The organism is Drancourtella massiliensis (assembly GCF_016900655.1).
GTDB classification, from domain to species: domain Bacteria; phylum Bacillota; class Clostridia; order Lachnospirales; family Lachnospiraceae; genus Sellimonas; species Sellimonas catena.
Genome location: NZ_JACJKH010000016.1, coordinates 1 through 57049, shown reverse-complemented (window position 1 = coordinate 57049; position 57049 = coordinate 1). Strand labels below are relative to the sequence as shown.

62 protein-coding genes, 4 tRNA genes and 1 other annotated feature (1 of these 67 cut by a window edge) are annotated in these 57049 nt (G+C 46.4%); of the genes, 49 read left to right on the top strand and 17 right to left on the bottom strand.

Features of this window, described 5'->3' with window-relative positions; genetic code table 11:
- A protein-coding gene (murC, locus tag H6A32_RS09990; RefSeq protein WP_204864262.1) for a UDP-N-acetylmuramate--L-alanine ligase crosses the window boundary here: on the bottom strand, positions 1-949 show its 5' portion. 434 nt of this gene lie to the left of the window's left edge; 949 of the gene's 1383 nt are visible here — the first part of the coding sequence; the start codon lies at positions 947-949; its stop codon lies beyond the left edge, outside the window.
- Positions 950-1319: 370 nt separating this feature from the next.
- On the opposite strand from murC, the gene H6A32_RS09985 reads away from it, so the two are divergent.
- From H6A32_RS09985 to spoVG, 3 genes are read left to right on the top strand one after another with little or no spacing between them, the layout of a single operon-like run.
- Complete coding sequence (locus H6A32_RS09985; protein ID WP_204864261.1) at positions 1320-2594, top strand: glucose-1-phosphate adenylyltransferase; 1275 nt, start codon at positions 1320-1322, stop codon at positions 2592-2594.
- Complete coding sequence (gene glgD, locus H6A32_RS09980; RefSeq protein WP_087168845.1) at positions 2591-3709, top strand: glucose-1-phosphate adenylyltransferase subunit GlgD; 1119 nt, start codon at positions 2591-2593, stop codon at positions 3707-3709. The genes H6A32_RS09985 and glgD overlap by 4 nt, the downstream gene beginning before the upstream one ends.
- Before the next feature lie 36 nt (positions 3710-3745).
- Positions 3746-4027 carry a septation regulator SpoVG gene (spoVG, locus tag H6A32_RS09975; protein WP_087168844.1) on the top strand — a complete coding sequence of 94 codons (282 nt, stop codon included), beginning with the start codon at positions 3746-3748 and terminating at the stop codon, positions 4025-4027.
- 146 nt (positions 4028-4173) lie between these two features.
- On the opposite strand, the gene H6A32_RS09970 is transcribed toward spoVG, so the two are convergent.
- Entirely contained in the window at positions 4174-4863 is a 690-nt protein-coding gene (locus H6A32_RS09970) for an RluA family pseudouridine synthase (RefSeq protein ID WP_204864260.1), read from the bottom strand.
- 169 nt (positions 4864-5032) lie between these two features.
- On the opposite strand from H6A32_RS09970, the gene H6A32_RS09965 reads away from it, so the two are divergent.
- The gene (locus H6A32_RS09965; protein ID WP_204864259.1) at positions 5033-7393 is read left to right on the top strand and encodes a bifunctional metallophosphatase/5'-nucleotidase; all 2361 of its coding nucleotides are present in this window, start codon (positions 5033-5035) and stop codon (positions 7391-7393) included.
- 116 nt (positions 7394-7509) lie between these two features.
- On the opposite strand, the gene H6A32_RS09960 is transcribed toward H6A32_RS09965, so the two are convergent.
- From H6A32_RS09960 to H6A32_RS09940, 5 genes are all read right to left on the bottom strand, one after another.
- The gene (locus H6A32_RS09960; protein ID WP_204864258.1) at positions 7510-8028 is read right to left on the bottom strand and encodes an AAA family ATPase; all 519 of its coding nucleotides are present in this window, start codon (positions 8026-8028) and stop codon (positions 7510-7512) included.
- Between the two features lie 57 nt (positions 8029-8085).
- Positions 8086-8439: an inorganic pyrophosphatase gene (locus H6A32_RS09955; protein ID WP_204864257.1), complete on the bottom strand. Its 354-nt coding sequence runs from the start codon at positions 8437-8439 to the stop codon at positions 8086-8088.
- 16 nt (positions 8440-8455) lie between these two features.
- Positions 8456-9526 (bottom strand): hypothetical protein, encoded by a 1071-nt coding sequence (locus H6A32_RS09950; protein ID WP_204864256.1) that lies wholly within the window; start codon positions 9524-9526, stop codon positions 8456-8458.
- A 277-nt stretch (positions 9527-9803) separates the two neighbouring features.
- On the bottom strand, positions 9804-10130 hold the full coding sequence (locus H6A32_RS09945) for an HI0074 family nucleotidyltransferase substrate-binding subunit (RefSeq protein ID WP_346342269.1): 327 nt from the start codon (positions 10128-10130) through the stop codon (positions 9804-9806).
- 56 nt (positions 10131-10186) lie between these two features.
- Positions 10187-10522 (bottom strand): nucleotidyltransferase family protein, encoded by a 336-nt coding sequence (locus tag H6A32_RS09940; protein WP_243424893.1) that lies wholly within the window; start codon positions 10520-10522, stop codon positions 10187-10189.
- 281 nt (positions 10523-10803) lie between these two features.
- Positions 10804-11008: a binding site (T-box leader), on the top strand.
- Between the two features lie 111 nt (positions 11009-11119).
- Between H6A32_RS09940 and proS the strand changes: the two genes are divergently transcribed.
- The 29 genes from proS (at position 11120) to H6A32_RS09795 (ending at position 34871) form a co-directional block, all read left to right on the top strand.
- Positions 11120-12565: a proline--tRNA ligase gene (proS, locus tag H6A32_RS09935; protein ID WP_087168836.1), complete on the top strand. Its 1446-nt coding sequence runs from the start codon at positions 11120-11122 to the stop codon at positions 12563-12565.
- Position 12566: 1 nt separating this feature from the next.
- A complete protein-coding gene (locus H6A32_RS09930; RefSeq protein WP_204864255.1) occupies positions 12567-13910 on the top strand; it encodes a CCA tRNA nucleotidyltransferase in 1344 nt (447 codons plus the stop codon).
- Between the two features lie 178 nt (positions 13911-14088).
- The gene (locus H6A32_RS09925) at positions 14089-15090 is read left to right on the top strand and encodes a CotS family spore coat protein (protein WP_118636892.1); all 1002 of its coding nucleotides are present in this window, start codon (positions 14089-14091) and stop codon (positions 15088-15090) included.
- Positions 15091-15127: 37 nt separating this feature from the next.
- On the top strand, positions 15128-16861 hold the full coding sequence (locus tag H6A32_RS09920; protein WP_204864254.1) for a phospho-sugar mutase: 1734 nt from the start codon (positions 15128-15130) through the stop codon (positions 16859-16861).
- Positions 16862-17048: 187 nt separating this feature from the next.
- Entirely contained in the window at positions 17049-17324 is a 276-nt protein-coding gene (locus H6A32_RS09915) for an HU family DNA-binding protein (RefSeq protein WP_087168832.1), read from the top strand.
- Positions 17325-17383: 59 nt separating this feature from the next.
- A complete protein-coding gene (locus H6A32_RS09910; RefSeq protein WP_118636889.1) occupies positions 17384-17638 on the top strand; it encodes an RNA-binding S4 domain-containing protein in 255 nt (84 codons plus the stop codon).
- A 105-nt stretch (positions 17639-17743) separates the two neighbouring features.
- Positions 17744-18052: a sporulation protein YabP gene (gene yabP / locus H6A32_RS09905; protein ID WP_243424892.1), complete on the top strand. Its 309-nt coding sequence runs from the start codon at positions 17744-17746 to the stop codon at positions 18050-18052.
- 10 nt (positions 18053-18062) lie between these two features.
- Positions 18063-18398: a spore cortex biosynthesis protein YabQ gene (gene yabQ / locus H6A32_RS09900; RefSeq protein WP_087168830.1), complete on the top strand. Its 336-nt coding sequence runs from the start codon at positions 18063-18065 to the stop codon at positions 18396-18398.
- Positions 18399-18463: 65 nt separating this feature from the next.
- Entirely contained in the window at positions 18464-18790 is a 327-nt protein-coding gene (locus H6A32_RS09895; RefSeq protein WP_087168829.1) for an FtsB family cell division protein, read from the top strand.
- A gap of 114 nt (positions 18791-18904) precedes the next feature.
- Positions 18905-20299, top strand: coding sequence for a SpoIIE family protein phosphatase (locus H6A32_RS09890; RefSeq protein ID WP_204864253.1), 1395 nt, complete (start codon positions 18905-18907; stop codon positions 20297-20299).
- 59 nt (positions 20300-20358) lie between these two features.
- On the top strand, positions 20359-21747 hold the full coding sequence (tilS, locus tag H6A32_RS09885) for a tRNA lysidine(34) synthetase TilS (protein ID WP_204864252.1): 1389 nt from the start codon (positions 20359-20361) through the stop codon (positions 21745-21747).
- Positions 21731-22258, top strand: a complete 528-nt coding sequence (gene hpt, locus H6A32_RS09880; RefSeq protein WP_087168827.1) for a hypoxanthine phosphoribosyltransferase — start codon at positions 21731-21733, stop codon at positions 22256-22258. Before tilS ends, hpt begins: the two co-directional genes overlap by 17 nt.
- Before the next feature lie 18 nt (positions 22259-22276).
- Complete coding sequence (gene ftsH / locus H6A32_RS09875) at positions 22277-24139, top strand: ATP-dependent zinc metalloprotease FtsH (protein WP_191434556.1); 1863 nt, start codon at positions 22277-22279, stop codon at positions 24137-24139.
- Between the two features lie 25 nt (positions 24140-24164).
- Positions 24165-26213, top strand: coding sequence for a glycoside hydrolase family 13 protein (locus H6A32_RS09870; protein ID WP_087168866.1), 2049 nt, complete (start codon positions 24165-24167; stop codon positions 26211-26213).
- 97 nt (positions 26214-26310) lie between these two features.
- Positions 26311-28029: an LCP family protein gene (locus tag H6A32_RS09865; protein WP_243424891.1), complete on the top strand. Its 1719-nt coding sequence runs from the start codon at positions 26311-26313 to the stop codon at positions 28027-28029.
- A gap of 122 nt (positions 28030-28151) precedes the next feature.
- A tRNA-Tyr gene (locus tag H6A32_RS09860) sits at positions 28152-28233 on the top strand.
- Between the two features lie 4 nt (positions 28234-28237).
- Positions 28238-28324: transfer RNA gene (locus H6A32_RS09855), tRNA-Leu, on the top strand.
- A gap of 237 nt (positions 28325-28561) precedes the next feature.
- A complete protein-coding gene (locus tag H6A32_RS09850) occupies positions 28562-29032 on the top strand; it encodes a hypothetical protein (protein ID WP_346342268.1) in 471 nt (156 codons plus the stop codon).
- Positions 29033-29068: 36 nt separating this feature from the next.
- Complete coding sequence (locus H6A32_RS09845; protein ID WP_204864251.1) at positions 29069-29752, top strand: ankyrin repeat domain-containing protein; 684 nt, start codon at positions 29069-29071, stop codon at positions 29750-29752.
- A 176-nt stretch (positions 29753-29928) separates the two neighbouring features.
- Positions 29929-30345: a YjdF family protein gene (locus H6A32_RS09840; RefSeq protein ID WP_204864250.1), complete on the top strand. Its 417-nt coding sequence runs from the start codon at positions 29929-29931 to the stop codon at positions 30343-30345.
- Between the two features lie 180 nt (positions 30346-30525).
- The gene (locus H6A32_RS09835; RefSeq protein ID WP_138373582.1) at positions 30526-30777 is read left to right on the top strand and encodes a hypothetical protein; all 252 of its coding nucleotides are present in this window, start codon (positions 30526-30528) and stop codon (positions 30775-30777) included.
- Positions 30778-30863: 86 nt separating this feature from the next.
- Positions 30864-31166, top strand: coding sequence for a hypothetical protein (locus tag H6A32_RS09830; protein ID WP_346342267.1), 303 nt, complete (start codon positions 30864-30866; stop codon positions 31164-31166).
- A 166-nt stretch (positions 31167-31332) separates the two neighbouring features.
- Complete coding sequence (locus tag H6A32_RS09825) at positions 31333-31917, top strand: TetR/AcrR family transcriptional regulator (protein ID WP_204864249.1); 585 nt, start codon at positions 31333-31335, stop codon at positions 31915-31917.
- 19 nt (positions 31918-31936) lie between these two features.
- Positions 31937-32467, top strand: a complete 531-nt coding sequence (locus H6A32_RS09820; RefSeq protein WP_204864248.1) for a flavodoxin domain-containing protein — start codon at positions 31937-31939, stop codon at positions 32465-32467.
- A gap of 63 nt (positions 32468-32530) precedes the next feature.
- The gene (locus H6A32_RS09815) at positions 32531-32836 is read left to right on the top strand and encodes a hypothetical protein (protein ID WP_087168818.1); all 306 of its coding nucleotides are present in this window, start codon (positions 32531-32533) and stop codon (positions 32834-32836) included.
- 6 nt (positions 32837-32842) lie between these two features.
- Complete coding sequence (locus tag H6A32_RS09810; protein WP_087168817.1) at positions 32843-33325, top strand: RNA polymerase sigma factor; 483 nt, start codon at positions 32843-32845, stop codon at positions 33323-33325.
- Complete coding sequence (locus H6A32_RS09805; RefSeq protein WP_087168816.1) at positions 33309-34061, top strand: anti-sigma-I factor RsgI family protein; 753 nt, start codon at positions 33309-33311, stop codon at positions 34059-34061. Before H6A32_RS09810 ends, H6A32_RS09805 begins: the two co-directional genes overlap by 17 nt.
- Positions 34062-34155: 94 nt before the next feature.
- A complete protein-coding gene (locus H6A32_RS09800; RefSeq protein ID WP_204864247.1) occupies positions 34156-34731 on the top strand; it encodes a helix-turn-helix transcriptional regulator in 576 nt (191 codons plus the stop codon).
- Positions 34728-34871 carry a hypothetical protein gene (locus H6A32_RS09795; RefSeq protein WP_191427530.1) on the top strand — a complete coding sequence of 48 codons (144 nt, stop codon included), beginning with the start codon at positions 34728-34730 and terminating at the stop codon, positions 34869-34871. The genes H6A32_RS09800 and H6A32_RS09795 overlap by 4 nt, the downstream gene beginning before the upstream one ends.
- Before the next feature lie 138 nt (positions 34872-35009).
- On the opposite strand, the gene H6A32_RS09790 is transcribed toward H6A32_RS09795, so the two are convergent.
- The 5 genes from H6A32_RS09790 to H6A32_RS09770 all read right to left on the bottom strand — a co-directional run bounded on the left by H6A32_RS09790 (position 35010) and on the right by H6A32_RS09770 (position 38749).
- Positions 35010-36113 carry a glycerol dehydrogenase gene (locus H6A32_RS09790; RefSeq protein WP_087255434.1) on the bottom strand — a complete coding sequence of 368 codons (1104 nt, stop codon included), beginning with the start codon at positions 36111-36113 and terminating at the stop codon, positions 35010-35012.
- Positions 36114-36267: 154 nt separating this feature from the next.
- The gene (locus H6A32_RS09785) at positions 36268-36699 is read right to left on the bottom strand and encodes an RNHCP domain-containing protein (RefSeq protein WP_087168813.1); all 432 of its coding nucleotides are present in this window, start codon (positions 36697-36699) and stop codon (positions 36268-36270) included.
- A 377-nt stretch (positions 36700-37076) separates the two neighbouring features.
- Positions 37077-37610 (bottom strand): hypothetical protein, encoded by a 534-nt coding sequence (locus H6A32_RS09780; RefSeq protein ID WP_087168812.1) that lies wholly within the window; start codon positions 37608-37610, stop codon positions 37077-37079.
- Complete coding sequence (locus H6A32_RS09775) at positions 37603-37830, bottom strand: hypothetical protein (protein ID WP_087168811.1); 228 nt, start codon at positions 37828-37830, stop codon at positions 37603-37605. Before H6A32_RS09775 ends, H6A32_RS09780 begins: the two co-directional genes overlap by 8 nt.
- A gap of 13 nt (positions 37831-37843) precedes the next feature.
- Positions 37844-38749: a GTP pyrophosphokinase gene (locus H6A32_RS09770; protein ID WP_242959084.1), complete on the bottom strand. Its 906-nt coding sequence runs from the start codon at positions 38747-38749 to the stop codon at positions 37844-37846.
- A 140-nt stretch (positions 38750-38889) separates the two neighbouring features.
- Here H6A32_RS09770 and H6A32_RS09765 point away from each other — a divergent pair, with 140 nt between their 5' ends.
- The 4 genes from H6A32_RS09765 to H6A32_RS09750 all read left to right on the top strand — a co-directional run bounded on the left by H6A32_RS09765 (position 38890) and on the right by H6A32_RS09750 (position 40309).
- Entirely contained in the window at positions 38890-39465 is a 576-nt protein-coding gene (locus tag H6A32_RS09765) for a hypothetical protein (RefSeq protein ID WP_204864246.1), read from the top strand.
- 243 nt (positions 39466-39708) lie between these two features.
- The gene (locus tag H6A32_RS09760; protein WP_087168808.1) at positions 39709-40032 is read left to right on the top strand and encodes a hypothetical protein; all 324 of its coding nucleotides are present in this window, start codon (positions 39709-39711) and stop codon (positions 40030-40032) included.
- Between the two features lie 130 nt (positions 40033-40162).
- A tRNA-Phe gene (locus H6A32_RS09755) sits at positions 40163-40235 on the top strand.
- 3 nt (positions 40236-40238) lie between these two features.
- Positions 40239-40309, top strand: a tRNA-Gly gene (locus tag H6A32_RS09750).
- Positions 40310-40388: 79 nt separating this feature from the next.
- Here the strand turns inward: H6A32_RS09750 and H6A32_RS09745 are convergent.
- Positions 40389-41252, bottom strand: coding sequence for a methionyl aminopeptidase (locus H6A32_RS09745; RefSeq protein ID WP_087168807.1), 864 nt, complete (start codon positions 41250-41252; stop codon positions 40389-40391).
- 216 nt (positions 41253-41468) lie between these two features.
- Between H6A32_RS09745 and H6A32_RS09740 the strand changes: the two genes are divergently transcribed.
- The 8 genes from H6A32_RS09740 (at position 41469) to H6A32_RS09705 (ending at position 49090) form a co-directional block, all read left to right on the top strand.
- On the top strand, positions 41469-42551 hold the full coding sequence (locus tag H6A32_RS09740; RefSeq protein ID WP_204864245.1) for a 6-phosphofructokinase: 1083 nt from the start codon (positions 41469-41471) through the stop codon (positions 42549-42551).
- Between the two features lie 42 nt (positions 42552-42593).
- Positions 42594-44174: a DNA polymerase III subunit gamma/tau gene (gene dnaX / locus H6A32_RS09735; RefSeq protein WP_204864244.1), complete on the top strand. Its 1581-nt coding sequence runs from the start codon at positions 42594-42596 to the stop codon at positions 44172-44174.
- Between the two features lie 12 nt (positions 44175-44186).
- Positions 44187-44540, top strand: coding sequence for a YbaB/EbfC family nucleoid-associated protein (locus H6A32_RS09730; RefSeq protein ID WP_087168805.1), 354 nt, complete (start codon positions 44187-44189; stop codon positions 44538-44540).
- Between the two features lie 18 nt (positions 44541-44558).
- Positions 44559-45155 (top strand): recombination mediator RecR, encoded by a 597-nt coding sequence (gene recR, locus H6A32_RS09725; protein WP_204864243.1) that lies wholly within the window; start codon positions 44559-44561, stop codon positions 45153-45155.
- Between the two features lie 120 nt (positions 45156-45275).
- A complete protein-coding gene (locus H6A32_RS09720) occupies positions 45276-46367 on the top strand; it encodes a LacI family DNA-binding transcriptional regulator (protein WP_204864242.1) in 1092 nt (363 codons plus the stop codon).
- Between the two features lie 267 nt (positions 46368-46634).
- Positions 46635-47288 (top strand): fructose-6-phosphate aldolase, encoded by a 654-nt coding sequence (fsa, locus tag H6A32_RS09715; RefSeq protein WP_087168802.1) that lies wholly within the window; start codon positions 46635-46637, stop codon positions 47286-47288.
- Between the two features lie 33 nt (positions 47289-47321).
- On the top strand, positions 47322-48158 hold the full coding sequence (locus H6A32_RS09710; RefSeq protein ID WP_087255446.1) for a transketolase: 837 nt from the start codon (positions 47322-47324) through the stop codon (positions 48156-48158).
- Positions 48146-49090 carry a transketolase family protein gene (locus H6A32_RS09705; RefSeq protein WP_118636863.1) on the top strand — a complete coding sequence of 315 codons (945 nt, stop codon included), beginning with the start codon at positions 48146-48148 and terminating at the stop codon, positions 49088-49090. The genes H6A32_RS09710 and H6A32_RS09705 overlap by 13 nt, the downstream gene beginning before the upstream one ends.
- Before the next feature lie 62 nt (positions 49091-49152).
- On the opposite strand, the gene H6A32_RS09700 is transcribed toward H6A32_RS09705, so the two are convergent.
- The 4 genes from H6A32_RS09700 to H6A32_RS09685 all read right to left on the bottom strand — a co-directional run bounded on the left by H6A32_RS09700 (position 49153) and on the right by H6A32_RS09685 (position 52795).
- Positions 49153-49830, bottom strand: a complete 678-nt coding sequence (locus H6A32_RS09700; protein ID WP_138374052.1) for an aryl-sulfate sulfotransferase — start codon at positions 49828-49830, stop codon at positions 49153-49155.
- 32 nt (positions 49831-49862) lie between these two features.
- Positions 49863-51746, bottom strand: a complete 1884-nt coding sequence (locus H6A32_RS09695) for a heavy metal translocating P-type ATPase (protein WP_138374051.1) — start codon at positions 51744-51746, stop codon at positions 49863-49865.
- A gap of 74 nt (positions 51747-51820) precedes the next feature.
- On the bottom strand, positions 51821-52441 hold the full coding sequence (locus H6A32_RS09690; RefSeq protein ID WP_243424890.1) for a superoxide dismutase: 621 nt from the start codon (positions 52439-52441) through the stop codon (positions 51821-51823).
- Positions 52442-52519: 78 nt separating this feature from the next.
- A complete protein-coding gene (locus H6A32_RS09685; protein WP_087168796.1) occupies positions 52520-52795 on the bottom strand; it encodes a metal-sensing transcriptional repressor in 276 nt (91 codons plus the stop codon).
- 183 nt (positions 52796-52978) lie between these two features.
- Between H6A32_RS09685 and H6A32_RS09680 the strand changes: the two genes are divergently transcribed.
- The 4 genes from H6A32_RS09680 to H6A32_RS09665 all read left to right on the top strand — a co-directional run bounded on the left by H6A32_RS09680 (position 52979) and on the right by H6A32_RS09665 (position 56733).
- Positions 52979-53314 (top strand): cyclic-di-AMP receptor, encoded by a 336-nt coding sequence (locus tag H6A32_RS09680; RefSeq protein ID WP_087168795.1) that lies wholly within the window; start codon positions 52979-52981, stop codon positions 53312-53314.
- A gap of 217 nt (positions 53315-53531) precedes the next feature.
- Positions 53532-54584 (top strand): LysM peptidoglycan-binding domain-containing protein, encoded by a 1053-nt coding sequence (locus H6A32_RS09675; RefSeq protein ID WP_204864241.1) that lies wholly within the window; start codon positions 53532-53534, stop codon positions 54582-54584.
- A 64-nt stretch (positions 54585-54648) separates the two neighbouring features.
- Positions 54649-55959, top strand: coding sequence for a DUF5711 family protein (locus tag H6A32_RS09670; RefSeq protein ID WP_204864240.1), 1311 nt, complete (start codon positions 54649-54651; stop codon positions 55957-55959).
- Positions 55960-55968: 9 nt separating this feature from the next.
- A complete protein-coding gene (locus tag H6A32_RS09665) occupies positions 55969-56733 on the top strand; it encodes a CvpA family protein (protein ID WP_087255461.1) in 765 nt (254 codons plus the stop codon).
- Positions 56734-57049: the final 316 nt, after the last annotated feature.

Here is a 57049-nt window from a genome sequence, read left to right as displayed (position 1 = left end):
TCCCTTCAAAAGAGAGAAGTCCCTCCTGAATCTTCTCCATCGGGACATCCAGAAGCGATGCAGCAGCAATGGCCGCGAGGGCATTGGATACGTTGTGAAGTCCGTTTACGGAAAGATGAATCCGACCGGCCTCCTGTCCTTTTACAAGGAGAAGGAAAGAAACATTGCCTTTCTCATCGTGGGTAATCTCTTTTGCGCTGAAATCCGCATTTTCCCTGTGCACATCGTAGATGATGACATTACAGTCAAGTCCCTCCAGAATCTCTTCCAGATGGCTGATCTCTCCATTGATAATCAGAGTGCCGTCATCAGGAAGAAGCTTCGCAAAGGTATGGAAAGAATTGCGGATGTCGTCAATATCTTTAAAGAAGTCCATATGGTCTTCCTCGATATTCAGGATGATACTGATCTTCGGGAAGAAGTGATGGTAGCTGTTTGTATATTCACAGGCTTCTGTGACAAAGACCTCGGAGCCGCCGACACGGATATTGCCGTGGATGGCCTTTAAAATACCGCCTACGGAGATCGTAGGATCTTTCTCTCCGGCGAGAAGAATATGGGAAAGCATGGAAGTCGTCGTCGTCTTCCCGTGGGTTCCGGCTACTGCGACCGGAATTTTGTAGTTGGTCATCAGCTGGCCAAGCAGCTCGGCCCGGCTGAGCATCGGAAGGCCGCGTCTTACCGCCTCCTGATATTCCTCGTTATCCTCATGGATGGCCGCCGTGTACACGACGACCTGTACAGTATCTTCTATATTGGAAGCCTTCTGACCGATGAAAACTTTCGCACCCATCGAAACCAGATGATCTGTGAGAGAAGACTCCTTATTATCAGAACCGCTGACGGTAAAATGTTCGTCCAGTAATATTTCGGCAAGCCCGCTCATGCTGATACCGCCGATGCCGATAAAATGAATATGAACAGGTTCATTAAAGTTAATTTTGTACATATTTTACACTTCCGTTTCTGGCTTATTTTACATACCGGCGGGGAGAAAATCCCTGCCGGTCTGCTGTTCCCGTTCATTGTAGCATAACAAAATGAAAGATACAACGCTTCAAGGCCAGAACATTTTACCCTGAAAAATGTGAAAAAGCAGTTCTGAAAGAAAGCCTGTCCGCATAGTAATATATAGAGCAGGAGAGAAAAAAATACACAAAATTGCCTTAAAAACAACACGGTGTCTATAAAAAGCGGTTAAGATTATGTAAAATGCATAAAAAATAGAAGAAAAACGGCAAAAATATATAAAATTTACTCGATATTTATAAAAAGTGTGTTATAATAATGACATTAAATTACTGACAAGGGGTGAGGACATGATAAAAAAAGAGATGATAGCAATGCTGCTGGCCGGTGGACAGGGAAGCAGGCTTGGTGTTTTGACTGCCAAAGTGGCGAAGCCTGCAGTAGCGTTCGGCGGCAAGTACAGGATTATCGATTTTCCGCTCAGTAACTGCATTAATTCGGGGATCGATACAGTCGGAGTCCTGACACAGTATCAGCCGCTTCGTCTGAATTCTCATATTGGAATCGGAATCCCATGGGATCTGGACCGCAATGTGGGCGGTGTCACGATTCTGCCGCCATATGAGAAAAGCACGAACAGCGAGTGGTATACTGGAACGGCAAATGCGATCTATCAGAACCTGGATTATATGGAGTCGTTTAATCCGGACTATGTGCTTATTTTATCCGGTGATCATATTTACAAAATGGATTATGAAGTAATGCTGGATTATCATAAAGAGCACAATGCGGATGTCACCATCGCTGCCATGCCGGTGCCGCTTGAGGAGGCAAGCCGGTTTGGAATTGTAGTTGCAGATGAGGAAGGACACATCAATGATTTCCAGGAAAAACCAAAGGAGCCGAGGAGCAATCTGGCGTCCATGGGAATTTATATTTTCAGCTGGCCGGTGCTCAAAGATGCGCTTGTAAAAATGTCAGACGAGCCGTCCTGTGACTTTGGAAAGCACGTGATTCCGTACTGCCATGAAAATGGCAAGCGTCTTTTCGCGTATGAGTACAATGGTTACTGGAAAGATGTAGGAACACTTGGATCCTACTGGGAAGCCAACATGGAACTGATAGATCTGATCCCGGAATTCAACCTTTACGAAGAATTCTGGAAGATTTACACAAACAGTTCGATCCTGCCGCCGCAGTATATTTCCGATCAGGCGGTTGTGGAACGCAGCATTATCAGCAATGGTTCCGAGATTTACGGAGAAGTCCGTAATTCCGTGATCGGTGCCGGGGTTGTGATCGGAAAAGGAACGGTTGTCAGAGATTCTATTATTATGAAAGACACCGTGATCGGTGAAAACGGCGTGATTGACAAGTCGATCATTGCGGAGAATGTCCGGATTGGAGATCATGTGACGCTGGGCATCGGAAGTGATGTGCCGAATAAGGAAAAGCCGGCGATCTACTCCTTCGGGCTTGTGACGATCGGAGAGAATTCCGTGATCCCGTCCAATGTTCAGATTGGCAAGAATACTGCCATCAGCGGCGTGACAGAGGCAGAGGACTATCCGAACGGAGTGCTGGAAAGCGGAGAGACATTGATAAAGGCAGGTGAACGCGTATGAGAGCAGTAGGGATCATTCTGGCAGGCGGCAATAATCATAAAATGCGTGAACTGACATATAAACGGGCTGTGGCAGCCATGCCGGTGGCAGGAAGCTACCGGTGCATTGACTTCGCACTCAGCAATATGACCAATTCCCATATTCAGAAAGTTGCAGTATTGACACAGTACAACGCGAGATCTTTAAATGAGCACCTGAGTTCATCCAAATGGTGGGATTTCGGTAGAAAACAGGGAGGACTTTTTGTTTTTACTCCGACGATTACACTGGAAAACGGCAGCTGGTACCGGGGAACCGCAGACGCGATTTATCAGAATCTCGACTTCCTGAAAAAATGCCATGAGCCGTACGTTATCATTACATCCGGTGATGCTGTGTACAAACTGGATTACAACGAAGTTCTGGAATATCATATTAAGAAAAAAGCAGATATTACAGTAGTATGCAAGGATCTCGCACCGGGCGAAGATGCGACGAGATTCGGAACAATCAAGATGGACGATTCCATGAGAATTCAGGAGTTCGAGGAAAAACCGATGGTGGCAAATTCCAATACCATTTCCACTGGAATCTATGTGATCCGCCGCAGACAGCTGATCGATCTGATTGAACATGCAGCACAGGAGGACCGTTACGATTTCGTCAACGATATCCTGATCCGTTATAAGAATCTTAAAAAGATTTACGGATATAAGATCTCCAGCTACTGGAGCAATATTTCCACAGCAGAAGCATACTATCAGACAAATATGGATTTCCTGAGGCCGGAAGTGCGGAATTACTTTTTCAAAGAGTATCCGCCGGTATACTCCAAAGTCAGTGATCTTCCGCCGGCAAAATACAATCCGGGATCCTACGTAAAGAACAGTCTTGTCTCCAGTGGATGTATTGTGAACGGAACCGTGGAAAATTCGATCCTGTTCAAGAAAGCATTCATCGGAAACAACTGTGTTGTAAGAAATTCAATTATCATGAATGATGTTTATCTTGGAGATAATACATACATTGAAAACTGTATCGTGGAAAGCCGCGATACAATCCGTGCCAACACAAGGCACGTCGGGGAAAACGGCATCAAAATTGTTGTCGAAAAGAATGAGAGATATGCGCTTTAGCGAGCATATATAGTACTTAAGAAAGGGGCAGGTAATATGCAGATTACAGATGTGCGCGTAAGAAAAGTAGCAAAAGAGGGGAAATTAAAGGCAGTTGTGTCAATAACGATGGATGAAGAGTTTGTCGTACACGACATCAAAGTTATCGAAGGGGAAAAAGGACTGTTCATCGCGATGCCTAGCAAAAAGGCTTTGGACGGAGAGTACAGAGATATCGCTCACCCAATCAATTCTGATACAAGAAACCGTATCCAGAGCATCATCCTCGAGAAATATGAGCAGGCTTTGACAGAAGAGGACGGAGAAGACCAGGAATAAAATGTTTTAGGGTTATGTAAAGGACAATTGAAAGGATAAGAAAGCCGGAAAAAGCAGATACCGGAAAGGGATGCTTTTTCCGGCTTTTTGTTGCGGGAAATCCTGTCTGAATTCCCAAGGCCGCCCCCGGAAAAGACTTAGAAAGACTAGTTCAAATCTTCCCCGGAAAAGAAAGGACGGATTTCAAAGTGAAGCGGCTTTTTGGTGGACGGATGCAGAAAATCAAGGCGGCAGGCGCAGAGATGGAGTCTGCGGGAAGGAATGCCGTCCGGATTGTATTTGCGGTCCCCCAGAATCGGACAGCCTGCATGGGCAAGCTGGACACGGATCTGGTGATGCCGTCCCGTGTGCAGATGAATGGACAGACGGGAAACGAGCCGCCCGTCCCGGGTATGCTGATCCAGCATCTGGTAGTCCAGGACGGCCTTTTTGGCATCGGGCGTATCCGGTGAACAGACGGAAGAAAGATTCGTGCGTCCATCCCGGACAAGCCAGTCGGTCAAAGTTCCGGAAGACTCAGTCGGAGCACCTTCCGTGACAGCCTCATAATATTTCCCGAAACCATCCCCGGTAAGCTGGGTGTTTAATGCGGCGGCCGCCTTTTTCGTCTTCCCAAATACGAGAATTCCTTCTACAGGCTGGTCAAGCCGATGGATGACAGCAAGATACGGTGCCCCCTTCAACGGAGTCCCGCTTTTCCTTGCCTCCCGCATGAGATGATTTTTCAGAAGGCTGACCATGTCCCGGGACGAAAAAGATGCAGTCTGGACAGCCGTCCCGGCAGGTTTATGACAGACGAGGATCTCGGAATCCTCGAATAAGATTTCTGGTTTCATAATGTGCTCCTTTCATTTCACACATCATATCATATCCTGGAATGGTTGGCAAAGGAAAATCCATGTGGCCGGACGGCACAAAAAAATGGGAGAAACAATGTTTCGGCCGGGCAAAGGGAATGGTATAATAGAAACGGAACCAGGGAGACGATTCAATAAGGAGTGGAAGATGAGAAACAGAAAATGTATTCTTGCGGCTGTTCTGGCGCTCGGACTGACTTTCCAGGCTGTTCCGGTTTCAGCGGAAGAGACGGTAGAGGCAATCGATGAAACGGTACAGGCGACCGAAGAAACAACACAGTCGACCGAAGAGACGGCACAGCAGGAGGAAGACACTGTGCAGACAGAGGAAGAGACGACAGAGATTACGATTTATCATACGAATGATACCCATGGATATCTCCAGGGTGACGGGGAATCTGTAATCGGGCTGCCGCTTGTGGCCGGACTGAAAAATGCGGATGAGAATGCGATTCTGGTAGATGCCGGAGACGCTACGCAGGGACTGCCGCTTGCCTCGCTGACGCAGGGAAACGATGTGATCCAACTGATGAATCTGGCGGGCTATGATGTCATGGCGGCAGGAAACCATGAGTTTGATTTTGGAACAGACGCATTTCTTAAAAATGTGTCACTGGCAGAATTCCCGGTGCTGGCGGCGAATATTTACAAAGATAATCAGCTGCTGCTTGCAGGACAGCAGGACGATACAGACGGCTGTCATGTGATCATTGAAAGACAGGGAAAGAAGATCGGATTTTTTGGTCTGACGACAACAGAGACCGCTTCAGCGACAAATCCGGAAGGAATCCAGGGCGTGACTTTTGCTGACGAGATTGAAACAGCAAAAACAGAGATTGCGCATCTGGAAGAAGCAGGAGCGGATGTTGTGATTGCAGTCGCCCACATGGGAGATGAGACCGGTGGAGCGGACTGTACGTCGGAAGATCTGGCAAACGGGATGACCGGCGAGTATCAGGGAAAGCTGGATGCGATCATTGACGGACACAGCCATACCGTGGAAAACGAGGAGGTCAACGACGTCCAGATTGTACAGACCGGAACCGGTCTGAGTGCAGTCGGAAAACTGACTGTATCGGTAAGTGAGAACAGTGATCCGGTCGTGACGGAGGAACTGCTTGGAATAGAAGACTTTGCGGAAGTAACGCCGGATGCAGAGGTAGCCGCAGAACTTGAGAAAATTACCAGTGAGCAGAATGATTCGCTTCAGGAAGTGATTGGATCCACGCCGACCACGCTCTGGGCAGGATGGATCGGGAATGTACCGCCGACAAGGTTTGTAGAGACCAACTATGGAGATCTGGCGGCAGATGCCATCGCAGGTGCGGCAAAAGCTATGGTACAGCAGAATGGAACTGAAGAGGAAAAACAGATGCCGGTAGTCGGTGTGGAAAACGGCGGAGGAATCCGGGAGATGATTTCCAATGGAGATATCACAAAGGGAGACCTTGTGTCCACATTCCCGTTTTCCAACACGATCTATATGAAGAAAATCACTCCGAAGATTTTGTATGAGGTGATGGAACAGTCCGGCTCCAGTCTGGACGGGCAGGATCCGGAGACAGGTATGTTGCTTCAGCAGTCAGTGTCCGGAGGATTTTTACAGATTTCCGGATTCCAGGTCGTATTTAATCCGGATGCGGAACAGGGAAGCAGAGTCGTGTCCATCACCCTTGACGGACAGAGCACTCCGCTTGACCGGACAGATGATACGACCCAGATTATTATGGCGGGAAACAATTACATTATGAGCGGCGGCAACGATTATACCATGCTTGCAGATCTTCCGAAATACGCGGAAGCAGGAGGAGAGCTGGAGACAATCGAGGCTTATGTTGAGAACAGTCTGAATAACGGCACGCTGTCCGGATATCAGGGAACAAAAGGAAGGATCGCTTATACAGGAAGCGTTTACCAGCCGAAAGATTATACCGCTTCCGTGAAAATCGTAAATGAAGATGGAAGCGTCTTCGCAAATCAGGAGATCAGTTACCGTGTAGACGGCGGCGAAGGCCAGATGGGCAGGACTGATGAAAACGGAATCCTTAATATCACCGTTACAGACGGCGGACATGGAATCCGTGTTTCCGATTCACAGGATGAGGTCTATGTGGACAACTATGCGGGACTTGGTATTGTAGAAGATACATTAAGAACAATGCCTCAGCTGACGGCACCGGAAGCAGGAAGTGAAATCCCGGTAAACAGCACAGAGGAACCGAAAGACCCGGAGGATCCGGAAGATCCGTCCAAAGATGACGAAACCACAGACCCGGGAAAAGATACGGGAACAGGTTCCGGCGGTTCGGAAAACGATAAGAAGGATCCGGGGGCTTCGGACGGAACGACAAACACAGGCAATACAACAAAAACAGATAACGGTGCAGACGGACAGAAAAAAGCAGTAAAGACCGGTGATGAAGCTCCGGTTGAAGCTGCGGGAACTGCGGCGATCGTATCACTGGCTGTTATTGCAGCAGTGCTTGGTACAAAGGTAAGACGGAAATAGCGGGCGCTCCGGTTTCGTACAGAAACTGTAAGTGAAACGGATTCTGTTTAAAATGATAATGCCCCTCATCGGGAAGTGGATGAAATCATCCGGGAGCTTCCGATGAGGGGCATTGTTTATGATGTTTTTTCTTTTCCTGTATGGAAACTGTGTTGTACAATCCGTTCAGCGGTTTCGCTGATTGACAGATAGCTGGTATCCATGCAGTTTTCCAGTGTCGAAAAATGCGGTAATGATTTCAGACTGATTTCGAGCCATTGATCTGTCCGCCATTCACAGGTCTTATCCTGTCTCCAGCGCTGAATGAGCTGTTCTTCACCGCACAGCAATGTGACGCTGACCAGTTCCAGTTGCAGGGCGCAAATACCGTCAATGATACGCCGATATACCCATTCATCATCTATCAGCCATACGAGTACAATCATCCGGCATACAGAACAGTTTTTATAATTTCCGATCATATGTAGAATATTGTCGACGGCCATTACTTTTGTCTCCTGATTGCCGACAAATGGATGCAGATCCAGACACCAGTCACCGTCGATAAAGGCGGTGCCGGGATACTGATCCGCAATGTATCTCCCGACTGTGGTTTTTCCGACACCCATCGGGCCATTAATGATGATTACATTCATAATTTCTTTCCCTCATAATAAAAATTGTAAAGATGCGGAACTTTCTGCCAGACAGCATCAGACCGGACGGCGGATCAAAAGCCCTTTCATATTAGACGTCCGGTTATGCATCTTATATATCGTTTCTTTCTCTTCTTCAGTACATCCAATCAAGACTTTTATTTCAGAATCTTTTTTTACGATATCCACGGTACAGATGACAGCGTCAACTTCTTTCCCGCCGGTTCCAACCCAGACATCAATTCCGCCGCCGTCCATGAATGCAGTGCCTTTTAGATATCCATAGTCTGCTTCGTAAATCTGTTCTGGATACCGGGGATGCGCGCTTCCCTTAGGACGATCAATGACAATGTCGCTGCTATGAACCAGTTCATCTAAAAGATTCCAGAATTCAAGATCAAAGGTATTCATAAAGCGGCCTCCTTTTTTACCATTCGGATAACTGGGGACAAACATCCAATATATCTTGTCCGGATAACGGAAGGTTGGTTTTGCCTTTCAGTCTTTCGATAATGTCAGGCATGGGAGAAGCGACGATTTTTCTTCGGGTTTTTATTTCTTTCCCACATTTCGGGCAGACGTGCTGCGTAGCAGGAAGACAACTTTGCCTGCCTGTTTCAAACAGATCAGTACCGCAATCAGGGCATTTGACAGAAGCAATTTGATCTTTTAAGTATGGAAGCGTCTTTTGCGCCATATAGAGCTGGACCATGTTTGCATCCAGACAAATCCCGTCAATTTCTACTTCGCTGTAGGTGGCATCAATAATCGGGCGGGAATTATCCTGAGTATATGCATGGACATGGATTCCCTCAGTTTCTGTTTCTGGGCCAGTACAGAAGAAAGCCGGATTGAAACCCCAGATTGAGATGCCCAAAGGGAAATCCTGCTGTTTTATGCTTAATTTGCGAGTAGCCTTTACGAAATTTGCAGGAAAATGAAATTCGCTAAATAAACCATTGGCTTTTATAATAGGATTTCCAATTCCTGCAGTTTTTTCATAAAAATTTCGTCCGCAGCCTGAACAAAGATGTTTTTTGTGGGGATTTGCGGCAAACCAGTCTTTATCAAGATGCGGAAATCCGCAGTGTGGACATTCCAGGTAAGCAGTTTTCTGATTTAAGATATTGGAGGCCAGGTATGAAACCGCAGCAGTATAATCAAAAGAAACTTGCTGGTCTCCATTTGTTATCTGGAGAAGATGGCAGAATTTGTCAGCCTCGTTACCCGTTTGAACACGAATTCCAAAGGCGGAATCCATCTTTGCAGTATCATATACGGCCGGAACATATGCCCATAAAGCGATGTTGCCGGACTCCTCCTGGAGATTTACGGTCAAAGAATCCTGCGGCACGTCTGTAGCAGGATTGCTCTGGGCTAAACAAGTATGAAATTTTTCACCTTTTCCGTTACCGGCCGGAGCATGATGTGTCGTACACCAGTAACGGTCAGTACCGTTTCGGTTTTTCCCCACATAAACAATGTTACATTTTTTCATTGCGGCTCCTTTTAATGTAGAACGCTCAAAATTTCTCCTCAAATATTCATATAGTGTATGATTAGCTTTTCGAAACTTTATCCAGCACCGTATATATGATGAGGTTTAAAATCAAGTAAAAGATAGATAAGACAGCAAGAATTTTGATGTCAATAGAGTGAGTCAGTATCAAAGTCATAGCAGCATACGAAATCAAAAATACGATAAAGCTGATGAGTGTCTGCTTTATTGGTTTCATTTGATCACTCCTTACGAAAATTTATCATAGATTACGAAACTACAGCCAGTTAGCGTCTATTTCATTTTTTAAGTTGCAAAACATTGCATAGAAAGATTCCTTTGCCTGAGACACAATTTCCAGAGCAATGTCTTCATTGTATGAATGTGCAACATTATTGTGTTCCTGTAAGGCGCGTAGCCATAATTCTTCGTCCTTGATCATACCAGCCTGATAAGCAGTTTTTAGAATAATTTTAGGTGATCCTGTTGCACTGGCTTCATAACCATGCATAGAAAGGATTTCTTTCATCATTTTCCATGACTGCTCGAAACAGATTTCATATAACCCGACCAAGCCAGTAAGAATAACCGTATCATCATTCATAAGGTTCAGTATATTTATATATCTGCTTCATGTTTGATAAAGCGGAACAAAAATTATCATATTTTTTCATAGAGTGTTTTCCCCTCCTTTTTTATAGACTCGCGTAATTCGGGCTGCATTGCCCGTTCCAGATCAACAATATCATATTTTAACAGCGTAGAAGTTTCTTCATCCAGATCCAAAGAAAAACGGGCTATATTTCCGCCGCTTACCGCAAGATCAATGTCACTGGTTGGGGAAAAATCTCCTCTTGCACGGGAGCCAAACAGAATAACTTGCCGAATGTTGTACTTCTGGGCCAATGAGGAGATTTCATTAAGGACTCTTTGATTGATTCCGGTGCTGGAGGGTGTGATTTTCATAGAAGTGTGTAGTTTTGTGATTTCACTCATTATACTGCACTCCTTTCTTTTTCTAATCATAGCATAGAAGAAAAGAAAAAGAAATTGTAAAAACCATGACATACCATGTACAAAAACGTTATGAGTTCCACCCGTACTCAACAGAAGGAAGATGTATCGTACATGCAAGCATGACTCTGCATCTTTCTTCTGCTGAGTACGGTGTGAACAGTAACACAAAAACGGGCAAAATAGTGGCAATCAATGCGTTTTACTTGACACTCCCGGTTTTTTCGGGTAAAATTTGAATAATTTCATGGCGAAAGCCGAATAAATGAACGATGAAGGGGAATAGTAAGCCTAAGAGAAGTTTCAGAGAAGAGGCGGGTGGTGCGAGCCTTTGACGGATCACGGCTGAACCGGACCTGGAGTTCCTGTATGAAAAGTACAGCGTTTTATCAGCGTTAATGATCAATGAAGTGAGCCGCAGATTTTGTGGTTAATGAGGGTGGTACCGCCGGACATCCGGTCCCTGTTTGGGACGGATGCCCGGTGTTTTTGTTTATTTAACAGAAAACTTCGTTCTAAAAACAGGGGGCAGAAGTCCTTGGAAGCTGTGAAAAATATTGATTGAGAGGAGAATGCGACATGGCAAAGGACAACAAAAAATTTGTAAAGTCTATCACATCCAGAGATGAAGATTTCGCTCAGTGGTACACGGATGTGGTGAGAGAGGCAGAGCTTTGCGACTATTCCAGCGTGAAAGGATGCCTGAACTATCTGCCGAATGGATATGCAATCTGGGAAAATATCAAGGCAGATCTGGACAAGAGATTTAAAGATACAGGAGTAGAGAACGTATACCTTCCGATGCTGATTCCGGAGAATCTGCTTCAGAAAGAAGCGGATCACGTAGAAGGATTCGCTCCGGAAGCTGCATGGGTGACACATGGCGGAACAGAGAGATTACAGGAAAGATATGCGATCCGTCCGACATCAGAGACACTGTTCTGTGATCTGTGGAGCCGTATCGTGCAGTCTTACCGTGACCTTCCGAAAGTATGGAACCAGTGGAATTCCGTACTGAGATGGGAAAAGACGACACGTCCATTCCTTCGTTCCAGAGAGTTCCTGTGGCAGGAAGGACATACCATCCACGCAACTTACGAGGAAGCAGAAGAGAGAACACTTATGATGTGGAAGGTCTACAAAGACTTCATCAGCGAGTCTCTTGCGATTCCATATGTAGCTGGAAGAAAGACAGAAAGTGAGAAGTTTGCAGGTGCAGAAGACACATACACAGTAGAAGCGCTGATGCATGATGGAAAGGCACTTCAGTCCGCGACAAGCCACTTCTTCGGAAATGGATTCCCGGATGCATACGACATCAAATATCTGGATAAGAACAATGAGCTCCACAGTGTTTATGAAACATCCTGGGGACTTTCTACAAGAATTATTGGTGCGATCATTATGGTACATGGCGATGACAGCGGCCTGGTGCTTCCGCCAAGAATCGCTCCGAAACAGGTACGCGTGATCCCGGTGGCACAGCACAAGGAAGGTGTTCTTGACCGTGCAGAAGAGCTGCTGGCAGCGATCCGCGCAGAAGGATTACGTGCAGACATCGACGAGTCCGAAAAGAGTCCGGGATGGAAATTCAGCGAGCAGGAGATGCTTGGAATTCCGGTACGTGTGGAACTTGGACCGAAAGATATCGAAAACGGTCAGGCAGTCCTTGTAAGACGTGACACAAGAGAGAAGACTGTTGTAGCAATCGACGAGGTACCGGCAGCACTGGCGGAACTTCTCGAGACAATTCAGCAGGATATGTATACAAGAGCAAAAGCATTCCTGGACGGCCACATCGATGAGGCAGAGACCATGGATGAAATGGTTGCAAAATTCAAGGACAACAGAGGATTCATCAAAGCGATGTGGTGTGGAGATGAAAGCTGTGAAGAAGCGATCAAGGCAGAGACAGGCGGAGCCGGATCCAGATGTCTGATCGAAGATGAAGAGCCGATTTCCGACAGATGTATTTACTGCGGAAAACCGGCAAAACACAAAGTTTTCTGGGGTAAAGCATACTAAAATGGAACAGGTCAGGATCAGACTGCCGGAAAAAGTGCAGTGGATCATCCGAAAGCTCAAAGAACAGGGCTTTGACGCGTACGCAGTGGGCGGATGTGTCAGAGACTCGATACTGGGAAGGGAGCCGGAGGACTGGGATATCACAACGTCCGCAAAGCCGGAAGAGATCAAGCAGATCTTCCGGCGGACGGTGGATACCGGAATCGAGCACGGCACAGTGACTGTTCTGGCAGAAAAAGAAGGATTTGAAGTAACGACATACCGGATTGACGGCGAGTACGAAGACGGAAGGCACCCAAAAGAAGTCTGGTTTACAGGAAAGCTTGCAGAAGACCTCAAGAGACGGGATTTTACGATCAATGCCATGGCATACAACGATGAAGACGGCCTTTGTGACCTGTTCGGAGGACAGGAGGATCTGCAAAAAGGGATCATCCGGTGCGTGGGAGATGCCCGTGAGCGGTTTACGGAGGATGCACTCCGGATTCTGCGGGCTGTCCGATTTTCAGCACAGCTTGGATTTTCCATGGAAGAGAAGACAAAGGAGGCAGCGGGCGCGCTTGCCGGAACCCTTGTCAAAATCAGCGCGGAGCGGATTCAGAGCGAGCTTGTAAAGCTTCTCGTGTCACCGCACCCGGAAGAGATGCTGACGGCGTGGGAACTTGGCATCACCAAAGTGATTCTTCCGGAATTTGACCGGATGATGGAGACAACACAGGAGACGCCGCACCATATGTATAACGTAGGCGTGCATACAGTGGAGGCATTAAAGCATATCCGCGCAGACCGGATTCTCCGCCTTTCCATGCTGTTCCATGACATGGGCAAGCCGGAATACAAGACGATGGATCCGGACGGAACTGCCCATTTCAAGAAACATGCCATCGGAAGCGAACGGATTTCAAAAGAGATCATGCGACGGCTGAAATTTGATAATGATACGATCCGGAAGGTGTCAAAACTTGTCTACTACCATGACTACCGGATGCCGCCGAACCGGAGACTGGTCCGCAGGGCGGTGAACAAGATCGGAAAAGATCTGTTCCCTTACTATCTGGAAATCCGGATGGCAGATACTCTGGCACAGAGCCTGTATCACAGAGACGATAAGATTTCAGATATTGAAGGCGTTGCAAAGTGCTTTCAGGAGATTGTGGATGAGGGCGAATGCGTATCGCTGAAAGAACTTGCTGTGACAGGGAAAGATCTGATCGATGCCGGAATCAGTCCGGGACCGCAGATGGGAGAGATTTTGAATGCTCTTCTTGAAGAGGTGCTGGAAGATCCGGAGAAAAATCAAAAAGACTACCTGATTACCCGGGCGGCCAATATGAATCATTTATAGTACAAAGATACAAAACAAAAAGACAGCCGTGATAGCTGGCGTGCACCAGCATTATCACGGCTGTCTCTTTGTATAGCTTCTGTCTGCCATACTGATGGAGAATGATTGAACCGGTTCTATTTAATCCCCCGCATTCATAAGCTAGAAAGACGATTGAATCAGAAGGCAGGGGGCAGTTATGGGTGATTATGATTTAGAGGTACTGGAACAATATCCGATACAAGTGGACAATGTCCGAAAAGTGAGGGGTGCCATCCTGTGTGAGACGGATCGGGGTCTGATGCTTTTGAAACAGGCGGCATTATCAAAGCCGCGCATTTTAGTTATGAATGAAATCCATAAAGCGATGAAAAATCAGGAACATCTGAAGTGCGATGAGCTGATTCCGAATAAAGAAGGAGAGTTTCTGACAGTCTCTGAGGACGGGGTATCTTATTATCTGAAAGCGTGGTATCAGGGACGAGAGTGCGACGTCCGGAAACACTCGGAAATTCTGGAGTCGGCAAAGCTGCTGGCCAAAGTTCACAGGCTGATGGAATTTCCCCGGTGCAGGGAAGGATTCCGGGAACCGGATCTTGTGGATGAGTACCGCAGACATAACAGAGAACTGAAGAAAGTATGGAATTTTATCCGGAAAAAGACAATCAAAGGGGAGTTTGAAAGCAGATTCCTGGAATATTTTGAGGCTATGTACTGCGTGGCGGCCAGGGTGGAGCAGCGTCTTGAGGATTCGGCCTACCGGCAGCTGATGGAACAGAGCAGAGAAAAAGGAAGTTTTGTCCATGGAGAATACAATTACCACAATATTCTGATTGCTCCGGACGGCATGACAGTGGTGAACTTTGAACATGTGGGCAGAGACATTCAGCCGTCGGATCTTTATTATTTTCTCCGGAAAGTTATGGAAAAGCATCAGTGGAATGAAAAACTCGGTGCGGAGATTCTGCGGGCATACTGTGCGGTCAATCCCCTCAGAGAAGAAGAAAAAGAATACATTGCGCTCCGGCTTTCCTATCCGGAGAAATTCTGGAAATGCGCCAACACGTACTATAATTCCAACAAAGCATGGATTTCTTCCAAAAGTGTCGAAAAACTGCGGCTTTCCATTGAGCAGAACGAGGTAAAGAAGGCGTTTTTAGAACAGATATTTTCTTTCCATTTAGATAAGAGTGGTGTATAATAGACAGCATAGAAGACCAATCAGGAGGTACAAAGATATGGGATATCGTGAAAAATACGATGAATGGTTGACAAGTACATACTTTGACGCTGAGACAAAAGCAGAGTTAAAAGAGATCGAATCCAATGAAAAAGAAATCGAAGACCGTTTTTATAAGGATCTGGAGTTCGGTACAGCAGGACTCCGCGGAGTCATCGGCGCAGGAACGAACCGTATGAATATCTATACGGTACGTAAGGCAACCCAGGGACTGGCAAACTACATCGCCGGAAAAGGTGCGCAGGCACAGGGCGTTGCGATTGCATACGATTCCAGACGGATGTCCCCGGAATTTGCGGATGAAGCAGCGCTCTGCCTTGCGGCAAACGGAATCAAGGCTTATGTATTTGAAAGTCTCAGACCGACTCCGGAGCTTTCATTCGCGGTGAGAAAGTTAGGATGCATTGCCGGAATCAATATCACAGCAAGCCATAACCCGCCGGAATACAACGGATATAAAGTATACTGGGAGGACGGCGCGCAGATTACACCTCCTCACGACAAAGGTATCATGGACGAGGTAAAGGCAGTGACAGATTTTGCCACTGTTAAGACGATGGACAAAGAGGCTGCCAAAGAAGCAGGCCTTTACGAAGTCATCGGAGCGGCGATTGACGATGCTTATATCGCAGAGCTGAAAAAACAGGTACTGCATCAGGATGCCATTGATCAGGTCGGCAAAGAGCTCAAGATCGTATATTCCCCTCTTCACGGTACAGGAAATATCCCTGCAAGAAGAGTATTAAAAGAGCTCGGATTTGAAAATGTATATGTAGTAAAAGAGCAGGAGCTGCCGGACGGCGAATTCCCGACGGTATCCTACCCGAACCCGGAATCCGAAGAGGCATTTGAACTCGGACTGAAACTGGCAAAAGAGGTGGACGCAGATCTTGTTCTTGCGACAGATCCGGATGCTGACCGTCTTGGTGTTTATGTAAAAGATACGAAGTCCAGCGAGTATAAGGTGCTGACAGGAAATATGTCCGGATGCCTTCTTGCTGAATATGAGATCAGTCAGAGACAGGCGTTAAAAGGACTGCCGGAGGACGGCTGCCTGATCAAGACGATCGTTACGACCAATATGGCAGACGCCATTGCAAAGTCATACGGCCTCAGACTGATCGAAGTTCTGACAGGATTCAAGTACATCGGACAGCAGATTCTCGGATTTGAAACGACAGGAAAGGGCGAGTATGTATTCGGCTTTGAAGAAAGCTACGGATGTCTGATCGGAACCCATGCAAGAGATAAAGACGCGATTGTAGCAACCATGGCACTGTGCGAGGCAGCGGCTTACTATAAGACACAGGGCAAGACACTGTGGGATGCCATGATCGATATGTATAACAAATACGGCTACTACAAGGACAGCATCCAGTCCATCACAATGAAAGGAATCGAAGGACTGGAAAAGATCCAGGCGATTCTTGAGACGCTGAGGAATAATCCTCCGGTCAAAGTGGGAGAATACCAGGTATTAAAAGCCCGTGATTACAACGCAGATACGATCAAAGATCTGGCAACAGGCGAAGTGACAGCAACAGGACTTCCGAAGTCCAATGTTCTCTACTACGATCTGACAGACGACGCATGGCTTTGCGTAAGACCATCCGGAACAGAGCCGAAAGTGAAGTTCTACTATGGCATCAAGGGCACTTCTCTTGAGGACGCAGATGCCAAGTCAGAGGCTCTTGGGAAAGCTGTTCTGGAAATGATCGACAATATGCTTTAAAATATCAGAAAACTTTGTGAAACCTGCGGAAAACAGGGGCGCAGCACTATAATTCACTTGACAAATATACAAGAAACCGTTATAACTTTTAATGAAGATAGCCCACGAAAATCAAGGGTTTGGAAAGTTAGATCATAAGAGATCAGAAAGATACTTTTATAACGGGAAAATAGGAGGATAAGTATTTATGAACAAAACAGAATTAATCGCAGCAGTGGCAGAAAAGGCAGAAATTTCCAAAAAAGATTCTGAAAAAGCATTAAAAGCATTCATCGACGTTGTAACAGACGAGTTAAAAGCTGGCGGAAAGATCCAGTTAGTAGGATTTGGTACTTTTGAAGTAAGCGAAAGAGCAGCAAGAGAAGGAAGAAATCCTCAGACAGGAAAGACTATGAAGATCGAAGCTTGCAAAGCTCCTAAATTCAAAGCTGGAAAAGCATTAAAAGACGCAATCAACGCATAAGATATTTATGAACGGAAATAGAGGGCTGTCAGGCCCTCTATTTTGTTACTATATTAAAGATACAGGAGGCAGTTATGAGACTGGACAAATTTTTAAAAGTTTCACGTCTGATCAAACGGCGCACCGTTGCAAATGAAGCGTGCGACGCGGGCAGAGTTACGGTAAACGGCAAGCCGGCGAAGGCATCTACAAAGGTAAAAAAAGGTGACGTGATCGAGATTCAGTTCGGCACGAAAGCAGTAAAGGCGGAAGTACTGGATATTCAGGATACGACGAAGAAGGAAGAGGCAAAAGAGCTTTTCCGTTATATTTAATTCAGAAAAGGAATAAAGGCGGGCGCGGATTCATAGTATATCTCAGAAGCACGTTGGAAGAAGCAGACAGGCTGACAACGAAAGAGAGGTTGAGAGAAGATGATGATGAGCAGCGGTATGATGAGCGTTACAGAAGAGGCACAGGTCCGGAAAGCACACAAACTGGTTGTCAATAACAGAAAGACAAGTCTTGTGACCGGAGTGCTGGATGTCCTGTCCTTTGATCTGAATGAGATTCTCCTGGAGACAGAACAGGGGATGATGATGGTGAAAGGGAGCGACCTCCATGTCAACCGGCTCAGTCTGGAAAAGGGAGAAGTCGACCTTTCCGGAAATATTGACAGCATTACATATTCAGATATGAAACAGACGACCAAACAGGGCGGAAAACTTCTTGCGCGCCTGTTCCATTAGGAGGCGGGCGATGAGCGGGCTGGGAGTCGAGGCGGATGCATTTTTAAGAGCATTTTTTTCAGGGATGTTCCTCTGTGGGGTATATGAGGTGCTGCGTCTTTTCCGGAGGATTATCCGGCATCATTCTATTGTCGTTTCCGCCGAAGATTTTCTGTACTGGCTGTTTTGCGGATTCTATCTGTTTGGCGAAATCTTTCAGACAAGTTCCGGAGAAATCCGGTGGTACTTTATCGCGGGAACTGTGGCAGGAGCAGTCGCCTTTTTTGCGGTTTTGTCAAAAACCGGCAAGTTCTGCGGAAAGATTTTTGAGAAAAAAACTGGAAAACACGGAAAAAGAGTTGATTAATCGTGGGAAAAAGGATACTATTATATGTATAACCTGGAACAACCTGAATCTACGGTGAGGTAAAGATGAAGATTTTTAAGAAAAAAACACGCACGTCTCAGAAGGGACCGCGGTTTTCCAGATATAAAGGAAGCGTTGTATTTATATCCTGTATTCTGCTTGTGCTTACGGCGGTGACGACCGTGCACAGCATTTCGCTCGGAGCTGAACTGCAAGACAAAAATGCGCAGATCACAGAGCTGGAAAAAGAGAAGAAGGCAGAGAAGCAGCGCACAGAAGAGATCGAAGAGTACAAAGAATATGTAGGGACGGATGAGTACGTCGAAGATACGGCCAGAGACAAGCTCGGCATGGTAAAGGAGAATGAAATTCTCTTTAAAGCTGAGGAATAATGATATGACATTGCACACAGAAGATAGCTTTGGGAAAGACTGATTTCCCGAAGCTGTTTTTTATTCTATTCAGGCAAAGTCTTTTCACGATACAGATATAAGAAGGGGCAGAAGATGGAAAAGAAGAGTTGTATGATGAATCCTTATGTGGAGCAGATGGAGAAATTCGGGAGATCGCTGGAGCATCTGGCGGATACGTTTTTCAGAATGGAAGAAAGGAAAGGGCAGTTTACCTCCGGCGAGGTGGAAGAAATGTTTTCCAGGGTATCTGAGAACGTGTGCAGAAACTGTGAAAACCGGTCCTGGTGTCTGGGAGAAAACAGGGTGCGGACGCATCAGATGGTATATGAAATTTTAAAAACTGCGGATGAATACGGAGCGGAACTGAATATGGATCTGAAAAAGAGGCTTCAAAGATACTGTATCCTGGCGCCGCGGTTTCTACGTGAGACGATGGAAACATTTCAGGATGCCAAGCAGGCGATGTTCTGGACCAATCGTATTGTACAGAGCAGAGAAGGATGCGCGGTGGAACTGGACGCCTTTGCGCGACTGATCCGGCATGCGACAAGGGAGCTGGACGCGAGTATTTTTTCGGATGAGCGTCTGGAAAAGCGGATCAGGACAAAGCTGAAAAACGAGAATATGCGGATACTGAGCATGGTCTTTTTGATGACACCGCAGGGAAGATATGAAATCCATCTGACTGCAAAGGCGGGGAAAGGACAGTGCGTCAGCACGAAAGAACTGGCACGGGTGCTGTCGGCCTGCACCGGACGGATCATGGAGCCGGCAAAAGACGAGAGAAGATCGCTGGGGCAGGAGTATGCGACCATTATTTTCCTGGAGATGCAGCACTACTATACGCTTCAGGGAGTGGCAAAGATCGGAAAGGGGTGTGCGGATATTTCCGGGGACAGCTTTTCCATGATGGAGCTTCCGGCAGGAAAACAGGGAGCGGTTCTTTCTGACGGCATGGGTTCCGGAGAGGAGGCATACCGGGAGAGCGCCATGGTAGTGGATATGCTGGAGGAACTTCTGGAGGCGGGATTTCCGGCGCGGACAGCTCTGGAGATGATGAATACGGCGCTGGTGATCGGCCGGGAGGAGATCCGTTTTTCCACCATTGACATCAGCATTTTCGATCTGTATGAGGGGACCGTGGATATTTTAAAAGCAGGGGCGTCCACAACTTTTATCCGCCATCAAAATGGAGTGGAGAGGATCTGCTCTACCAATCTTCCCCTCGGGGTGATTCAGGATCTGGAAATCCAGAGCGTACATAAGCATTTGCAGAGCGGGGATTTCGTCATTATGATTACAGACGGCATCATGGATGCGCTTCCGGTAGGGGAGCAGGAGTTTCTTCTGGACACTATCATCCGAGGAACAAGCCTGAACAATCCGAAAGAAATGGCGCACCACATCCTGGAACAGGTGCTGGAGTGGACGGGGGAAGAGCCGATGGACGACATGACCGTGCTGGTTGTGGGAATCTGGAGAATATAACTTGCTTTTTACGGAATTATTATATAAGATGAAGAAAAAGAGATACAGGAGAAAACGACGTGGCTGAAGAGAAAAAACGGGAAGGATTGCAGAAAAAAGTGGAATCCTATCTAAGACGATGGAATATGATAGAGCGAGGGGAACATATAGTTGCAGGTATATCCGGAGGAGCTGATTCGGTATGCCTGCTTTTTGTACTTTTGAGCCTGCAAAAGACAATGGGAATCCGGGTCACAGCGGTTCACGTCAATCACATGCTGCGGGGAGAGGCGGCCGACGCGGACGAACGGTTTGTGGAAGAACTATGCAGGCAGCAGAACGTCCCATGCCGTGTGTTTCGGATTGATGTGGCAAAAGAGGCGGAAAAGAGAAAATGCTCCCAGGAGGAGGCGGGCCGGGAAGTCCGCCGGGAAGCCATGCGCAAGGTGATGGTGGAAGAGCATGCGGACAAAATCGCGTTTGCCCACCATCAGGACGATAATGCGGAGACTGTCATTATGAATCTATGCAGGGGAAGCCGGGTAAAGGGGATGCGGGGGATTCTCCCGGTCTTCGGGGAACTGATTCATCCCCTCCTCTGCGTGGGAAAGGCAGAAATCGAGGCGGCGCTGAAAGAGCAGGGGATTCCGTGGAGAATCGACGCGACCAACCTGGAGGATGCTTACACAAGAAACCGGATCCGCAACAGAGTCATGAAAGAACTAAATGAGATCAATCCGGGAACGGCAGAACATATTTCCAGAATGGCGGAAAAAATGTCTGAGTTGTGGGAATATATGGAAGCCGAAACGGGAACATATATTAAAGAATGTGTGAAGGAAACAGACGGCGGAAAGCTCATCCGGAAAGCGGAACTGGAAAGAGTTCCGAAGGTGTTCCGGGAGGAAGTTATCCGTTCTGTACTCTGCGAGGTGTGCGCAGGTGAAAAAAATCTGCGGGCGGTTCATGTGCAGGATATCCACGGGCTTATGGAAAAACAGCCGGGGAGAAGCCTATCACTTCCTTACGGAGTCAGAGCACTTCGGACATACGAAGGAGTATTGATACAGAAAAAAGAGAAGATGGGAGAACAGCTGGAGAAAAAACCGGAAATCGGGTTTAAAATGCAGGTCTTTGACCGCCGGGAGGGCGAAAAGTGGCCAGATACCCCCTACACGAAATGGTTTGATTATGATATAATAAAAGGCAGACTTGTCATGCGGACACGCCGGGAGGGTGACTATATTACGGTCACCGCAGACGGAAAGCGTCAGACTTTAAAGAAATTTTTTATTAATCAGAAGGTTCCGGCCGGCAAACGAGATGAAATTCCGCTGATTGCAGACGGGAATGAGATCGTCTGGATCGTCGGGTACCGGCAGAATAAAGCGTATCAGATTACGGAAAGAACAGTAAAAATAGTACAAATAGAGATTTACGGAGGAGAAAAAAATGGCAGAGACAATTAAAGTATTGGTTCCGGAGGAGCAGGTAAATCAAAGGATCGAGGAGCTTGGAAAGAAGATCAGTGAAGATTATGCCGGAAAGCATGTACATCTGATCTGCGTCCTGAAAGGCGGGGTCTTTTTTATGTGTGAACTTGCAAAGAGAATTACAGTTCCGGTTTCCATGGATTTTATGAGTGTCAGCAGCTATGGATCAGGCACGGAATCAAGCGGCGTGGTAAAGATCGTGAAGGATCTGGATGAACCGCTTGAGGGGAAAGATGTGATTATTGTGGAGGATATCATCGATTCCGGCCGCACGCTTTTTCATCTGATGAAAATTTTAAACGAAAGAGGGCCGAAAAGCATGCATATCTGTACACTTCTGGACAAACCGGAACGCCGCGTGAAAGATGTTCACGTTGACTATGTCGGCTTTAATATTCCGGATGAATTTGTAGTCGGCTACGGTCTTGACTATGACCAGAAGTACCGGAACCTTCCGTATATCGGAGTGGTCGAAGGAGTAGAATAGAAAGGAGAAAAAGGAAGGTTGAATAATAAAAAGAACAGAGGCTTCGGCAGCGTATCAGTACTGATATTCATCGTGCTGATCTTCCTTGCTTTCTGGGTAACCAATCAGTCACAGCAGAGAAGCAGGACGCTGACGCTGGATGAATACCATGAGGCCGTCGAAGGGAACCGGGTGGAAAGCGCTGTCATCTATCAGGATCAGGCAGTTCCGACGGGTCAGGTTGAACTTTTGATGAAAGATTCCGGAGAATACCGGTATGTCAATATTTCCAATGTTCAGAACGAACAGAATTATCTGGAAAGTGAAGGAATCAGCTGTGAGTTAAGTGAAGTACCGGGTGAAAATGTATTTCTGACATCGATTCTTCCAACGATCATTATGGTAGGCGCGATTTTCCTGCTTTTCGCATTTATGCGAAGACAGAGCGGCGCAGCTGACGGAGGAGCGGGTGCCAAAGCAATGAATTTCGGAAAGAGCCGGGCCAGAATGAGTACGGATAAAGACAAAAAAGTCACATTCGATGATGTGGCAGGACTCAAAGAGGAAAAAGAGGAACTTGAGGAAATTGTGGATTTTCTGAAAAATCCTCAAAGATATATTCAGGTAGGGGCGAGAATTCCGAAAGGAGTACTGCTGGAAGGACCTCCGGGAACAGGTAAGACACTGCTTGCGAAGGCTGTAGCCGGAGAGGCGGATGTACCGTTCTTTACGATTTCCGGTTCAGACTTCGTGGAAATGTTTGTCGGAGTCGGAGCATCCCGGGTAAGAGATCTGTTTGAAGATGCCAAGAAACATGCACCGTGTATTATTTTTATCGATGAGATTGACGCTGTTGCAAGACGCAGAGGAACCGGTATGGGAGGCGGACATGACGAAAGAGAGCAGACACTGAACCAGCTCCTTGTGGAGATGGACGGATTCGGAGTCAATGAGGGCATCATTGTCATGGCTGCGACGAACCGGGTAGATATTCTGGATCCAGCAATCCTGCGTCCGGGACGATTTGACAGAAAGGTTCTCGTAGGACGTCCGGATGTACAGGGAAGATTTGAGATTCTTGCCGTACACGCAAGATCCAAGCCGCTCGGAGATGACGTTGATCTGCGGCAGATCGCGCAGACGACAGCCGGATTTACCGGGGCGGATCTGGAAAACCTGCTCAATGAAAGCGCGATTTACGCGGCAAAGCAGGCCCGCATGTACATTACACAGGAGGATATCCGGCGGGCATTTGTCAAAGTCGGAATCGGCGCGGAGAAGAAGAGCCGTGTGATTTCAGACAAGGAAAAGAGGATTACGGCCTACCATGAGTCAGGACACGCGATCCTGTTCCATCTCCTACCGGATGTTGGGCCGGTCTATACGGTTTCCATCATTCCGACAGGAAACGGTGCGGCAGGATATACGATGCCGCTTCCGGAAAAGGACGAAATGTTCAACACAAAAGGGAAAATGCTTCAGGACATCACGGTTTCCCTTGGAGGCCGGGTGGCTGAAGAAATCATCTTCGATGACATTACGACAGGAGCGTCACAGGATATTAAACAGGCTACAAGCCTCGCAAAAGCGATGGTGACCAAGTTCGGCATGTCAAAGGAGGTCGGCTTGATCAATTATGACAATGACAGCGACGAAGTCTTCATAGGAAGAGACCTTGCCCATACAAGGGGCTACGGTGAAGCGGTTGCAGGGAAGATTGATGAGGAAGTGAAACGAATTATTGACGAATGTTATGAAGAAGCAAAGACAATAATAAATGAGCATATGGACGTATTACACAAGTGTGCATCTCTCCTTCTGGAAAAAGAAAAAATTTCCAGAGAAGAGTTTGAAAGTTTATTTACAGAAAGCTCTCAGGAAGAACAGATGCTGCCGGAGTAGATACGGGAAGAAAGGGAGTATGTTTATGAATAAACAGGCATTATTTTGTGATGGGACGGGAGTATATGTCATCCCGCCGGAACCGGTAGAAAATCAGAAGATAATTTTAAGATTCCGAACGGCGAAAGATGATGTGCAGGAAGTAAAAGTGGTCACAAGTGAGGCCTGTTTTTCTATGGAAAAAGGGCAGTCATCAGAAGTTTTTGATTATTATAATACCCGTATTCAGATAGGAAACGAGCCTTTGAAATATCACTTTGAAATTCGGGGAAATGATGGAGAAGTGGTGTATTTTAACCGCTACGGGGTAGTCGAAGAGCCGATGAAGACCTACGAGTTTGTGTTGATTCCCAACTTCTCCACACCGGAATGGGCCAAAGGGGCGGTAATGTATCAGATCTATACGGACCGTTTTTATAATGGAGATCCGGATAATGATGTTGTGACAGGGGAATACTATTATCTTGGAGCCAGATCCGAGAAAGTAGAAGACTGGAACCAGAAACCGGCCAAGGCGATGGCGATCCGTGAATTTTACGGCGGGGATCTTCAGGGAGTGCTTGATAAGCTTGACTACCTGCAGGAGCTCGGTGTTGAAGTCATATATTTTAACCCGCTGTTCGTTTCGCCGTCTAATCACAAATACGATATTCAGGATTATGATTATATTGATCCGCACTTTGGCAGGATCGTAAAAGACGGCGGAGAGATCCTTCCGGAGGGGTGTGCGGACAACAGTCAGGCGACAAAATATCAGGTACGAAGTGCCGGAAGGGCAAATCTGGAGGCAAGCAATCAGTTTTTTGCCCATGTGGTCGAGGAGATTCACAGACGCGGCATGAAAGTCATTCTTGACGGAGTTTTTAATCACTGCGGATCCTTCAACAAGTGGATGGACAGAGAAAAGATCTACCTGAAAGAAGGAACGTATGAGCCGGGCGCATACATTTCAGCGGACAGCCCGTACCGGGACTTCTTCAAGTTTTATAACGAAGATCCGGGCGCATGGCCGGATAACGGAAACTATGACGGCTGGTGGGGTCATGAAACGTTGCCAAAGCTGAATTATGAAGAGTCCGTAAAACTGGAAAACTATATTCTCAGGATCGGGAAAAAATGGGTTTCGCCGCCGTATAATGTGGACGGATGGAGACTGGACGTAGCGGCTGATCTTGGGATGTCAAAGGAATACAATCACGATTTCTGGAAACGCTTCCGGATGGCTGTCAAAAGTGCGAATCCGCAGGCGATTATTCTTGCGGAGCACTATGGAGATCCGAAAGAATGGCTTCAGGGAGATGAATGGGATACAGTCATGAATTACGATGCGTTTATGGAACCGCTGACCTGGTTTTTAACCGGTATGGAAAAGCACAGCGATTTCAGCCGGCCGGATCTGTGTGACAATGCGGATTATTTTATCAATTCCATTACGCACCATATGGCAGCAATGCCGACTCCGTCACTTATGACGGCAATGAATGAACTGTCAAACCATGACCATTCCCGTTTCCTGACACGGACGAATCATATGGTGGGACGTGTTGACCAGCTGGGACATGAAGCGGCAGAGATCTATACGAATCCGGCTATCATGAGAGAAGCTGTCGTGATGCAGATGACCTGGGTAGGAGCGCCGACAATCTATTATGGCGATGAGGCCGGGGTATACGGATTTACAGATCCGGACAACCGGAGAACATACCCGTGGGGAAATGAAGATAAAGAGATGATTGCTTTCCACAAGGAAGTTATCGCTATTCACAAACGTTACCGCGCATTCCGGACAGGATCGCTCAAGATGCTGACCTGGGAAGAAGGGATTCTTGCCTATGCGCGCTTCAATGACAGAAGACAGTTTGTTGTTATCGTGAACAACAGAAGCGAGGCGGCAACAGTCCGCGTACCGGTCTGGCCGGCAGAGATTCCGATGCAGGGATTTATGAGAAGGCTGATCTATACATATGATGAAGGATATACAACAGAGTTTGAAGAGTATATTATAGAAAACGGCGAGATTGTCCTTAATATGGGGAAACATTCCGCAATAATTTTAAAAAAGCGTGAATATTAGCCAAAAACTTGACAAACCGGCATAGATGTAGTAAAAGTTATAAAATAGTACAAGTGCGAACAGACGCAGGAAAGACCTACGAAAGGATAAAAGAACTATGGTCCAGAAAGAGAGTGGAAACGGAAAGCTTCCAGAGAACAGACCGGTACGCCGGCAAAAAAGGCGTGCGGACGCATCCGGTCAGAAGAAGTCCGATTCAGACTATAATTTGGATGAGGGACAGGAACGTACAACGACAAGAAAGCGAAAGACAGAGGGGACAAGACGGAAGATTCCTGACAGACTTACGGAGGAGGAAAAACGGGCAAGAAGATTGAAGGAGATCGGAAGACGTAAAGAACGAAAAGCCGAGCGCGCTGGTGCAGCCAGAGGTATGGTATTTTTCGCATTTCAGCTTGCGGCATCTCTGGCATTCTTGTGGCTTCTGTGCTGGATGGATATTCTGCTTATGGAATACCTTCTGGGAATCGCGGGAGTACTTCTGGTACTGCTTGGAATCACATTGATTTCACAGCTGGCTGTACGGGGAAAGGGCAAGATTGTCGGCAAGGTATTCAGTTTTTTGATGACGATTGTTCTGGCTGTCGGATCTTTTTATGTTTATAAAACCGGCGGGGCGCTCCTGAGCATTGCAGGCGGCGGATCGGAAAGTCATAAGATGGTTGCGGTCGTAAGAGAAAGTGACAAGGCAGAAGAGCTGAGCGACGCAGAAGATTATGTGTTTGGAATCCAGTATGCAACGGATGGAGAAAACACTGATAAAGCGCTTTCTAATATCAATAAGCAGTTGAAAAAGAGCATCGATACCGAAGTGTTTGATAATATGGAAGAGATGGCGCAGGCTCTGATGGATGAAGAGATCGATATCATTGTTTATGATTCCAACTATCAGAATACGATGGAGAAAGCGTCAGAAGGCTTTGGCTCCAATACAAGGGTGATTTACGAATATACAGTAGAAGAGACGCAGGATGTTTCTCTGGATGTTCCGGTTCAGTCAGAGCCGTTTACCGTGTATATCAGCGGTATTGATATCTACGGAAATGTGGAGGATTCCAGTCGAAGTGATGTTAATATCATCGCCACGGTCAACCCGACAACGCATCAGATTCTGCTGGTAACGACTCCGCGAGACTACTATGTGGAGATTCCGGGTATTTCCGGCGGCATGAAGGATAAACTGACACATGCAGGAAATTACGGGGTGGATGTTTCGATTGATACACTGGAAGAGCTGTATCAGGTATCAATTCCATTCTATGGGAGACTGAATTTTACCTCCTTTATCAATATTATTGATATTCTGGGAGGTGTAGACGTAGAGTCTGAATATGCCTTCACAACAGGCACCGACGCCGGAGCTGTTGTTGAAATTCAGGAAGGCACGAATCACCTGGACGGTCAGGAGGCACTTGCGTTTGCAAGAGAGCGTCATGCGCTTGTAGACGGCGACAATCAGCGTGGAAAGAATCAGGAGGCACTGATTACCGCAATGATCAAAAAGATGGTATCTCCATCCATGATCGTAAAGGCGGCTGATATCCTTAACGAGGCAGCCGACAGTGTAGAGACAAATATGTCCATGAAACAGATCCGGGCACTGATCAAACAGCAGCTCAGCGATCACTCAGACTGGCAGATCTACTCGATGGCAGCCGACGGTATCGGCGGTCAGGAGATGTGCTATTCGACCGGAAGTCAGTATCTTTATGTGACGATCCCGAATGAAGACACTGTGGCCGAGATTGCGGACATGATTAACAAGGTGGAGGCCGGAGAGATGATCGAAGGCTCTGAGACGGCTGATGGAACCTGATAACCAACGGTTAGGATTAAGATTTATGATACAAAAGAAAGCGCAAGGGAAATTTTCCTTGCGTTTTTCTTTGGAATGTGGTATAAATAGTTATTGGCAGGGCATGATACCCTGTATCATAAGGATGGATTCCCGAGTGGCCAAAGGGGGCAGACTGTAAATCTGTTAGCAACGCTTTCGGTGGTTCGAATCCACCTCCATCCACTTTGCCGCAGTGGCGGAACTGGCAGACGCACAGGACTTAAAATCCTGCGGGACTTATCCTCCCGTACCGGTTCGATTCCGGTCTGCGGCAGGTCTTGAGAAACGCTTCAAATTCGTTAGACAGCGGATTTGGGGTGTTTTTTCTTTTTATGGAAACATTGTACAATGTTGTAAAGCAGAGCTTGTATCGGAGAATGCGCATGGATAAACGTATTAAGAGTGGGTTCTGGACGGGGGAACGGTCTTATATGGAAGCGCCTCTGAGTTAAGGGCTACACTGGAATATGATTTTTCTCAGGAGAGAGAGTTCAGTTATAAAGGCCTTTCGATGAATGAGATTATCCATCATCTGGCGGTATTGGTCTCAAGATTATGGCAGATTCATATCTTTGGCGAGGGCAATACGAGAACAACAGAGTATCTGGAATTGTTTTTAAGGAATCTGCTTCTGAATGAAAAAAATGAACTTCATAACCGATATTTGCATATAAGTGGACTTTGGAAGATGCAAAAAGTAGACATTGGAGAAGGGAAAGGAGACATTCAGAGTTCGAAAGTAGACATTGAAAGTCTGATTGCGGTGAAAGCGACAGATTTTTCGGAAAAGACAATTTCTCATATTTATAGAGTGTATGACAAGTTCGGTTTTGATATGATTTTTGGGCGAACCGCAGTTGGTGAACTGCTTGGACTTCAGAATTCAAGTGCCTCCAAGCTGCTTGCTAAACTGCTGAGGGCAGAAATAATAGAGCCGGTGTCCGGTCACGGGAAAGGGAAATACAGGTTTGCGAGAAGATAGATAAAACTGAATTTGAGGAGTGCATAAAAACAGAAAATGAAAAAATTGTTTATTGTTATCCGTCAAGGAAAGCTTGATGAAGTAAAGCGTATCATTGAACGAAAGCCGGAGGTGGTTAATTGCGTTTCTGGAGCATTGCCGAAAAAAGATCACGGGCAGTCTCCGCTGCAGGTTGCGCTTAAAGCTGGAAAATTTGAAATTGCCGATTATTTGATTGAACATGGAGCGGATGTAAACTTTATGGAAGCCGAAGATGAAGACCCTGGATTACGGGCGCCGGTTTTGTTTGATGCGATTAGCGCTGCGGTGATTTCGCTGTGTTATAAAAGATTTGATGAATCAGAGATTGCATTTGGTTACATTGAGAAGCTTGTGGAAAAAGGCGCAGATGTTAATAAGCTGGCATCAAATGGATACGATGCAATGAACTGGGCCGTAAGCCAGGCCGAATTGTTATTTGAACGACCGAGTGTATACCCGCAATCCCAGAAGGCAGTGCGAAAGCAACTTGCAAAAATTCTTGATTTGCTCATTGAACATGGAGCAGATTATGTGGCCTGGGCTGATAGAGGGCATTATGCCAAACCCTGTCCGGGACCAAGCAACAGAAGCATGTATATTGATGATTTTATACCACAAGATGGGGCGGATGTCGATAAGAACAAAGAATTGAGAGCGTTTATGCAGGAGTATTTCAGAAGCAGAAATTTACATATTTAGTTAATCCTGACAGTATGGCATGATTATATAAAAAGCAAAGATAAAAACGCAACGTATGTAGTAATACATACCAGAGCCGGTAGGTAGCCCGGCCGTCCTGCATATGCAGGGTAAGTAACCTGCCCCTCCGGGTTGTCCATTCTTTGCTCATTACAATTTACTAAGGAGGGATTGTCATGGGCAAAGTGAGTGGCAAACTAATAGTTTATTTTGAAGATCCATTTTGGGTAGGTGTTTTTGAGCGCATCGAGGATGGAAAATTATCTGCGATGAAAGTTACATTTGGATCTGAACCAAAGGACTACGAAATTTATGAGTTTATACTGAGACGCTATGATTGTTTGCAATTCAGCCCGGCTGTGGAAACTGCTGTCAGGGAGAGCAAAAAGAACCCTAAAAGAATACGGCGTGATGCAGGGAAACAACTGCAAAATACAGGTATTGGGACGAAATCACAGCAGGCTTTAAAATTACAGCAGGAACAGGTCAAACAAGAATACAAAGTGAGAGGCCGGGAGAAAAAACTGATTGAAACGAAGCGTAAGTTTGAACTGAAGCAGCAAAAGAAAAAAGAGAAACACCGGGGCAGATAATGCTCCGGTGTTTCTTGAAAAATACTATTTTCTGAGGAAGCATATAGCTTCCTTATTTTTTTGTGTTATTGGTGACTATAGTGGTTTTTAATATTTCGCAAACAAAACGGAAATGTTTCGCCAATATTCGGGCTGTATTCTTATACCATCAGATGAAGATAAATGAAGGAGGAAAGGATAATGGCAAAATCAAGGCTTGTAAAGGCGAATGAAAAAATAGCAGAAAAAGTAGTCGGCGGCTACAAAAAGATTGAGGAAGGAGTAGTCGGCGGTTACAAAAAAATCGAGGAAGGCGCCGTCGGAGGGGTCAATAAAATATCGGATTCTTTTGTGGACCAGTTCCTGACAAAAGACGGCGAGTCGATTGAAGAGGCGAAAGCAAGACTTGCAGAAGAACAGAGAGCACGTCAGATGAAAGCAATGGTAAAGTAGGAGGAGAGAGAACATGAAAAAAAGTAGTTTTGTAGCAATGATTTTGGGAACAATCGGGGGAATCTTTTTTTGCGCTTGGGATGTGCATGGCATTGATACCGGAGTGGAATGCCTTCCAGCCGGGAGTGGTTATGGGCGTTATCGGCGCGGTGATCCTTTTAATTATGGTACTTGTCTGGAGAAAGATGGAAAATAAAAATCCGATTCATCTGTCGGGAAAAACAATCGGAACGGTTCTGCTTGGAATTATTGGAGCATTGACGCTTGGCGTAGGCATGTGTCTGACGATGGTATGGAGCAATATGATTGCAGGAATTGTGATTGGTCTGGTGGGAATCATTCTTCTGTTATGTCTGATTCCTCTGACAAAAGGATTCAAAGAACAGTAAGGAAAAATCCTGTACGCTCTGTTTGTGGTGGCGGTCATCACCCTGGTTTTTGTGGGAAACGTGATACTGGGATAAAAAGCAGAGATTGATATTGACATTAGTAACATAGTGAATATAAAATAGTTATATAAATAATTTGTATAACTATTTTTTTATGGAGAAAAAGATGCCGAAACAGAGAATTACAAAAGAGATGGTCGTGGAAGCGGCGTTTGAAATTGCAAGAAATGACGGAATGGAGCATGTACTGGTCAAGAATATTGCGGAAAAGATCGGTTGCTCTGTGCAGCCGATCTACAGTTACTGTAGAAATATGGATGGACTGAAGGCTGATGTGACAGGCCGGGCGTTGGAGTTTGTGCGGGAATTTGCAGCGGCGCATATTGACCCGTCAGATCTCTTTGCCAGCACAGGCAGAGCGTATGTACAGCTTGCAAAAGAGGAGCCGAATATTTTCAAGCTGTTCATCCTGCATCAGAGAGAAGGAGTTTCATCGCTGAGTGAGCTGTACCAGAAGGAGACAGATCCACGGACCGCCGGATTTATTGCCGACAGGCTGAAAATCAGCAGGGAAGAGGCAAAAAATCTTCACCTGCATATGCTGATTTATACGATCGGCATTGGGACAATCTTCTGTATGACAACACCGGGCATTTCGACAGAGGAAATTTTTGAGCAGCAGGAAAAGGTGTATCAGATTTTTCTGAAAGAGACACTTGAAAACAAGAGAAACGGAAACCAGCAGGGATAGTGTTCAGTGAGGGATGATTATGGGCAGAGGAATTATCTTGTATCAATCAAAATATGGAGCGGCCAGAAAATATGCCGAATGGATCAAAGAGGCGACAGGCTTTGAGGCGGTGGAAGTGAAACAGGCCGAAATCGGTGAAGTCATCCGGTATGACGTAATTATTTTATGCGGAGGCATTTATGCATCCGGCATAGCGGGCATTTCGTTTCTGCGGAAACACTTTGACAGACTGAAAGAAAAACAGGTTATGGTGTTTGCGGTCGGGGCATCTCCGTACGATGAAAAAGCACTTGAGGAAGTAAAAACGGTAAATTTGAAGGGAGAACTCGCATCCATCCCTCTTTATTACGGAAGAGGAATGTGGGATGAAGAGAAAATGACATGGAAAGACCGGACCCTGTGCAGGATGTTGAAAAAAGCGGTAGCCAAAAAGGATCCGGACACCTACGAGCCGTGGATGAAAGCGCTGATGAGTGCGGACGGGAAACAATGTGACTGGACAGACAGAAGTTATCTGGAACCGATTTTAAAAGATTTTAAAAAAATTTGAAAAAAATGAATGGAAACATTCCTTTGAATCGTATTAGAGATGAAAGACAAAGGAGGGATTGAGATGAAGAAAATTGTAGCAGGAATTCTGGCGGCAGTAATCGGAGTATCGGTGGCTGCATCAGGGGCTGTAAAGGCCGGAAACAGACAGGAGACTTCAGCCGGCTGGAACAATGGGATCTGTGTAAACAGCTCGGTATGTCCGAACCATCATAACAATACAGGTGACTGTGCAGGAACGGGAACCTGTTATACAGATTCCGATCATGATGGTGTCTGTGACAATTATCAGAATAAAATCTGCAATAATGCAGAAGGACACCATATGCACCACCAGAACAGTGGATGCAGGGGAGGACGAAACAGGTAAACATGTATGCAAAGTGAACGAGAGGTAAACAGGGCGATTGAAAGGTATTCGGATATGGTCAGAAGAATCTGCCTGATCCACCTGCAGAATAGTGCTGATACCGAGGACATATTTCAGACGGTTTTTCTGAAATATGTCCTTCGTTCCATGCCGTTTGAAAATGAAGAACATGAAAAAGCCTGGCTGATCCGGGTGACAGTAAATGCCTGCAAGGATCTGCGCAGAAGCTTTTTCAGGAGCAGGACGGTCTCGCTGGATTCACTCCTGGAGATGCCGGCTCCGAACCGTCAGGACCACAGAGAAGTGCTGGAGGCAGTGCTGTCTCTTCCGGGAAAATATAAAGATGCGGTCTATCTGCATTATTATGAGGGATATACAGCGGAAGAAATCGGGAAAATTCTCGGGAAGAAAACCAATACGGTTTACACGATGCTGACACGTGCGCGGGCACTGTTAAAGGAAAAGCTTGGAGGTGAGGAGTACGGATAAGAGAATAAAAGAAGCGTTTGATCAGATTCACGCAGACGAAGAGCTGAAAGAACGCACAAAACAGTTTCTTAGAGAAAAAACAGATGGATACAAGAAAAAGAGAATTCGTTCCTACCGTACCTGGATCCCGGTGGCGGCATGTCTGGTGATTTTTCTGATTGCAGGGGGATACTGGAGCTTTTTCCTTCCGACAGCGGCGATTCAGATCGAAGTGAATCCTTCGCTGGAAATGGAAGTCAACCGCTTTGGTAGAGTGCTTTCTCTGGAAGGGAAAAATGAAGACGGGGAAAGACTGGCCGGGGAATTAAACCTCCGATTTATGGATTATGATGAGGCGGTGGATGAAATTCTACAAAATGAGCAGATTGCGGCACTTTTGAATCAGAATGAAATTTTATCTGTGGTTGTTATAGGAGAAAACAAGCAGAGTCAGGATATGATGGCATTTGTGGAAGAACTGGAACAGACACAGCACAATATCGACTGCTGCCATGCGACAGAAAGCGAAGCGCAAGAAGCGGAAGAAGCAGGACTTGGATATGGCAAATACAGAGCATATCTGGAATTGAAGGAGCTGGATCCCGACATAACGACGGAGGAAGCGGCCAATATGACCATGAGAGAACTTTATGAGAGGATCCGGGAACTGGAAGCGGATGGTGACACACAGACAAGTACCGGAACCGGAGGAAGCGGACAGGGAAAACATCACCATCATGGACATAAAAATGAATAGTGAATATAAAAAACAGCAGATTTGGAACAGCAATTTTATTTGGTGCGTCCTATACTAAATGTACCACGTGGAAGAAACAATAGGAGTGAGGTATATGGAAGCAGGAATCATTATTCGGAAAAGTAAGGAGTATATCGAAAAGCATATTGATGAAGTGCTGACAGTGGCAAAGATCGCTGGGACGGTTGGATATTCAGAATATCATTTTTCAAGAATCTTCCGGCAGGAGACTGGAGTTTCAGTGATGGAATATGTAAAAAGTGAAAAACTCCGAAGGGCGTCCGGGGATATACGGAATGGAGCGAAGATTGTGGATACAGCTGTAAAATATGGCTGGGAATCTCACAATGGATTTACGAAAGCATTCAAAAAAGAGTTTGGTTACTGCCCGGCCTTACTGCGAGCCATGGTTATGAGTATGAAACAGTTAGGAGGAAAAAATATGAACGAGGGAATGACTGGAAGACCAGAGGAACATGCTGAAAAACAAATGCTGTTTGAAAAATTAAAAGAGATGGTTCTGACATTGAATCCGGAAGAAGATGTGAGAAATCTGGAGCAGATCTATCTCTACGCATGCCAGATTTATCAAGGAATGAAGCGGATATGGAGACAGATCTTTTGGAACAGGTCACCTTGCTCCGGCTCGCCGAGCGTCTTCATAATATGAAGACGATTGAATGGATCGATGAGGAACAAAGAAAAAAACGGGCAGCTGAAACCATGGAAATTTTTCTTCCGTTGGCTGAAAAGACGGGCAATCATGAGATTGCAGAGGAACTAAAAACGCTGGCGGAAGAGAATTTGTAACGATGATGAATGTTTCTTTTAATGGGCATAATACAGCGGCAGGCGCGATTCATATGAACCACGCCTGCCGCTTTGTAATATGGGAATATCTAGAGGCATTATTCTTGCCGGACGGCTGTTTAAAGGTAGGATACGAACTTATTTTTCCTTTTCCGCAAGTGCCTCTTTTCCAAGAGCGTCCGCTGCAACGATAGCTGCGTAGAGCTGATCCGGAGTGACGTCCGCTACCATGTTGTGGATGGATTCACCTTCTACACAGGATTTCTCGGCGATAATGCGGATCTCTTCGTCTTTGGTGATACCGATTTCTTCCAGTGTAACAGGAAGGCCGACTTCCATACAGAAATTCTGTACTTCCTTGAATTCTTCTTTAGATGCCCGTTCCAGAACAAGCTGTACGAGGGTGCCAAAAGCAACGCAGTTTCCATGCGGAGCGCTGTGGCCGCCAAGTGCGGTAAGACCGTTATAGAAAGAGTGGGCAACGGCAAGCCCTCCGTTGTCGGCACCGACACCGGAGAGGTAAACATTGGCTTCGATAATGGCTTCCAGTGCCGGAGTTACCACATGGCATTCGCATGCCTTTTTTGCAGAAGCCCCGTATTCTTTCAGTGTGTCATAACAGAGCCGGCAGAGAGCCATGGCTGACTGGGTAATTCCGCCGGATTCCAGGCTCGGAGCGTCTGTGCGCTCGCATGCGCGTGCTTCAAAATAAGTTCCGAGGGCATCGCCCATGCCGGCAACCAGGAATCTGACCGGCGCATTAGCGATGATGGCACTGTCTACAATGACGGCTTCCGGGTTCTTTGGATAGAACAGATAACTGTTGAATGTTTCATCATCATTGTAGATAACAGAAAGACCGGTGCATGGAGCGTCTGTCGCTACAACGGTTGGTACAATAACGACAGGAAGCTTTTCGTAGTGTGCTGTCGCTTTTGCTGTGTCAATTGCGGAACCGCCGCCCACACCGACGACGACATTCAGATGGTTTTCTCTGACGATTTCCCGCATTTTTTCGATCTCCCCTGTACTTGAAACTCCGCCGAAGATTTCGTACTGGCGGACGTCGGATGTCCCTTCAAAACTTTTTTCGATCTTGTCGTGAGCCATCTTATATCCGCTTCTGGAGCAGATAAACAGCCACTTATCACCAAGACTGGTCATTTCCTTGTGGAATTGCAGCAGAGAATCTTTTCCCTGTACATATTTTTGAGGTGCACGCATCATTCTAAGTCTAAGCATATGTAAGACCTCCCTTTCGCCTTGTGTTTACTTTGTTATTTCTTTGACTATCAGTATAAAATATCTGATGTGAAAAGCAAGATGAATTATTCTGAAAAAAATATGCATAATTACGAATAATTTGTGCAAAAATGAAAACTTATACACATTAAAACTATTTGCGGGACAGCGTTCCGTCTCCACCCATGAGGAGTGTCAGTTCTTCAATCCTTTCCAGCGGGAAGGGCGGCAGACACAATGGCTTCATGGCGATGGACATGAGTTTCATTGGATTGTCATCGGCGGCAATCCGGTTGGATGAAAGCTTTCCGCATCGGCGGCAGCGGTGGATGATGGCCCATTCGCCGTTCTTGCGGGTCCAGACTGCGATCGGGTCCATGATGCCTCCGCAGTCAGATTCCCTGTCTCCCGGTTCGATGTCCACATGCAGGCTGGACAGGCAGTTCGGGCAGTGGTTGCGGTGGTCCGTTCCTGCGCCTGCTGAAACGACAGGGCGTCCGCACACCTTACAGGTGAAGCTGTCCTTGCATGGGTGAGTTTTGTAGTATCCTTTTTCGTATTTTTTCTTTTTGTTTTCACGGTTCATTGTCAGTTATCTCCCTTACACAAATACATTTTCGTTGATTTCCAATTGTCTGTGCAGGGCAATAAAAAAAGATAACTCCTGAAAGATGAGTTATCTCATGTACCGATATGCGGCCGCCAGGCATCTCCGGTATGCGGACATGCTCTTTCTGACAGCGCAAAAAACACTTTTCTTCTGAGAAGTGCGATCCGATTTCAATCGTAAAAAAGAGTACAATAAAAAACTCATCATCTTTCAGATGAAAACAAAATTTATTGCCCTGTTATTTACGATTTGCCGACATCCACTTCTCTCCCTTCTGCTTTAAGATTTTTTTATCATATCATATGGAAGTGGAATTGTAAAGAAAAAACGCCGTTTTCAGGCAGTGACAGCCCCTATGAATGGATCAGCTGCCCTGCCTGAAAGCCCATAATGACGAGCTCCAGCATTTTCGGATCATAGTCTCTGTATTTTAGAAAATAGTAAAGGGTATCCAGAAAGTTGAGGAATGCTTTTTTGGATGCTTCATCCAGAATCACGGATTTCTGGTCGCGTGTCAGGAAAGAAGCGATCCGTGTAAACGCGAATTTTTCGTTGAGGAAAGCCCAGAACTCCTCTTCGCCGTCGGTCTTCATTACCTGAAAAGGTTTCCGGCGAAGAAGCCAGTAGGTTTCATAGGCAAGCACCTTCCGCTCACTGATGTGCCTCATATGGTGAAATTCCTTCATGCGTGAAATATCCGTAAAATAATCCATGACTGCATGGGTTAGAATGGTTTCATCGATCCGGACGCTGTCGTGGATGCCAAGGCTTTCCAGAAATACAATACATTCTTTATAAAGCGAAGAGTAACGGTTCTTGATGACCTGTTCGGAAAATTCGGCCACGATATCTTCGTACTGTGTATAGATGGTCTCGATATCATTCATGATGATCTGCTCCTTCCAGTTTTATAATATCAAAAAACAGCTTGGATTTTACAAAATCGCAGTAGGAATTCAACTCGATATCCTCAATGGTGCTGTAACGGACGTGAGAGGTACTTCCAAGCAGGTGTTTGCGGATCTTTCCGCTTTGGATACGCTCCATCATGCGGTCGGCAGACTGGCTGATCGCCTCGGGAATGCCCGGCAGTGGTCTCTGATTCATGGGAATCCCTCCTTTATTCTTTTACGATGCTGTCAATGGCATCCTGTACTGTCTGTATCGAACTCAAATCAACTTCATTCAGCTTTTCTTTTGGCTTTTCATAGTCCAGCCTTGGGTTGACAATCGTCTGTTTCGGCTTGAAATTTTCGCTTGAAACATCACAGAGCCTTTTAAAGAAAGAGGCCATTTCATCACCCATTCCGGAAAGCCGGTTTAAAAGCTCGGAAAATTCCGTGAGCATCGGGTCGCTTTTCTTATAAGGATAGAGAATGTGATGGTCGATCTCTCCCCATCCCTCCTCGAAAAGAGTACGGATCTGCACTTCCATGTATACACCCTGATACTTCAAAATATAGTGGACAGAGCGGTAATGCTTCCGGTCGAAGATATTGTCGCTGGAGATCCAGTCGGAATAAATATCACTGAAATCTCCCAGACGCATGTGCACTTTTGGCGGTTCGGCCATATACCGGTCTTTGTCAGCGTGATAATCAGAAATACAGTTGTGGATATAAAGATCCGGATTGTTTTCAAAATGCTGGATCAGATATTTATGGAAGATCACCCAGTCTTCGCGGTACAGGATCAGTCCGCGGAACCCGATCGTGTCAGTGACAAACTTCATGTAATTCTCTTTTGTGAGCGTACGGTATTTCAGATAGTTTTCGCAGCGCTTCCGGATGATTTTCTCCACAAGATGCCATGGTGTCTTCACACGGGTACGGTAAGAATGAAGTCCCGTTCTCTGATCCTTATTTTTAATAAATTCCTGTAGAAATTCGTCCCGGATACGCTGAAGCTCAGGAAGACGTTTGGCATAGTCCTTTGCGATATAGCACAGATCATCCCAATCAAGTCCCGCCTCGCGAAATTCATCTTCGCTGATCGAAAAACGTTCCAGAAACTCTTTTTTTAACATAAGATCATATCCTTTGATTCCGTTCAATTCCCTGCTGGCAGGGTACCTCCCTATCATAGCATTTTCGAACCGGATTATCAACGTCCGGGGACGGAATGAAGGGATGGATGTTGAAAAAATGTGTGTGAAAAACATGCCTTGTGGAAAAGCAGCCGGAGCACTTGACAATGCGGAAAGGGCATGGCATGATAAGAGAACAAAAGCAAAATGGGCAGGGAGAGAGGAGGAAAAGAGATATGTTAGAACCAAAAGATTTTGAACAAATCAGTGGAATTATAGAAAAAACATTTCATCCAATCGAATATAGGCTCAAATGTGTTGAAGAAGAACTTGGCGGCGTTAGAAAGGAACTGGATGGTGTCAAAGGCGAAGTAAATGGAGTGAAGCAGGAACTGAATGATGTCAGAAGTGAAGTCGGCGGAGTAAACCAGGAACTGAATGATGTCAGAAGTGAAGTCGGCGGAGTAAACCAGGAGCTGAATGACATCAAAAGAAGTGTAGCCGGTGTAGAGAAAATAGTTAAAGATGTTCAACTGACTTTGGAAAATGAGACGAACAGGAATATCCAGATTATTGCGGAAGGACATCTCGACTTGAGCAGAAAGTTGGATGAGGCGGTTAAAATTGATAATGAAAAAGAAATTCTTAAGCTTCGGGTTAATCGCCTTGAAAGTGAACTTGAAAAAACAAAATCCAGACTTTCTGAAATTGCATAACTTTGGTTGAAAAATAACTGATCTTTGCGGGCCGATAAGCAACAAGGCTTCGGCCTGCACATCATAACTATCATTTGGATACAAGGTAATATCATCTAAGCAACAATTCTATTAAGCATTTTATCTGAAACAACAGAAATTTTACCCAAGATGTAATGAATCTTTAAGAAAAAATTCAGGACTCTCTGACCCGTTTTGTTATAATATTAGAGAAGGGGGAAGTTGTAAATGGCGGTGTAGAAGATGAAAAGAAGGAAAAAGATACGTACGATAAAGACAAAAAAATTCTGGCTGTCGATCATAGCCCTCGTTGTAATTATTGGTGCAATGTACGTGCTGATGCTTCCGCAGGGGGCTGCGCGGTTTGCAATTCTCAGATCGGGCCATCCGATTGCGGCATTGACGTTATCGATCACGACAGAAGGGTATCCTCATGAGCTGGAAGACGGGCAGATCGGTTATGTACTTGTGGATGCACCGTACGACAGGGAGCAGGGTGATGTAATGGATACCTGGATGGTGTACCGGCATGGGATGATTTATGTGGGAGAGTATGACACTAGATAAGATAAATTGAACATATAATAGATATATTAGAAAAAATTCCGAAAAATAAATTGGAAAAATTGAAAAAAAGTGTTGACAAATCTAAGAGGAACCCATATAATAGTCCATGTGCCAAGCGCACAAGACAAATGCCCAGATAGCTCAGTTGGTAGAGCAGAGGACTGAAAATCCTCGTGTCGCTGGTTCGATTCCGGCTTTGGGCATACGCGGGTGTAGTTCAATGGTAGAACACCAGCCTTCCAAGCTGGATACGTGGGTTCGATTCCCATCACCCGCTTTTTTTATTGCTCAAAAGCAAGGCCGCCGTATCATCAAGTAAAGATGATGCGGCGGCCTTTTCTTTGCCCGGAACATTGCTATTTCGTCAGTACCTCGGCGCCGTCTTCTGTAATAAGCACCATGTATTCGATCTGTGCAGAGAGTCCGTCGTCTTCCGTGTAGACAGTCCATCCGTTGTCTTCATCGATAAAGAAATCCGGACTTCCTTCGTTGATCATTGGCTCGATGGTAAACATCATGCCAGGAACGAGAAGCATCTCGCTTCCCTTTGGTGTGACATAGCTGACCCATGGCTCTTCGTGGAACTCCAGGCCGATGCCGTGGCCTCCGATGTCTTCCACAACGGAGTACCCGTTTGCTTTCGCATGGCTGTTGATAGCGTCTGCGATATCGCCGAGATGATTCCAGGGTTTTGCCTCTTTCAGTCCGAGCTCCACACATTCTTCAGTGACACGTACGAGACGTCTGGCACGCTCGCTGACTTCCCCGATGCAGAACATTCTGGAAGCATCGGAAAAATATCCGTCCAGAATGGTGGAAACGTCCACGTTGACAATATCGCCCTCCTGCAGGATGATGGATTCATCCGGAATTCCGTGGCAGATTTCATTGTTGATGGAAGTGCAGACACTCTTTGGGAATCCCTGGTAATCAAGCGGGGCAGGGATGCCGCCGTGCTCTGTTGTGAAGTCATAGACGAGCTTATCTATTTCGGCCGTGCTCATACCCGCATGAATGTGGGCGGCCACATGATCGAGGACAGCGGTGTTCAAGTCGGCGCTGATCCGGATTTTTTCGATCTGTTCCGGAGTCTTGATCATGGAGTGGTCCGGTACGATTTCGCCCTTTTCGGCATGAAGAGCGATTTTTTCATCCATCGCCATATGACACTTCTTATATTTTTTGCCGCTTCCGCACCAGCAAGGTTCATTTCGTTCCATATTCTCTATCTCCTTTGTCTTTCTGAATTTGTGAAATCTCTCAAAATCCGAGGGGGCATATGCCTCTCTTTTCCTATTATATCGCATTTCGCAGTTGTTAGCACCCTAAAAATAAGATATAATAAAAACATGTGGGAACTGTCGGGCCATGCTGTTTTACGAGGTCAGATGTATGGCGGAACAGTTATAATGTATGAAAAGAAAGGACGTGGGCATATGCTGAGAATCGGGATGCTGACAAGCGGCGGTGACTGCCAGGCACTCAATGCCGCAATGAGAGGTGTGGCAAAGGGGATTTTTGCCAAAGTAAAAGATGTGGAAATTTACGGATTCAGAGATGGCTATAAAGGATTGATTTATTCTACTTTTGATATGATGACCGAGAAGGATTTCTCCGGTATTCTGACACGCGGAGGTACAATCCTTGGTACTTCCAGACAGCCGTTCAAACAGATGAGAGTAATCGGTGAGGACGGAGTGGACAAGGTAGAGGCGATGAAGCACACCTACCATAAACTGAATCTGGACTGCCTTGTCATCCTTGGCGGAAATGGGACTCATAAGACAGCCAATCTGTTGAGGGAAGAAGGATTAAATGTAATTACGCTGCCAAAGACGATCGACAATGATCTCTGGGGTACGGATATGACGTTTGGTTTCCAGAGTGCGGTGGATATCGCGACAGATACGATTGACCGGATTCATACAACAGCCACATCCCACAGCCGCGTATTTATCATAGAAGTAATGGGGCATAAAGTAGGATGGGTGACGCTGCATGCAGGGATTGCCGGAGGAGCGGACATTATTCTGCTTCCTGAGATTCCGTATGATCTGAATGTGATCGCAGAATATATCAAAAAGCGTTCAGCGGCAGGAAAACGCTTTACGATCATTGCTGTCGCTGAAGGAGCGATTGCCAAGGAGGAGGCTGAGCTTCCGAAGAAGAAATTAAAAGAACTTCAGGAAAAGAAAAAAGCAAAATATCCGTCCGTTGCCTATGAACTGGCAGAGAAGATCGAGAGCAAGTGCGACAAGGAAGTCCGTATTACGGTTCCGGGGCATACACAAAGAGGAGGATCCCCGTGCCCGTATGACAGAGTTCTTGCGACAAGGCTTGGCGCGGCTGCGGCAGAGATGATTCTGTGTCATGAGTACGGCTATATGGTTGCCATCAAGGAGGGCGAGACATGTAAAGTTCCGCTCAAAGAGGTTGCCGGAAAGCTTAAGACAGTAGATCCGAAAGCGAAGATCATCAGCGAAGCACGTACAATCGGAATCAGCTTTGGCGACAAATAGATTGAGGAAGAATCAGGAAAAATCAGACAAGGAGAATGAATTATGTCTTATACTGCCTTATACAGGAAGTTCCGACCAGCAGAATTTGAAGACGTAAAGGGGCAGGACCATATTGTAACTACATTAAAAAACCAGATCAAGTCAGGAAGAATCGGACATGCCTATCTGTTCTGCGGGACAAGAGGGACGGGAAAGACAACGGTGGCAAAGATCTTTGCAAGAGCGGTCAACTGTGAGCATCCGGTAGACGGAAGCCCGTGCGGAGAGTGCGATATGTGCAGAAATATCGCGGCGGGAACTTACATGAACGTAGTGGAGATCGATGCGGCATCCAACAATGGTGTTGACAATATCCGGAGCATCCGGGAGGAAGTCGAGTACCGGCCGGCTCAGGGCAGGTATAAAGTCTACATCATCGACGAGGTCCATATGCTTTCCATCGGGGCGTTCAACGCGCTTTTAAAGACGCTGGAGGAGCCGCCGGAATATGTGATTTTTATTCTGGCGACGACCGAGGTTCACAAGATTCCGATCACTATCCTGTCAAGGTGCCAGAGATATGATTTCAGAAGAATTACGATTGATACGATTGCAGCACGTCTGAATGAACTGATGAAAAAAGAAGAGGTGGAAGTAGAGGAGCGGGCCATCCGCTACATTGCGAAAGCGGCGGACGGTTCCATGAGGGATGCACTGAGTCTTCTGGACCAGTGCATTGCCTTTCATATCGGAGAGAAGCTTACCTACGATAAGGTGCTCAGTGTTCTGGGAGCGGTGGACACGGATGTATACAGTGCCCTGCTGCGCAGAATGATTGACCGGGATGTCAAAGGCGTGCTTCAGACGGTAAACGATCTTGTGATGGAGGGAAAAGAGCTTGCCCAGCTTACCACGGATTTCACATGGTATTTAAGAAACTTGCTATTGGCAAAGAGTTCTGATAATATGGAGGATGTGCTTGACGTTTCAACAGAAAATCTGGCACAGTTAAAAGAAGAAGCACAGATGATAGAAAATGACGCTTTGATGCGTTATATCAGGATTTTTTCAGATCTGAGCAATCAGCTGAAGTACGCTACACAGAAGAGAGTCCTTCTGGAAGTGGCATTGATCCGGATCTGCGTTCCGCAGATGGAGACGCGCCAGGATACGATTCTGGAGCGGATCCGTGCACTGGAGGAAAAGGTGGAGAAGGGTCTTGTGGTGCAGGCACCTCCTCAGGGATACAGGGCGGCGGATGGCCCGACGGCACAGGAAATGCCGGGAGAGATGCCGGTACAGCCGAGGGAGGTTCCGAAGGCGCTTCCGGAGGATGTAAAGGAAGTAGTAAAAAATTTCAGAATGATAGCAAATGATGCATCCGGAATGCTCAAAGTTTATCTCAGACAGGCAAGGCTCAGTGTTGGAAATGCAGGCCAGCTTCAGATTATCCTTCCGGATGATCTGGCGGCAGGCGTTGTCGGGACCGAAGACCATAAGAAGGAGATTCAGGATCTGATCGTAGAAAGGACCGGAAAGAAAGTCGAAATCGAGGTCGGGAAGGTCGAGCAGGGCCGCAGATTTGAGGACAGCTATATAGATCTGGAACAGCTGATCCATATGGATATCACAGTGGAAGATTAGGAGGAAGATAATATGGCAAAACGTGGAGGTTTTCCTGGCGGAGGTATGCCGGGGAACATGGCGAATCTGATGAAACAGGCGCAGAAGATGCAGCGTCAGATGGAAGAACAGGCTAAGGAGCTGGAGACAAAAGAGTTTTCTGCCACAGCAGGGGGCGGAGCAGTCAAGGTGACGGTATCCGGCAAGAGAGAAGTGTTAAACGTAGAACTTCAGGAAGAAGTAGTGGATCCGGAAGATATCGAGATGCTTCAGGATCTGATTGTAGCTGCGGTAAATGAAGCGCTGCGTCAAGTGGATGAGGCTAATTCTTCCGTAATGAGCAAACTTACGGGAGGACTTGGCGGAGGTATGCCAGGATTATTTTAGTCCGGGAGTGAGAAAAGAATGGAGTACTATAGTAACCAGATCAGCCGTCTGATTGAGGAGCTTTCCAGACTTCCGGGTATCGGGCCGAAGTCGGCACAGAGACTTGCGTTTCATCTGATTCACATGCCGAAGGAGCAGGTGGAAAAACTTGCCGAGACGATGGTCAGTGCGAGAAACAATGTCCGGTACTGCAGGGAGTGCTGCACTTTGACGGATGACGAGCTCTGTCCGATCTGTAAAAATGAGCAGAGAGACCACGGGACGATCATGGTGGTGGAGACGCCGAGAGACCTGGCCGCTTATGAAAAGACCGGAAAGTACAATGGTGTGTATCATGTGCTTCACGGGGCGATTTCGCCGATGCTTGGAATCGGACCGGGAGACATTCATCTTAAAGAGCTGATGATCCGGCTGGAGGGAGATGTCAATGAGGTCATTGTTGCGACAAACTCTACGCTGGAGGGAGAGACCACAGCTATGTACATCAGCAAGCTGATCAAGCCGACAGGGATCAAGGTGAGCAGGATTGCAAGCGGGGTTCCGGTCGGAGGAGATTTGGAGTATATCGATGAAGTGACGCTTCTTCGCGCCCTGGAAGGACGCACGGAGCTTTAAGAAAAAGGGATTGCAAAAGCCTCTGACTTCTGTAGATCCCTTTCCTTTTGCGGTGAGAGGAGACGGCTTGAATCCGCGCGCAAGGAAAGCTGCGCCACCTTGTCAGATGGGAGGAAGAGGATGAAGAAAAAGAAGATCACATCGACAGACATCGCAAAGGCAGCGGGCGTATCCCAGTCTACGGTTTCCATGATTCTGAATAAGAAATATAATGTTTCCTTTTCCAAGGAGACCGTGGAGAAGGTGGAACAGACGGCGGCCAGGCTAGGCTATCAGCCGCCGAAACGAAAGGTCAGAAAAGAGAGCAGGAAGGAAAAGCTGCTTGTTGTATTCTGCTCCAATCTGACAAATCCGTATTACGTTATGCTGCTGCAGGGGATCGAGACAAGAGCCAAGGAAGCGGGGTTCGGGCTTTTTATCTGCAATACACAGAGGAGCCTTAAGATGGAGGAACGGTATCTGTGCATGATGCCGGAGCTTTCGCCGCTTGGTATCATTTACACATGTAATCCAAGCAGATGCTATATGGACATGATCGAGGATCTGGCAGGAAAGATTCCGATTGTTGTGGTAAACAATCAGAATGAGCAGATGAGCGTGGATGCGGTGGAGCTTGATAATTCCAAACTGGGACGTCTGATGGCGCGCCATCTTCTGGAGCTCGGTCACAGGGATGTGGCGTATATCGCGCCGCCGCTCACGATCCGGCAGAAGCAGCGTTCCAAGCGGGTGGAAGGCTTTCTGAAAGAGTTTGACAGGCAGGGGCTCAAAGACCATGTCATCATCAAAGCGGCTGATGAGGCCTATGATATGAATGTGGCGAATATCGATTCCGAATATAAGATCGGCTATGATCTGACGAAAGAACTGCTGGCGGAGCAGCGGGAGGTTACGGCCATTGTCGGACTGAACGACATGATTGCATTCGGGATTCTGGACGCGCTTCAGGAAGAAAAATATAAGGTTCCGGGGGATATCTCGGTGATGGGATGCGATAATACATTGTTTGCCAGGATGCATAAGGTATCGCTGACGACGGTGGAGCATTTTGTTGTATTTAAAGGAAGAGATGCGTGTGATATTATTATGAAAAAAATCGCTGCCGGAACAATGAAATATTCCGGAATCGAACCGGTGAGCACATACCATGTGGAGTATGAGCCAAAGCTTATCGTAAGAGGCACCACATCCTATCCGAAAAAATTAAATTAATGAATTCCTAAAAAATATTAATAATAAAAACGGGAATGAAATTGATATAATGTTCATAAAATGGCCTGATAAGTGGCTGTTTAAATGAATCAAACATAAATTTTACATAAAACAAACGAAAAATCAGGGATGAGCAATTAATAAAAACCAAATTATTAATTTATAAAATTACTAATAAAAAACCGGCGGTATTGACCACCTTATTTCGAGGTTTTATAATGAAATCAAATGATAAACATGAACCCAAAATAAGGAGGAACACAGAACATGAGATTTTTTGTTGACACAGCAAACGTGGAAGAGATCAGAAAAGCAAATGATATGGGAGTGATCTGCGGAGTAACGACAAATCCGTCTTTGATTGCAAAGGAAGGCCGTGATTTTAACGAAGTAATCAAAGAGATCACATCTATCGTAGACGGACCGATCAGCGGAGAGGTAAAAGCGACCACGACAGATGCAGAAGGCATGATTGCAGAAGGACGTGAGATTGCAAAGATTCATCCGAATATGGTAGTCAAAATCCCGATGACAGTAGAGGGATTAAAGGCAGTGAAAGTTCTTTCTGCAGAAGGAGTAAAAACAAATGTAACACTGATCTTTACAGCAAACCAGGCGCTTCTTGCGGCAAGAGCCGGCGCAACCTATGTATCTCCGTTCCTCGGACGTCTGGATGATATCTCCGTGAAAGGGTCAGAACTGATCGAAGAGATTGCGGAAATGTTCGCTGTTTCCGGAATCGAGACACAGATCATCGCTGCAAGCATTAGAAATCCGATCCATGTGACAGAGTGTGCGCTTGCAGGAGCAGATATTGCGACAGTACCGTACAAAGTAATTGAACAGATGACACATCATCCGCTGACAGATGCAGGAATCGAGAAATTCCAGGCTGACTATAAAGCGGTATTCGGAGAGTAATTCTCCGGAGAAAAAGAGACAGGAGGCATTGTCATGGACAATTTAGAATTACAGAAAACTGCCAATGAAGTCCGCAAAGGCATTATCACTGCAGTTTATAATGCAAAATCCGGACATCCGGGCGGATCTTTATCTGCGGCAGACATTTATACCTATCTTTATTTTGAAGAGATGAACATCGATCCTGAGAATCCGAAGAAGGCGGACAGAGACCGTCTCGTGGTTTCCAAAGGACATACATCACCGGGTTACTATTCCGCCCTTGCCCACAGAGGATTCTTCCCGGTAGAAGATCTGAAGACATTCCGTCATGTAGGTTCTTACCTGCAGGGACATCCGGACATGAAACACATTCCGGGTGTGGACATGTCAAGCGGATCCCTCGGACAGGGAATTTCTGCGGCAGTCGGAATGGCCATTTCCGCGAAATTATCCGGAGATGACTACCGTGTATACACACTGGTCGGAGACGGAGAGATTCAGGAAGGACAGGTGTGGGAGGCATCTATGCTTGCAGGTCACAGAAAGCTTGACAATCTTGTTGTGATCGTGGATAACAACAACCTTCAGATCGACGGAACAATCGAGGAAGTCAACTCTCCATACCCGATTGACAAGAAATTTGAGGCCTTTAATTTCCATGTGATCAATGTGGATGGGCATGATTTTGATTCGTTAAGAGCAGCATTCAAAGAAGCAAAAGAGACTAAGGGAATGCCGACAGCAATCATCGCAAAGACAGTCAAGGGAAAAGGAGTTTCCTATATGGAGAACCAGGTATCCTGGCACGGCTCCGCTCCGAATGAAGAGCAGTATAAAGTCGCAATGGAAGAATTAGAGAAAGCAGGTGAAGCATTATGTCAGAAGTAAAGAAAATCGCAACACGGGAAAGCTACGGTAATGCTTTGGTAGAACTTGGAAAAGAGCATGAAGACGTGATTGTACTGGATGCGGACCTTGCCGGCGCGACAAAGACAGGAACCTTTAAGAAGGCATTTCCGGAGCGCCACATTGACTGCGGAATCGCAGAGGGAAATATGATGGGAGTTGCGGCGGGTCTTGCAGCGACAGGAAAGGTTCCGTTTGCAAGTTCTTTCGCCATGTTTGCGGCAGGACGTGCATTTGAACAGGTGAGAAACTCCATCGGATATCCGAAGCTCAACGTCAAGATCGGTGCAACCCATGCGGGTATCTCCGTAGGAGAAGACGGAGCAACCCATCAGTGCAACGAGGACATCGCCCTGATGAGAACGATTCCGGGAATGACCGTGATTGTGCCTTCTGATGATGTAGAAGCAAAGGCGGCAGTAAAAGCGGCATATGAGCACGAAGGACCGGTTTATCTGCGTTTCGGACGTCTGGCTGTGCCGGTGATCAATGACAATCCGGACTACAAATTTGAACTTGGAAAAGCTATCACTCTGCGCGAAGGAAGCGACGTGGCAATCATCGCAGCAGGACTTGAAGTAAATGAGGCTCTGGTAGCGGCAGAAAAGCTTGCAGAAGATGGAATCCAGGCAGAAGTCATCAATATGCACACCATCAAACCACTGGACAGGGAAGCTGTTTTAAAAGCAGCTGAAAAGACCGGAAAGATCGTGACAGTGGAAGAACACTCTGTCATCGGCGGACTTGGTAGCGCTGTCTGCGACGTAGTAGCTGAGACAGCATGTGCAAAGGTCATGAAAATCGGTGTCAACGATGTCTTCGGAGAATCCGGACCGGCAGTCGAACTGATCAAAAAATACGAACTGGACGGCGAAAGCATCTATAAGAAGGTAAAAACGTTCGTAGAGAAATAGAGAAAATAATAGGGGCTCTCCCGCATGGCGGGAGGGCCCTTTTGTCTGCATTTGCGGGATTGTTATGCGAACCAGTAGCCGCTGTAGTCGTATTTAAAGACACGGTACCACCAGGTAGCTCCACTTCCCGTTAAGGTCTGGATCAGGTTGTGGTCCTGATCAAATTCATTTGCCTCAAAGGCGCTTCCACTGTCCGTCAGAAGATTGTCACCAACCTGCTGTACGGAGCTGACGTAGCCGGAATAGGTGACAGGGACGCTGTCAACAAGTGTAAAGGTTCCGGCAGTTTCATCGACAAGATATTTATAATAATAGGACTCATCCCCTTCGGTTCCGGAATAAGTGCCGTCATAATTTTCATCACTGTCATAGTCGTAGTCACGGGTGCTGATTGTAGCATTATTGTTATTGTACATGGTCAGATAATACTGTCCGTCGGATAATTCATCTGAAGTCTCATAGGTCACGCAGTGCTGTCCTGCCTGGAGCGTAAAGTCTCCAACCTGCTCAAGAAGCAGATCTTCATATCCGGTTCCCTCCCAGAACTGGTCGGAACTGATGAGATAATCCACGGTCGGACTGCCGTAAATATCGCTGATTTTGATGATGCTGGATGTTTCCCGGGAACTTAGAATCAGAGAATCGTCCCCTATAAGGCTGAGGGAGTTGATATGCATCCAGTCAAAGTCCTCCTCGTCATTTTCGAGAGAATTGAAGTAATCCGTAAACAGTAGTATCATAATTCTGTAATAATTATGTGAAGGATTCGTAATCACTTCTTGAGAAAACTGTGATTTTTGAAAGTCAAAAGGAAGGCGGAATGAATGATGACAAACACAGAGCCTGCATTGTGTACTAACGCGCCGACAACCGGGTTTAAAATTCCAAGGATGGCAAGAATGATCGCGAGAAAATTCAGTGCCATGGAAAAGGTGAGGTTGCAGCGGATTGTAAACATCATTTTCCGTGACAGGGCAATCAAATGAGGAAGTTCCCGGATGTCATCATTTACGAGCGCGATATCTGCCGCATCCACAGCGATATCACTTCCAACCCCGCCCATTGCAATCCCGACAAATGCTTTTTTCAGAGACGGAGCATCATTGATTCCATCCCCGATCATGCAGACTTGTATCTGCCGTTTCTGGGACTGTTCAATCCAGGAAAGTTTCTCCTGCGGAAGACAGCCGGAGTAAACTTCTTCGATGTGCAGCACGTCTGCAATATGCGCCGCGGCATTTCGGTGGTCTCCGGTCAGAAGAACTGGAGATACGCCGGTAGACTTGACCTGGCGGATGGTTTCGGCAGCGTCTTCCCGGAGGGTATCGGCAAGAACGAGAAATCCGGCAGCCTTGCCGTCAACAGCTACGTAAATAACTGTGCATCCCTCATCCAGCCAGGAAGAAGCCCGGGCAGGGAGCTCGTCCGAAAATGTATCCGTATGCTCTTTTAACAGCTGTTCATTTCCCGCAAGAATGGCGTGCCCATCCACTTTGGCAGATACTCCGCGTCCGGGAATCATGTGAAATTCTTCCGGAGAAGCCGGGGCAGACTGTGTCTGTTTCTGAAAATCAGAGACGACTGCCTTGCCGAGAGGATGCTCGGAGCGAAGCTCGGATGAAGCCGTAAGACGGAAAAGATCCGTGTCTGAAAGTCCTGGAAGAATACTGTGGATGGTCTCTACATGCAGATTTCCCTCGGTCAGTGTTCCGGTTTTGTCAAAAGCGATCTTTTTTACCATGGAAAGCCTCTCAAGGGCATCTCCTTCCCGGACAAGAAATCCATGTTTGGTTGCGTTTCCGATGGCTGCCATAATGGCGGTAGGGGTGGCAAGAACAAGGGCGCACGGGCAGAATACAACAAGAATTGTTACGGCACGGATGATCTCACCGGTGAAAAACCACGTAAGCACAGCCGACACAAGGGCAATGATGACAATCCAGGTGGCCCACCTGTCGGCAATTCCGACAATCTTTGCCTTTCCGGCATCGGCAGACTGCACAAGACGGATCATTCTCTGGATAGAGCTGTCTTCACCTACCCTCAGTGCTTTCATATCAAAAGAGCCGTAGAGATTGACAGTGCCGCTTGAGACATCATCGCCGGCCTCTTTGTCGACAGGGAGAGATTCTCCTGTCATGACGGCCTGGTTGATGGAAGTCTGTCCGGATGTAATGATGCCGTCCACGGGAATTGTCTCGCCCGGAAGAACGCGCAGCAGATCGCCGGCAATTACATCGCTTGCAGGGATGATTTCTTCACCGCCGGAAGTAATCCGCCTTGCTGTCCGCGGCGTGAGATGGACAAGCTTCTCAATCCCGGCACGGGCTTTTGAAACAGTAAGATCCTCCAGAAGAGCACCAAGCTGCATGATGAAGGCCACCTCGCCGGCCGCAAAGTCTTCACCGATGATCAGGGAAGCAATCAGCGCGATAGAGACAAGCACATCGGCCTTGATGTCAAAGGCCGTCACAAGACCGATGACCGCTTCCAGGATGATCGGTATTCCGCACAGGATCACGGAAATCCATGCCAGATCAAAAGGAAAGGGACGGATCCCGAAAAGACTCGCAAGAAGAGCCGCAAGTGATATGGAAAGAAAGATGATATCCTTTTTGATTCCGCCCCATTCCAGAATACGTTCCAGTGTTTTCATAAGTATTCTTCTCCTTCCTTTATACCCATACAGGTATATGTTTAAGAAAATTATACCTATAGGGGTATGGGTTGTCAAGGAAGAAAAAAGGAAAGCAGCCGGTCCGAAACAGCTTCCCAGTTGATGATATGGAACCAGTTGTCGATATAGCTGCTGCGTAGATTATGATATTTCAGATAATATGCATGTTCCCAGACATCCAGAGGGAGCACCGGGTAGAAGCCAAGTGTGAGCGGATTGTCCTGATTCGGAAGAGCCATGATGGCGGGAGAGCCGTCCGGACTGATAACCAGCCACGCACAGCCGGATCCGAACTGTCCAAGGGCGGCCGTCTTCATGTCCGAGAAAAATTGCCGGCCGGTGTCATAGTACTCCAGGATGGCCGGAGCAATCTCCTGTCCCGGCGGGGCCATGAGATCAAAGTAAAGGTCATGGCTGTACACACCGCCCCCATTGTTGCGTACAGAAGTACGAAGAGGATCCGGAATGTCTTCCAGACGGGACAGGAGCTTTGTCAGTGTCCAGGAATGATACTCGGGAGCATTCACAAGAGCGTCATTCAGATTATCCACATAAGTCCGAAAATGCCTGTCATGGTGCAGACACATCGTCTCGCGGTCGATAAACGGCTCCAGCGCATCATACGGATAGGGAAGCGGCGGAAGATGAAAAGGCCAGGTCATTTCTGTAATCAAGGTTTGATACCTCCTTTTGCTGTTCTAATGACAATATAAGCAGATATCGGAAGAGAAATGACAAAACCGGTTTATTTTTCAGATCATGTTTGCAAAACGTTCAACAGCTTTTGTAAATTTTGCAATCGTTTCATCAGCGTCTCCGTGTTCGATTCCGTCGCGTACACAGTGCTGAATATGGCCCTCCAGAACGACCTGACCCGCTTTGTGGAGGGCGGATTTAGCAGCATTGATCTGCGAGAGAATGTCTTCGCAAGGAACGTCTTCATCAATCATCCGGTCGATGGCCTGGACCTGGCCGATGATTTTCCTGAGACGGCGGTGGAGATTTTGAGAATCAATACATTGTTTCATAGTAATGCCTCCTTCTCATACCGTTAGGGGTATATGTATTCCATAATTATCAGGTATAATAAGAAGAATGTCAAGGTACGCCGGGTAAAGATTGTAAATTTTTGAATTTTAATCAAATTTATGTGTAATTCGCGTACTAATATGGTATAATTCTGTTAAATAAAAATGAAAGGGGCGTTCCTTATGAAGTTGATTTTTGCGGTTGTACATGACGATGATACGAATAAAGCCGTCAGGCATCTGAATGAAAAGAAATTCCGCGTGACAAGATTATCCAGTACCGGAGGATTCCTGAGACGGGGAAATACAACATTGATGCTTGGTGTGGAAGACGATCAGGTGGAAGAAGTTTTTGAAATTCTTCAGGAAGAATGTGCAAAGAGAAAACAGGTGGAAGTAACGACACCATATCCGCAGGGAGACCTGTCTATGATCAGTTATTCCTATATCCCGATTACCGTTGAAGTCGGCGGTGCCACGGTATTCGTACTGAATGTGGAACAGTTCAAGAGAATCTGACGGTCAGAGTAAAAGAGAGGCGCAAAGTTGACAAAACACGCCCTGGGAAAACAAAATACATGAAAAATACCGGAAGACTTGTGCAAAAAGACACGAGTCTTCCGTTTTTTTCGCCGGATGTGTCGTATTTTTCTTGGAATCCGCTGACATAAAGCGATAAAATCAGCGTTACCGCTATGATATGATGAGAAAAAATATGAATATGAGGTGAGAATATATGGAAAAACAATTTCCGAAAAATGTACGTCAGATAGGGAATGTATGTGACAGTCCCAAGATTTATGTGGAAGACTATGTAGATACATTCTTGAACCAGCTTTGCGATAAAACGGATGAAGAGCCGAAAGGGGCTTTCCTGATCGGAGAAACAGGAAAGGTAGAAGATCAGGACTGCGTATATATATCGGGAGCCGTCAGGATATCGGAGATTGTAAAAAATGAAAATCAGCTGAATCTCGCGGAAGCTGCCGTGGAAGCGGGAATGAAAGACTGTAAGGAATATTTCGGCAATCAGTCGCTTGTCGGGTGGTTTCTGATTGACCCGTCCAGAAAGCCGGGCACGGATGAAGCGCTGGAGAAGATACATAAAACGTATTTCGGTGAAGAGAATACGGTTTTTATTATGAAAGATCCGAAAGGCAGGGAAGAAAAGTTTTATGCCTATAAATATGAAGAACTGATGGAAATCAATGGACATTACATTTATTATGAAAAAAATCCGGAGATGCAGAATTATATGATTTCCTCAAGGAAAGAAAACAGGATTACTCCCAGTGAATCTATTGCGGATCGGGCTGCGAAGGATTTTCGCAGTATCGTGAAAGCAAAACTGGAGAAGGCGGACCAGAAGCAGAATAACCGTTTTCTCTATGCGGCAAGCACATTTCTTTTGCTTGTTATTCTGATCATCGGCGTGACAATGGTAAATAATTATGATAAGATCAAGGCAGTTCAGACCTCTCTTGACCAGATTACAAAAACCGTGGAAAAGGCGGAAGGCGAAGAAGAAGCACAGGCATCCGGAGAGAAAGTGACAACAGAGGTTGAGGAAGGAACGGATGTTAAGAGCAGCAGTGAAGACACACTGGATATACAGGAGCAGGAGACTTCCGGAGGGGAAGAGTACTACGTGGTGCAGCGTGGGGATACGCTTGCTACCATCAGCCGGAAAGTATATGGAGATACTTCCTATGTAGACGCAATCGCGCGGATGAACGGTCTTACGAATGGGGATTTCATATACATCGGGCAAAAATTACTGTTGCCGTAAGAAAAAGTATGTTATGATAATCAGAAATAGAACAGTATAAATAAAATACAAAGGGGAAAGCAATATGAAGGATAAGCAGCAAATGAGGTTCCACGTAGTCCCGAGGGCTGATATCCCGGATCTTTTCGGGGAGGGAACTGCTGTCCGGATCGGCCGGAAGTATGTCGAAAAGCCCCGGGTGGAGATGTGGACGGTACAGCCTTCTATTGAAACGGAGAATCCGGAAGAAATGCATCCGGTAAAAAAGAAGAAAAAGCCTATGAGGGCCAGAACAAAAAAGGCGATCCGAAGATGGGTCATTGTGGGAGTTCTGACAGCGGCCGTGGCGGTCTCCTATCTGACGATTACACTTCAGACCTATACAGGGGTTGAGGTCGTGTCTCAGATTCGGGAAGCAGAGTCGGGAAACAGCTTTTATATACGTTATGGGGAGAATATACTGAGCTGTGATACCGACGGTGTTGCATTATTCGATCTGGACGGGGCTGAACTCTGGACGGAAAGCGTCCAGTTTCAGAAACCGGTTATGAAAGTCAGCGGTACTTCCGCGGCAGTAGCAGAGCAGGGTGGCAACGATATTGCAGTATTCGGAGAAAATGGACTGCGGGGGCAGATCAGTACGACATTTCCCATAGAGAAAATGTCCGTATCAGATCAGGGAGTTACAGCCGTTCTGCTTGAAAATGGAAGCACTCCGATGATTCAGTGCTATGACGTATCAGGAAATGTACTGATCGAGTACAGCGTTGCGTCTTCTGCAAGCGGATATCCGATTGACATTGCGCTGTCGCCTGACGGAACGACACTTCTTGTCTCTTATCTGGTGGTACAGAATGGTCAGGTGGATACCAGGATTACTTATTACGACTTTGGAAAAACACACGAAGACGGGAATTATGAAATCGGCGGAGATACTTATGAGAATCAGCTCATGCCGAGCGTATTCTTTGTATCCGATGATAAATCGGTCGCAGTAGGCGACGGCGGCTTCGTGATTTATGAAGGATCCGAGCCGAAAGAAAGTACGAAGATTGACATCAAAAAAGAAATCAGAAGTATCGCCTACGATGAAGAATATCTTGCATTTGTTCTGAAAGATACAGATTCGGCCGGATATGAACTGCGGCTTTACGATTATAACGGAAAAGAGATTATATCAAAGGAATTTGAGGGTGATTATAGTAACATCAAAATTGATGACGGACAGGTAATCCTGTTTGACGGTGAGAACGCCAGCATTTTCACTGAAGGTGGAATTCACCGGTTTGAAGGAAGCATGGGGGCGGATATCAGAGACATCTTTGTTCTGAAAGGAATCAATAAATATCTGATGATGAGTAACAAAGGAACCCGGACAATACGCCTGACAAAATAGGAGAACAACATGAACTGGTTATTATATGGAACGATAGGAATTCTGGCGATAGGAATCATTGTGGGATATATCAAAGGGGCACTGCGCATCGCAGTATCACTGGCTGCGGCGGTGGCCGCGTGGATTCTGGTGGTTGTACTCACGCCGTATGCGGCGGATGCCGTGATTCAGTACACCCCGGCGGATGACTGGATTGAGGAGCGGCTTGAAAGTGCCTTGATGACAAACATGTCGGATGCTCTGGAAGAGCAGGCCGGAATAGAAAACGGAACAGATATCGATCTGCCGGCACTGGCAGAGCAGCTTTCCGGAGGCGAGATTTCCAGACAGGAACAGGCACAGATTATAGAGAATTCCGATGTGCCGGAGATATTTAAGGAATATCTGCAGGAAAATAATAATAAAGAAATTTACAGTATGATCGGAGCGGACAGCTTCGCAGACTATATCGCAAAAGGGATTACACGTCTGATTATTCAGATTCTGACTGCGGTCGTACTCTTTTTTGTCATATCGGCCGCACTGAAAATTGTTATGTATATACTGGATGTAGTTTCGTGGCTTCCGATCATAGGAGGAATCAACCGGATTGCCGGAGCAGCCCTTGGACTTGTGATGGCGCTGATTTTTATCTGGATTGTGTTCCTTGTATTTACGCTCCTGTACACAACACCGGCCGGGGAAGAGATCTTTGCGCAGATTAACGGGAATGCGTTTCTCCGGTTCCTGTATCAGAATAATTATATATTGAAGATTCTTATGGGGCTCCGCTGATGGCGGGGCCTTTCTGCTCCTGAATACGGGGAGAACAGTAACCTGGAAGAAAGAGAAAAAATAAAAAAGTTGAAAAAAGTTGTTGACATTTACAAGCCTGGATGATAATATATAACACGTTCCGCTGATAACTGTCAGCACAAAACATCTCAGAGTGACAATCCTGAGGACGGCTTTTCCGCATTGGCTTGACGGACCGCCGCAGAAATTACTCGAAAAAAGATGAAAAAAGTGGTTGACAAAAAGGAACAGATGTGATAATCTAATATAGCTGTCGCGAGAGAGCGGCAACGAAAACAAAGAACTTTGATAACTG

Bases quoted from the DNA above. Each gene is read 5' to 3' on its own strand.
- H6A32_RS09985 (WP_204864261.1), top strand. From the start codon at position 1,320: ATGATAAAAAAAGAGATGATAGCAATGCTGCTGGCCGGTGGACAGGGA.
- glgD (WP_087168845.1), top strand. From the start codon at position 2,591: ATGAGAGCAGTAGGGATCATTCTGGCAGGCGGCAATAATCATAAAATG.
- spoVG (WP_087168844.1), top strand. From the start codon at position 3,746: ATGCAGATTACAGATGTGCGCGTAAGAAAAGTAGCAAAAGAGGGGAAA.
- H6A32_RS09970 (WP_204864260.1), bottom strand. From the start codon at position 4,863: ATGAAACCAGAAATCTTATTCGAGGATTCCGAGATCCTCGTCTGTCAT.
- H6A32_RS09965 (WP_204864259.1), top strand. From the start codon at position 5,033: ATGAGAAACAGAAAATGTATTCTTGCGGCTGTTCTGGCGCTCGGACTG.
- H6A32_RS09960 (WP_204864258.1), bottom strand. From the start codon at position 8,028: ATGAATGTAATCATCATTAATGGCCCGATGGGTGTCGGAAAAACCACA.
- H6A32_RS09955 (WP_204864257.1), bottom strand. From the start codon at position 8,439: ATGAATACCTTTGATCTTGAATTCTGGAATCTTTTAGATGAACTGGTT.
- H6A32_RS09950 (WP_204864256.1), bottom strand. From the start codon at position 9,526: ATGAAAAAATGTAACATTGTTTATGTGGGGAAAAACCGAAACGGTACT.
- H6A32_RS09945 (WP_346342269.1), bottom strand. From the start codon at position 10,130: ATGAATGATGATACGGTTATTCTTACTGGCTTGGTCGGGTTATATGAA.
- H6A32_RS09940 (WP_243424893.1), bottom strand. From the start codon at position 10,522: ATGAGTGAAATCACAAAACTACACACTTCTATGAAAATCACACCCTCC.
- proS (WP_087168836.1), top strand. From the start codon at position 11,120: ATGGCAAAGGACAACAAAAAATTTGTAAAGTCTATCACATCCAGAGAT.
- H6A32_RS09930 (WP_204864255.1), top strand. From the start codon at position 12,567: ATGGAACAGGTCAGGATCAGACTGCCGGAAAAAGTGCAGTGGATCATC.
- H6A32_RS09925 (WP_118636892.1), top strand. From the start codon at position 14,089: ATGGGTGATTATGATTTAGAGGTACTGGAACAATATCCGATACAAGTG.
- H6A32_RS09920 (WP_204864254.1), top strand. From the start codon at position 15,128: ATGGGATATCGTGAAAAATACGATGAATGGTTGACAAGTACATACTTT.
- H6A32_RS09915 (WP_087168832.1), top strand. From the start codon at position 17,049: ATGAACAAAACAGAATTAATCGCAGCAGTGGCAGAAAAGGCAGAAATT.
- yabP (WP_243424892.1), top strand. From the start codon at position 17,744: ATGAGCAGCGGTATGATGAGCGTTACAGAAGAGGCACAGGTCCGGAAA.
- yabQ (WP_087168830.1), top strand. From the start codon at position 18,063: ATGAGCGGGCTGGGAGTCGAGGCGGATGCATTTTTAAGAGCATTTTTT.
- H6A32_RS09895 (WP_087168829.1), top strand. From the start codon at position 18,464: ATGAAGATTTTTAAGAAAAAAACACGCACGTCTCAGAAGGGACCGCGG.
- H6A32_RS09890 (WP_204864253.1), top strand. From the start codon at position 18,905: ATGGAAAAGAAGAGTTGTATGATGAATCCTTATGTGGAGCAGATGGAG.
- hpt (WP_087168827.1), top strand. From the start codon at position 21,731: ATGGCAGAGACAATTAAAGTATTGGTTCCGGAGGAGCAGGTAAATCAA.
- H6A32_RS09870 (WP_087168866.1), top strand. From the start codon at position 24,165: ATGAATAAACAGGCATTATTTTGTGATGGGACGGGAGTATATGTCATC.
- H6A32_RS09865 (WP_243424891.1), top strand. From the start codon at position 26,311: ATGGTCCAGAAAGAGAGTGGAAACGGAAAGCTTCCAGAGAACAGACCG.
- H6A32_RS09850 (WP_346342268.1), top strand. From the start codon at position 28,562: ATGAATGAGATTATCCATCATCTGGCGGTATTGGTCTCAAGATTATGG.
- H6A32_RS09845 (WP_204864251.1), top strand. From the start codon at position 29,069: ATGAAAAAATTGTTTATTGTTATCCGTCAAGGAAAGCTTGATGAAGTA.
- H6A32_RS09840 (WP_204864250.1), top strand. From the start codon at position 29,929: ATGGGCAAAGTGAGTGGCAAACTAATAGTTTATTTTGAAGATCCATTT.
- H6A32_RS09835 (WP_138373582.1), top strand. From the start codon at position 30,526: ATGGCAAAATCAAGGCTTGTAAAGGCGAATGAAAAAATAGCAGAAAAA.
- H6A32_RS09830 (WP_346342267.1), top strand. From the start codon at position 30,864: ATGGCATTGATACCGGAGTGGAATGCCTTCCAGCCGGGAGTGGTTATG.
- H6A32_RS09825 (WP_204864249.1), top strand. From the start codon at position 31,333: ATGCCGAAACAGAGAATTACAAAAGAGATGGTCGTGGAAGCGGCGTTT.
- H6A32_RS09820 (WP_204864248.1), top strand. From the start codon at position 31,937: ATGGGCAGAGGAATTATCTTGTATCAATCAAAATATGGAGCGGCCAGA.
- H6A32_RS09815 (WP_087168818.1), top strand. From the start codon at position 32,531: ATGAAGAAAATTGTAGCAGGAATTCTGGCGGCAGTAATCGGAGTATCG.
- H6A32_RS09810 (WP_087168817.1), top strand. From the start codon at position 32,843: ATGCAAAGTGAACGAGAGGTAAACAGGGCGATTGAAAGGTATTCGGAT.
- H6A32_RS09800 (WP_204864247.1), top strand. From the start codon at position 34,156: ATGGAAGCAGGAATCATTATTCGGAAAAGTAAGGAGTATATCGAAAAG.
- H6A32_RS09795 (WP_191427530.1), top strand. From the start codon at position 34,728: ATGAAGACGATTGAATGGATCGATGAGGAACAAAGAAAAAAACGGGCA.
- H6A32_RS09790 (WP_087255434.1), bottom strand. From the start codon at position 36,113: ATGCTTAGACTTAGAATGATGCGTGCACCTCAAAAATATGTACAGGGA.
- H6A32_RS09785 (WP_087168813.1), bottom strand. From the start codon at position 36,699: ATGAACCGTGAAAACAAAAAGAAAAAATACGAAAAAGGATACTACAAA.
- H6A32_RS09780 (WP_087168812.1), bottom strand. From the start codon at position 37,610: ATGAATGATATCGAGACCATCTATACACAGTACGAAGATATCGTGGCC.
- H6A32_RS09775 (WP_087168811.1), bottom strand. From the start codon at position 37,830: ATGAATCAGAGACCACTGCCGGGCATTCCCGAGGCGATCAGCCAGTCT.
- H6A32_RS09770 (WP_242959084.1), bottom strand. From the start codon at position 38,749: ATGTTAAAAAAAGAGTTTCTGGAACGTTTTTCGATCAGCGAAGATGAA.
- H6A32_RS09760 (WP_087168808.1), top strand. From the start codon at position 39,709: ATGAAAAGAAGGAAAAAGATACGTACGATAAAGACAAAAAAATTCTGG.
- H6A32_RS09745 (WP_087168807.1), bottom strand. From the start codon at position 41,252: ATGGAACGAAATGAACCTTGCTGGTGCGGAAGCGGCAAAAAATATAAG.
- H6A32_RS09740 (WP_204864245.1), top strand. From the start codon at position 41,469: ATGCTGAGAATCGGGATGCTGACAAGCGGCGGTGACTGCCAGGCACTC.
- dnaX (WP_204864244.1), top strand. From the start codon at position 42,594: ATGTCTTATACTGCCTTATACAGGAAGTTCCGACCAGCAGAATTTGAA.
- H6A32_RS09730 (WP_087168805.1), top strand. From the start codon at position 44,187: ATGGCAAAACGTGGAGGTTTTCCTGGCGGAGGTATGCCGGGGAACATG.
- recR (WP_204864243.1), top strand. From the start codon at position 44,559: ATGGAGTACTATAGTAACCAGATCAGCCGTCTGATTGAGGAGCTTTCC.
- H6A32_RS09720 (WP_204864242.1), top strand. From the start codon at position 45,276: ATGAAGAAAAAGAAGATCACATCGACAGACATCGCAAAGGCAGCGGGC.
- fsa (WP_087168802.1), top strand. From the start codon at position 46,635: ATGAGATTTTTTGTTGACACAGCAAACGTGGAAGAGATCAGAAAAGCA.
- H6A32_RS09710 (WP_087255446.1), top strand. From the start codon at position 47,322: ATGGACAATTTAGAATTACAGAAAACTGCCAATGAAGTCCGCAAAGGC.
- H6A32_RS09705 (WP_118636863.1), top strand. From the start codon at position 48,146: ATGTCAGAAGTAAAGAAAATCGCAACACGGGAAAGCTACGGTAATGCT.
- H6A32_RS09700 (WP_138374052.1), bottom strand. From the start codon at position 49,830: ATGATACTACTGTTTACGGATTACTTCAATTCTCTCGAAAATGACGAG.
- H6A32_RS09695 (WP_138374051.1), bottom strand. From the start codon at position 51,746: ATGAAAACACTGGAACGTATTCTGGAATGGGGCGGAATCAAAAAGGAT.
- H6A32_RS09685 (WP_087168796.1), bottom strand. From the start codon at position 52,795: ATGAAACAATGTATTGATTCTCAAAATCTCCACCGCCGTCTCAGGAAA.
- H6A32_RS09680 (WP_087168795.1), top strand. From the start codon at position 52,979: ATGAAGTTGATTTTTGCGGTTGTACATGACGATGATACGAATAAAGCC.
- H6A32_RS09675 (WP_204864241.1), top strand. From the start codon at position 53,532: ATGGAAAAACAATTTCCGAAAAATGTACGTCAGATAGGGAATGTATGT.
- H6A32_RS09670 (WP_204864240.1), top strand. From the start codon at position 54,649: ATGAAGGATAAGCAGCAAATGAGGTTCCACGTAGTCCCGAGGGCTGAT.
- H6A32_RS09665 (WP_087255461.1), top strand. From the start codon at position 55,969: ATGAACTGGTTATTATATGGAACGATAGGAATTCTGGCGATAGGAATC.